At 64.0% G+C, this 41,884-nt stretch carries 24 protein-coding genes; 9 read left to right on the plus strand and 15 right to left on the minus strand.

Annotation, left to right across the window (positions count from 1 at the left end; translation table 11 throughout):
- Nucleotides 1-45: 45 nt before the first annotated feature.
- From VNN55_10875 to VNN55_10905, 7 genes are all read right to left on the minus strand, one after another.
- Nucleotides 46-1,182: a cytochrome c3 family protein gene (locus VNN55_10875; protein ID HWO58058.1), complete on the minus strand. Its 1,137-nt coding sequence runs from the start codon at nt 1,180-1,182 to the stop codon at nt 46-48.
- Nucleotides 1,179-2,450 carry a Ni/Fe-hydrogenase cytochrome b subunit gene (gene hybB, locus VNN55_10880; GenBank protein HWO58059.1) on the minus strand — a complete coding sequence of 424 codons (1,272 nt, stop codon included), beginning with the start codon at nt 2,448-2,450 and terminating at the stop codon, nt 1,179-1,181. The genes VNN55_10875 and hybB overlap by 4 nt, the downstream gene beginning before the upstream one ends.
- Entirely contained in the window at nt 2,437-3,345 is a 909-nt protein-coding gene (locus tag VNN55_10885) for a 4Fe-4S dicluster domain-containing protein (GenBank protein HWO58060.1), read from the minus strand. Before VNN55_10885 ends, hybB begins: the two co-directional genes overlap by 14 nt.
- 408 nt (nt 3,346-3,753) lie before the next feature.
- Nucleotides 3,754-5,169: a hypothetical protein gene (locus VNN55_10890; GenBank protein ID HWO58061.1), complete on the minus strand. Its 1,416-nt coding sequence runs from the start codon at nt 5,167-5,169 to the stop codon at nt 3,754-3,756.
- 193 nt (nt 5,170-5,362) lie between these two features.
- The gene (locus tag VNN55_10895) at nt 5,363-7,681 is read right to left on the minus strand and encodes a hypothetical protein (GenBank protein ID HWO58062.1); all 2,319 of its coding nucleotides are present in this window, start codon (nt 7,679-7,681) and stop codon (nt 5,363-5,365) included.
- 34 nt (nt 7,682-7,715) lie between these two features.
- Entirely contained in the window at nt 7,716-8,573 is an 858-nt protein-coding gene (locus tag VNN55_10900; protein ID HWO58063.1) for a hypothetical protein, read from the minus strand.
- Nucleotides 8,574-8,638: 65 nt separating this feature from the next.
- Nucleotides 8,639-9,679: a hypothetical protein gene (locus VNN55_10905; protein HWO58064.1), complete on the minus strand. Its 1,041-nt coding sequence runs from the start codon at nt 9,677-9,679 to the stop codon at nt 8,639-8,641.
- A 350-nt stretch (nt 9,680-10,029) separates the two neighbouring features.
- Between VNN55_10905 and VNN55_10910 the strand changes: the two genes are divergently transcribed.
- From VNN55_10910 to VNN55_10920, 3 genes are all read left to right on the plus strand, one after another.
- Nucleotides 10,030-12,705, plus strand: coding sequence for a PAS domain S-box protein (locus VNN55_10910; GenBank protein HWO58065.1), 2,676 nt, complete (start codon nt 10,030-10,032; stop codon nt 12,703-12,705).
- Nucleotides 12,639-14,840 carry an EAL domain-containing protein gene (locus VNN55_10915; protein ID HWO58066.1) on the plus strand — a complete coding sequence of 734 codons (2,202 nt, stop codon included), beginning with the start codon at nt 12,639-12,641 and terminating at the stop codon, nt 14,838-14,840. Before VNN55_10910 ends, VNN55_10915 begins: the two co-directional genes overlap by 67 nt.
- Before the next feature lie 179 nt (nt 14,841-15,019).
- Nucleotides 15,020-15,856 (plus strand): hypothetical protein, encoded by an 837-nt coding sequence (locus VNN55_10920; protein ID HWO58067.1) that lies wholly within the window; start codon nt 15,020-15,022, stop codon nt 15,854-15,856.
- A gap of 78 nt (nt 15,857-15,934) precedes the next feature.
- Here VNN55_10920 and VNN55_10925 read toward each other — a convergent pair whose 3' ends face one another.
- Entirely contained in the window at nt 15,935-16,669 is a 735-nt protein-coding gene (locus VNN55_10925) for an isoprenylcysteine carboxylmethyltransferase family protein (GenBank protein ID HWO58068.1), read from the minus strand.
- Nucleotides 16,670-17,068: 399 nt separating this feature from the next.
- Here VNN55_10925 and VNN55_10930 point away from each other — a divergent pair, with 399 nt between their 5' ends.
- From VNN55_10930 to VNN55_10955, 6 genes are all read left to right on the plus strand, one after another.
- On the plus strand, nt 17,069-23,803 hold the full coding sequence (locus tag VNN55_10930; GenBank protein HWO58069.1) for a T9SS type A sorting domain-containing protein: 6,735 nt from the start codon (nt 17,069-17,071) through the stop codon (nt 23,801-23,803).
- A 520-nt stretch (nt 23,804-24,323) separates the two neighbouring features.
- Nucleotides 24,324-25,277 carry a hypothetical protein gene (locus tag VNN55_10935; GenBank protein ID HWO58070.1) on the plus strand — a complete coding sequence of 318 codons (954 nt, stop codon included), beginning with the start codon at nt 24,324-24,326 and terminating at the stop codon, nt 25,275-25,277.
- A gap of 59 nt (nt 25,278-25,336) precedes the next feature.
- A complete protein-coding gene (locus VNN55_10940) occupies nt 25,337-26,971 on the plus strand; it encodes a cytochrome C (protein ID HWO58071.1) in 1,635 nt (544 codons plus the stop codon).
- Nucleotides 26,968-31,011: a hypothetical protein gene (locus VNN55_10945; GenBank protein HWO58072.1), complete on the plus strand. Its 4,044-nt coding sequence runs from the start codon at nt 26,968-26,970 to the stop codon at nt 31,009-31,011. The genes VNN55_10940 and VNN55_10945 overlap by 4 nt, the downstream gene beginning before the upstream one ends.
- Nucleotides 31,008-32,636, plus strand: coding sequence for a hypothetical protein (locus VNN55_10950; GenBank protein HWO58073.1), 1,629 nt, complete (start codon nt 31,008-31,010; stop codon nt 32,634-32,636). Before VNN55_10945 ends, VNN55_10950 begins: the two co-directional genes overlap by 4 nt.
- An 11-nt stretch (nt 32,637-32,647) precedes the next feature.
- Complete coding sequence (locus VNN55_10955) at nt 32,648-34,012, plus strand: NAD(P)-binding domain-containing protein (GenBank protein ID HWO58074.1); 1,365 nt, start codon at nt 32,648-32,650, stop codon at nt 34,010-34,012.
- Nucleotides 34,013-34,032: 20 nt separating this feature from the next.
- Here VNN55_10955 and VNN55_10960 read toward each other — a convergent pair whose 3' ends face one another.
- The 7 genes from VNN55_10960 to VNN55_10990 form a co-directional block, all read right to left on the minus strand.
- Nucleotides 34,033-35,286 carry a hypothetical protein gene (locus VNN55_10960; protein ID HWO58075.1) on the minus strand — a complete coding sequence of 418 codons (1,254 nt, stop codon included), beginning with the start codon at nt 35,284-35,286 and terminating at the stop codon, nt 34,033-34,035.
- A gap of 70 nt (nt 35,287-35,356) precedes the next feature.
- Nucleotides 35,357-36,340 (minus strand): biotin--[acetyl-CoA-carboxylase] ligase, encoded by a 984-nt coding sequence (locus VNN55_10965; protein HWO58076.1) that lies wholly within the window; start codon nt 36,338-36,340, stop codon nt 35,357-35,359.
- Between the two features lie 11 nt (nt 36,341-36,351).
- Complete coding sequence (gene nadC, locus VNN55_10970; GenBank protein HWO58077.1) at nt 36,352-37,275, minus strand: carboxylating nicotinate-nucleotide diphosphorylase; 924 nt, start codon at nt 37,273-37,275, stop codon at nt 36,352-36,354.
- Complete coding sequence (tsaD, locus tag VNN55_10975) at nt 37,272-38,309, minus strand: tRNA (adenosine(37)-N6)-threonylcarbamoyltransferase complex transferase subunit TsaD (GenBank protein HWO58078.1); 1,038 nt, start codon at nt 38,307-38,309, stop codon at nt 37,272-37,274. The genes nadC and tsaD overlap by 4 nt, the downstream gene beginning before the upstream one ends.
- Nucleotides 38,278-39,219 carry a hypothetical protein gene (locus VNN55_10980; protein ID HWO58079.1) on the minus strand — a complete coding sequence of 314 codons (942 nt, stop codon included), beginning with the start codon at nt 39,217-39,219 and terminating at the stop codon, nt 38,278-38,280. The genes tsaD and VNN55_10980 overlap by 32 nt, the downstream gene beginning before the upstream one ends.
- Nucleotides 39,220-39,236: 17 nt before the next feature.
- Nucleotides 39,237-39,953 carry an LPS export ABC transporter ATP-binding protein gene (lptB, locus tag VNN55_10985; GenBank protein HWO58080.1) on the minus strand — a complete coding sequence of 239 codons (717 nt, stop codon included), beginning with the start codon at nt 39,951-39,953 and terminating at the stop codon, nt 39,237-39,239.
- 77 nt (nt 39,954-40,030) lie between these two features.
- A partial coding sequence (locus VNN55_10990; GenBank protein HWO58081.1) for an HsdR family type I site-specific deoxyribonuclease occupies nt 40,031-41,884 on the minus strand: 1,854 nt, incomplete at its 5' end.

A 41,884-nucleotide genomic window follows, 5' to 3' on the forward strand; every position in this document is an offset into this window, starting at 1 on the left:
GCCCGGTTGGGCCCGCCCCGATCTATCAGTACAGGTACACCACGCTCAACGCGTGATGTACTCACCCGGCGGAACATCCTTGGCGGTGCGGCCATCGTCGTGGCAGCCGGCGCAATTGGGCGCGGCGGCGTATTGACGACCGACGTGGCAGTCTTCGCAGTCCATCTCGCGGTGGATTTCGTCGAGTTGCAGTCCGGTCACGGCGTGCTTGAAGTTCGACTGATTCCAGCCGCCGTGGCAGTTGCCGCAGGCATTGTTGAGACGCGCGATGCGTTTGCCGGTCGGATGGCAGGCGTAGCAGTCGAGACTCTGGTGATAGCGGTTGAGCGGCCAGCCGGTCACCGCGTGGGTGAAGCCGGGCTTTTGCTTGGTGTCATGGCACTTGGCGCAGGGATCGCTCTTGTGGCAGTCGTTGCAGAGGGCGTGCATCTCCTCCTGCGTCTTGGCCACTTTGACTGATTGCTGCAGATCGTGGCAACGGCCGCAGTTTTCCTGCTTGTGGCAATCGACACAGCGCAGCCCGAAGAGATCAATGTGCTCCTTGTGGAAGAAGGTGACCACCGGGCCGGGCTGGTAGGGGGTCTGGTAGACCTTGGTGTCTGGTTCGGTCAGCTTCGGGTGGGCCGCGCCCATGATGTCGGATATGTCGCCGACCGCCTCGGCCATGACTTTGCCGGGTTGGGGAGCATGGCAGATCACGCACTGGGTGTCGTGCGACCATTCACGGTGGCAGGCGAGGCATTGGCGATGGTAGGCGCCTTTGAGACTGGGTTGACGCAGATTGGCCTCGGCCTCGGTGCCGTGGCATTCGCCGCAGGGCGGGATCCGTCCCGGCGGGCTGTAGTGATGGCAGGTCTGGCAATCGCCGCCCATCTGCGCCATCCCGGCATGTTTCTTGTGGTCGAAGTGGACCGGCTGGTAGAGGTCGGCGATCTTGCCCAACACGACGCTGTCCGGACCCTCGGCCAGTTCATGCCGCGCGGTGGCGTGGATCGACTGCAGACGCGGGCAGGCGACCAGGCAGGGGTCGTCGGCGGTGGGATTGGCGCAGGTGTGGCATTTGGCGCAGTCGATCTGCAGTTCGGGGTGCGTCGCCGCAGTCGGCTGGGCAAAGACGGGGCCGGCCAGGAAGACGGACAGGACGATTGGAATCGATAAGTTCTTCATGATGTGACCTTTCATCTGCCCGCTCCCACGGCGACGGATCGTTCTTGTGGGGCGGGGGCGGCCGGCGGCTGGAGGGCCGGGTCGGGCTCGCCGGAGATCACCGGGAAGGTCATTACAAACCAGCGGTAGACCAGGATGAGCGCGCTGGCCAGGCCAACCGTGACGCCGATTTCCACCAACGACGGGAAATAGGGCTTGGTCGGGTAGAGCGGCTGGTAGGCGACCAGAAAGACGTTGATGCGGTTGAGCACCACGCCCAGGACCACCATCAGCGCGGCGATGAACAGGCCGTTGATGCTGTTGCGGATCTTCTTTTGCAGCAGCATTACCATCGGCGCGATCACGCCAAAGAGCAGCTCGATAATAAACATGAACGAGCGCCCCGAGCCCTCCAGCAGATATGGCCAGGCGTCGCGCATGGTCAAATCGACGATCTTGATGCTGAGGTAGATTGCCAGCAGGATGGGCGTATACGACGCCAGCGACGAGAGCACGTCCTTTTCCGGTCTCAACTTGAAGGAACGCGCGGCCGAGATCGACTCGACGATCACCATCGGGAAGCCGACCGCGATCGCCGAGAGCAGGAACATCAAAGGCGACATCGGCGACCACCACAACGGGTGCATCTTGTCCTTGGCGATGACCATCAGCGTGCCCAGCGACGACTGGTGCAGGCAGGAAAGGACCACGCCGAGAATGATGAACACGAACAAAACGCGACGGAGCGTGACGTCGGCGATGTGCAGGAGTTTCTCGGTCAGGCCGTTGGCCCAGCGCAACGGCGCGGGCCAGTTCACCCTGCCCTTGAAGCGTTCGACCACGATCGGCAGGAATTCTATGTAGAGCACGGTCAGGTAGATCATCACGCACATGCCGACTTCAAACAGCACCGAGTTGCCCTGCCACATTGACGGAAGGATCGGGTGCCAGACGTTGTAGTAGCGGCCGAGGTCGGCCAGCAGGCCGATGACCACGAAGGTGTAGCCGAGCATCGCGGTCAGGAGCGCCGGGCGCACGACCACATGGTAGCGCTGCTTGTGGAAGATCTCGGCCAACGCCGCGGTGGTGAAGCCGCCGGCGGCCAGCGCGACGCCGGAGGCGACGTCGATGGAAATCCAGATCCCCCACGGGTATTGATCATCGAGGTTGGTGGCGGCGCCGAGGCCGAAGATCAGCCGGTAGGCGTAGAAGGCCAGCCCGATGCCGGTCAGCGCCAGCAGGATCATCGTGCCCCTCGTCAGGAAGGGCGCCTGCATCGGATGTGGGCGCTCATGACGCGTCATGGCCGTCCTCCTTGGTGGGCTCATCCGACGCGCCGCGCTGGGTGCCCATAATCAACGCGAGCAGGGCATAGAGGGTCAGCGGCGGGACGAAGGACTTGAAGATCCCATGCTGAATCTTCTCCGACGTCTCGGGGACCGGTTCGGGTCCGAGCTTCGGCAGTTCGCTGTTGGTGAAGTCGGCGCCGGCGAGGTAGAGCCAGGCGGTGCCGCCGGCTTCCTTCTCGCCGTAAATGTGGTGTGTGTACCGCTCGGGATGCTGGTTGATCCGTCCCTTGGCGATCTCGATCAGATCGCGCCGCTTGCCGAAGGTCAGCGCTTCGTTGGGGCAGATCGCCACGCAGGCGGGGCGTTCGCCCTTCTCCAGCCGGTGCAGGCAGAAGGTGCACTTGCGCACCTCCGGGTGCAGGACATCGTGGTACTCGTAGGCCGGGATCTGGAAGGGGCAGGCGATCATGCAGTAGCGGCAGCCGATGCACTTCCAGGCGTCGTAAGTGACCGGACCGCGCGGGTCCTTCTGCAACGCGCCGACGATGCAGGCGGAGACACAGGCCGGGCGGTTGCAGTGCATGCACTGCACCTTCATGGTCCAGAGGCGGCGCGGGTCCCTGGCGTCGTGGAACTGGTTGAGCACGGTGTAGGCGCGGGCGTGGGGGCGGCGGTGCTCGTTGTAGACCGACTTGTCCTCGTACGATTTCAGGTCGGCGTCGTTGAGCTTGTGCTCCTGGTTGCAGGCCCACTCGCACTTGCGGCAGCCGATGCAGACGACGGTGTCAACCAGGACGCTCCATTGGTCGTCGAAATTGATGGCCGGTTTGTCGGACGAGGCCCGGGCGGTTGACCCGGCCAACGTGGCCGAAGCGGCGCCCGCAGTGATGAGGAAATCGCGCCTTCTCATGGTCTTGGTCGCCTCCGTCACTTCGGGAGAAAAAGTGAAGCATTTCACTTTGTCTCCACATTCAGTCTCCACTGTTATATACGACAAAAGGCGACCGGCATGTGTCAGAATTGCAAGGGCGGCTGTGAAGATTGACAGGGTTGGTCGCCTTCGACAAAGGGCGGCAAGGGCATGGGGGACAGGGGGGTGGAGGCGGGGCGGTCGCGGCGCAGCCCCGTCCAGCGGCTTAAGTTTAATTATGTGATTAACGTCACATAATCGGTGGACAAAAACCCGCTATCGCCAGGGGGCTTTACGGCGCAGGCTTGGGCCAACGAAAGCCACCCCGGAGGCGGTGGCCTCCGGGGTGGGTTAACAGGATATGCCTGCGGTGGTGCCTGCTCGCAACTTCTCCGACGCGACTGCCTCTCACAGGCACGGGTTGCAGAATAGTGCCCATGCATCATCGCCACGAAATGCCACATTAATGAAGAGTACTACATCAAGTATGTCGGTAGAAAGAGAGCAGTTGGCGTCGGTTGATTCGTACGGGCACGCTGCGACTGGGTCCCGGATCGCGAGACGGCCACGGAAAGCCACATCGATGCATTCCACTACATCAAGAATGTCGTTGGCTCCATCACACATGGGATGCGGAGCAGGATCAACGTGGCAGTCACAGGCACACAGCGGCTCATACGCGCGCATTCGTCCCGAGGGAACACCAGAACCGGTGCCGACGAAGAGTTCCTTAGCGCCATCCTTGTTCACGTCTCCGATTGCAAGCACGCTCACTTTCTGGACAGTTTCTGAAGACCAAACCTGAGCGCCAGTGTGGCCGTCAAGCATGATCACGCTGTCGTGACCATCCACGTATCTCACTCCTACGGCGACGTCGAGCGCTCGAGTGCCATTCATGTTTGCCATTGCTGGAGCGTAGAACCCGGACCCATCTGCCGCCTGCAACGAAAACTCCCATTGCAATTCCCACTGAGCGCTAAGAACTGCGATTCGATCGGAAAATGGCTGACCCCCGCGGTATGCAAGCACAATCTCGCCTGTCCCGACTTTGTCTACTGCGCCGAGTACGCTTCCGTAAAATGCCCCCGTTGAATCCATCCGCAACCTGATCTCATGGGTTTCACAATCAAGCTCATGAACCGCGAAGCGCAGCGGAGATACGTAGTCGTTTGTTCCAAACAACACCTCCAACGAAGAATCCGTGTCGAGATTGCCCCAAGAGGCCAGTTCAGCCATCTTGAATCCTGTCGCTGTCGTATCACTGTACTCAATGGCGTGGGTGGCGCCATCCAGAAGGGTAATGCGGCCACCGATCGGCCCATAACTTGGCGTAAGAGGCGGTCCATTGCTGCCTACAAAGATCTCGATGTCGCCGTCCAAATCGAAATCCGCCACGCCCAGCGTTGCGACTTCGCCGAGATTATCGCTTGTCCATTTCAGCGCGAAGGTGAGCGCATCAAAGACGTACACGTACCCGTCCGGGCTTGCACGCACGACTGAGCCAACGATAATCTCGTTTGCGGAATCGCCATCTATGTCTGCGACGGAGATTTGGTTCGGGTATCCGCTGAGAATCTCGATCGAGTCTATGATGTTCTTAGTGACACCGTCATACACCAACACCCGATGGGGCGGTCCTCCGGATTCGATTCCAACCAGGACCTCGTTAACTCCATCGCGCTGGAGGTCAGCGATCGTGATGTCCTGCACGATCCCGATATCCCCCGTGTCCCAGAAGAGGCCAAGATCGGTGGCGGCGGTGGGCGTGGCGAGTAGAGCGACAGTTCCGAGGAGCGATATAGATAATACGCAGCCATTTGTCATAATTCTCCTCCTTGTGATTCGTGACGCTGAGGCAGCGTCGCTTGATTCTAGTGGCAATTGATACAGGATCCCACTCAACCGCCGTGGAATGGCGTTCCGACCACGCTCTACAAGTTTTCAACTAGGAGCCGAGGCGTGATTTTGTAGACCAAAACACTGTGGAACTTGAAGTCAAGGCGCGAGCTGAGTTATGCTAGAATGACGTCGTCCATACAGAGTCAGACCAGTAGCGCACGTTCATGACAAGCGCATCCTGGTACTCCCGCCAGTCGATGGGTGGTAGTGTGCCTTCCGAGACAAGACGATTTCGGATTGACCTGAACAAGTCGCTGCACCGTGCGGAAACGACGGTCAGGCGTTCGTCAAGATAGTAATTAACCAATGCTGTAGAGTCCTTTGAGCCAGCGGAAAGAGATAATTCATCGACGTCAACGCGAACCAGGCCCGCTTCGTTGACAAGTCTTAGCCCGCCGTTATATGGTTCCCGCCTCGCAATGCATACGTCGGTTGGCGGGAAGACGATGTATCTGATCTGATTGCCCTGTTCCACGCTACGAAGATTCCAGACAGAATCTGCAAAAGGAGGCGAGACCCCGTGGCAGGAGTCGAGTGGTAGTATGAAGTAGCAGGCCGCCGGCACACGGTTATTCACTCCGAGCACGTGTAGAACTGAACGAACTGTGTCTACAATCATTGCGTGCGGGCCCCCGGCGTAGCCCGCGTTTATGTACCATCCGACCAAATCACCTTCCGCGCTCCATAGCATGAAATGAGCTCTTGAGGGGTATGACTTGAGAACGACTGTAAGGATCAGACTCCCGGTTTCTCGCTCGATCAACGCCAGTCCTCCGAAATCGTATTGCTGGAGAATCGACGTGTCGCCCGGATACTGACCCATGATGACAGGGACTCGCTTAAACAGCTCGGTACCGTCATGGTCAAAAGCGATCATTTCCCCGGCACGCATTGACGAGGCTTGTTTCCGAGGGGTTAACATGGAGATCACTTCGGGCCTGTCATCACCATCCAAATCGCCAAACACGGTGCTCGAATGTGATTGGTCCATTTCCAAGTTAGCTTGATATGACCATAATTCGTTCGACTTCGCATTCATAACAACAAGTCTATTGCCAACATAGTCCGCGCACGCAGGATTCCGATCAAACCCCACCCACGCCTTCGGATACACCAGGCACAAGAGCAGATACGCCAGCACCGCCAGTGCCGGGACCTGCACTTTGACGTTGCGGCCATACTTGGCGGCAGCGCGGAGGGCGAATTCGGCCGGGCAGACGCGCTCGGGGATCATGATGTTGCCGTCGGTGGCCAGGTCGGCGGCGCGGTCGATGGCGATAATGCGCAGACGGCGGCGGGGATGGCGTAGGTGCAACGCAGTGACCGCGGCCTCGGCGGCGTCGCGGTTGGATTTGGGAACCGCGAGACTGGCAAGCGGCGAATAGAAGACACGCTCGACTTTGCAAGCCAGCGATTCGGCCGAGATCGATGCGGAGCCGCCATCGGGCGCGAGCGCGCCGGTGAGCGCGACAGCGTGGCTGATCAGCATGCGGGCGCGATGCAAATCCTTCGACCAGAGGTCGCCGTAGCCGGTGGCGAAGCAGGCGAAGGCCAGCGACGCGCCGCCATGGAGCTCCCTGCCGGCATCGATGAACACGTAGCCGGCGCGCCATGACACGGGCTTCGGCTTGCCGACCGGACCTTTCCATTCGGTCCTGCGAGTGCCAGATTCGGCGCCGGCCAGCGCGGCGAGGGCGGCATAGGCGCCGGCAATCTGCGGATCATCGGGGCTGCGTAACTGGTGCGCGAAAACCACTTGATGACCGCCGTTGCCGTTGTTGAGTTTCTCCAGTTGTCCTTCGAGGATGCGCAAACGTCCGCGCAACGGCCGTCCGGAATGATCCTGCTCGACCACCACACAGGTGGCACGGTTGGGACTGCCGCCATCGAGACAGGCGCGCCATTCGCTGTCGACACCCTTGAGCCATTCGACCAGCGATGGACTCAGATGGTCGCCATGCCGTTCAAGCAAGCGCTGTGGCCACTCATGCGGTTCGCAAGGGTCATCCGACGCGGATGTGATCGGCTCGACATCCACTCCGGCGCCGATGGCGGTATGGCTCAGCGCTCGCAGCGCCCGCTCAACTTCGCCGACATAGAGCCATTTCTTCGCTGCCAGCTCCCAGAGGGAGGGCGGGGCTATTCCCGAAGTCAGTTCCAGAGGAGGGAGGCGTTCGATGAACTTAGCCAGCGCCTCGAGTTCGTCGGGCAAGAGGTCGTGGAAGTCGGGAGCGCCGGCGGCTTCAAGCAGTGGCGGCAGATCTTCCCGCCAGAAAGTCTCGTAGGCGGGATCGCCGAGGGCGGCACTGCGCTCGCTCCAGAAACGCGCGGCCTGGAGGAGAAGCGTATCCCGGTAGGGGATTGCGGCGGCGCGGGCGCGGTAGTGCTGGTAATCGCGCGTAAAGCCCAGCGGTGAGAGCGCAGAGCCGGATGTCATCGTCGGCCATCAGGTGCGAAGCGTTTGCGTCATGCTAAGTCAGGAACAATCGTATTTCGATCGGCTCATCGGCCGTCACCTGCGTGGTGATGGTATCCTGCGCGGTGGCCGCTTCGCCCAACCGCCAGCGTCCGCCGGCCTGCGAGACGACGACGCGCACCTTGGCGAAGGCGGTCTGGCCGAAGATCGACAGGGGACGGATGCGCAGACTGACCGAATCGCCCTCGTCGACAATGGCCGCGGCCAGACGGTGCCCGCCTTCGGCTTCGAGCACGGTCTCGGCGGCACGCAACCGTGCGGCCAGTTCCAGGGGCGAGAGCGCGAATGTGGCATCGGGCAGACGGATCTGCCAATGCAGTCCGGAGGGATCATCGGGCATGGGCGCGCCGATTTCGGCGATGCCGCGTTCGTCGGTGAAAAAGTCGGTCGGCGGGTCGGCCAGGTGGACGCGGACATTGCGTGTCAGCGACGGATCGGTGCCGGTCAGCTGCAGGAAGTCGCGATGACCCTGCGGGTCATGCATGATGCGCAGGATGACTTCGGGATCCTCCGAGTAGAGCGTGGCGCGATGCTGCCAGCCGGCGCCGGGGGTTTCGCCGCCATCGGCGGCCAGGGCGTAGGTTGAGGGCGTCGGCGCGGCGGCGAATGGGGTCAGATCAATCAGCCGTGTCGAATGAGTGGCAAGGCGATAGACCAATTCGGAGAGAAGCGAGGGGAATGGCGCCGCGGCGGCATCGGTGGATTCGGTTTGGAGCCATTCGCTGACAATCGTCAATTCCTCGGCGCACTCCGGGCATTCGGCCAGATGCTGTCCGATGGCGGGCAGATCGCGGCGTCCCGCCTCATCGAGGCGGGCATAACGGATCAGATCATAGTCGTCAAGATGCGGCAATCCCCGCCTCCCTCTTCAACCTGACGATAGGGGCCAAACGGCGTGATTGTCGGTTGCCGTGCAAGTCAATCCTCCGTGGACAGGCCGTCGGACAGCGACCGGCGGACATGATTCAAGGTGTTGGTGACCAGCGTGTTCCAGAGATAGTGGTATTTCTGACGGTACGTTGCATCGTCCAAGGGGCCCGTCAGTTCTTCCAAATATAACCGCCGCGAGTCGCACTCCTTATGTTCGGCCCAGTCGTTGGCCAGGAGCATGACGGCGCCGACCACCGTCTGGCGTTCGGCGGGGGTCAATCCCGCGGTTTTGGCCAGGCGGTCCAGGTCGCGGGCGATGGTGGCGCTGACCGCCGCCAAGACCGTGTCGCGCACACGCTGCTCGTCCAGGCATGCGTGTGGGGTCTGTGAGTGCGACGGTTCGATATCGGCCTCGTCCGTGCGGGGATCATGCAGTGCCCGCAGGATCGCAAAGAAGCCCAGCGAATTGCGGAAGCGGTCATCGCTGTCAAGTTTGTCGAACAAAACGCGGCAGATGCCGGGGATGTTGCCGGATTGGCTCTGGGCGGCCAGACACCAATGCCGCAGGAGGGCCGGCTCGGCCGAGGGCAGTTCGATGCGGTGCGGGTGCTCCGCCTTGGTCCAACGCCACTCCTCGCGACCACGCACCAGCACGCGAGAAAACTCGCCGCGACCGTGATGCAGCAGGCGTAGCAGCGAGCGGCGTGTGTTGTAGCCGAGCGGATCCTTCTCGTGCACAAGGTGCATGATCCCCTGCCGCAGGTGGCGCCGCAGGACGGTCTCGAAGCGGTCGAGCAGTTCGCTGTCGGTTGCGTCGCGATACGCTGTCAGGGCCTTGGTGAGTTCCAATGGTTCGCCGAGGCGCGCCGGCGAAAAAAGCGGCGTCAGGCAGAAGGCGGATAAGTCCGGGACGGCGTTCTCGATCGGGAAGAGGTCGAGCGGCAGAGCGCGTCCGCGTGCCCGCAACGTGTGAACGAACGAAACGCCGCGACGCACCGCGAACTCATAGACCGCACGCAGACAACGCTCGTCGTGGGGACGCGCGAGGAACTCGCGTAGACGTCGGGCCGGATGCGAAGGGTCGTTCATGCCAGGCGCAGGGGCTCGATTTTAACGATCGCGCATGGCCAATATGCCACAAGCAGGGCTTCGGCGACAGCGCCGCCGCTGATTTTCGGTCGAGTTCGGATTGATCCGCTGAATTGACAACGGCTTAGCCGCGCGGCCCATCGCCGGAAAATATGCGGGATCGGGTTAAGCGGGCCCGCAAAATTCCGACAAAGCAAGTGTGGATCTCCGGGAGAGCGCCGGCCGGAAGCGGGGTCCGGGCTGTCAGGGATGACGGGCATCGGAGCAACTGCCCGCTCTGCCGCAATTTCCGTGCAGGCAGCGTGTACTTGATCCGCACGCGTTCACTTTCCCGGACTTGACCGATGGGCATGCCCGCCACAGGTTCAACATCACCCACACCGACGACACGCGCGCGCGAACCGTGGTTTCTGCGTTCGAAGTCGCGTCTGTACTTGGTCTTGTTGCTGGCGCTGGCGATTCCCGGCGCGGCGTTCTCGGCGCTGGTCGCCTTCGACGTCAAAAGAGAGTTGCGCGAGCAGGCGGAACGGGAAAACGCGCTGGCCGCAACGATGGTCACGCAACTGGTCGAAGAGCAGTTCTACGGGTTGCGTGACTATGTGCGCAGTTACGCCGACCGGATCAGATTCTCCGAGTCGGTGTGCCGGCGCGACACGGTGTTTGCGCGCCGGGTGCTGGATCAGATGCGCGCGGGCAGCAGTCTGATTTCGCGAGTCTTTCTGACCGACACCGGCGGCGTGCTCTGGCTCGACACGCCCGTCGATCCCCAGGTTCACGGCCGTCGGTTTGCGCACCGCGACTGGTATCGCGGGGTGCATCGGTCGCCGCGCGCCTATGTCTCCGAGATGTACCGTCGCGACGCGCTCGGCCAGCCGTACACCATCGCGGTCGCCGCCATGGTCTACGATGACGGCGGAAACGCCTGCGGGATTCTGGTGGCGCAGGTGACGGTGGAGAATCTCGCGGAATGGCTGCTGGACCTGCGACTGTCGCAGCACGGCATCGCGACGCTGATCGACCCGCAGGGGCACTGGATCGACAACGCCGGGCACGGGGTGCATCCGGCGCGGATGATGGATACCACGACATTCCGGCATCTGATTGCCGAGTCGCGTGAGGCGACAGAGGGGCGCGATCCGCTGTCGGGCGCGCCGTCGCTGGTCCACGTGGCGCCGGTGAGCGGTTCGGACTGGACGGTGGTGGCGCGTCGCTCGTTGCGGGATGTCTACGCGCCGGCGCACGCGATGCAGCGGACGATCTTCCTGTACTTTGCGATCGGACTATTGGGCATGGTGGTGATCGGCGGCTCGATGTATCGGACGCTGCGCCGTCATGACGCGGAACGCGACCAGGCGCAGGAGGAGATGCGCCGGGCATATCGCGATGTCGAGGAACGCGTCCGGCAGCGCACCGAAGAGTTGGCGCGGGCCAACCGCGAGCTCTCGCGGCTGGCAGGCATTGTCGAATGCTCCTACGACGCCATCGGCAGCGCGACGCTCGACGGTGTCGTGACCAGTTGGAATCCGGCGGCCGAGCGCATCTATGGCTACCGCCGTGACGAGGTGATCGGGCAGCACTCGTCGATGCTATTGCCGCCCGAGCGCGCCGGAGAGACCGCGGGCATCCTGCGGCGGATTGTGGCCGGGGAGCTGCTGGAGCCGTTTGAATCGGTGCGCCGGCGCAAGGACGGCCAACTGATCGACATGTCGTTGACCTATTCGCCGGTGCGCGACGAGACCGGCGCGATCACCGGTGTGGCGGTGATCGCCCGCGACATCACCCGCCAGAAACGGATGGAGGCGCAGGCGCAGCGTCTCGAGCAGGAGCGCGCCGAGCTGCTGGAGCGGCTGCAGATGACGCTGGAGCGGATGCCGATCGGCTGCATCCTGCACGACACCGAGTTCTGTTTCACCTACTGGAATCCCGCCGCCGAGAGGATCTTCGGCTACCGCCTGGCGGAGGTGATGGGCCGTTCGCCCTTCGGGCTCATCACCACCGAGAGTTCGCAGGACGCCACGGCCGCGGCGCTGCGCCGTCTGGCCGCCGGGGAGGAGCACTGCGACGAGGTTGGCGAGAATCTGACTCGCGACGGCCGTCGCATTATCTGCATCTGGCACAACACCTCGCTGCGATCGCGCGACGGGGCGTTTCTGGGCGTGATCTCAATGTGCCAGGACATCACGGAGCAGAAACGCGATGAAGAACGGCTGCGGCACTACGCCGCGGCGCTGGCGCAGACCAACCGGGAATTGCGCGACTTCGCGTTCGTCGCCTCGCATGATTTGCAGGAACCGCTGCGCAAGATTCTGGCCTTCGGCGAGCGGCTGGAGGCGCACGCGGGGGCGGCGTTGGACGAGGACGCGCGCGACAGTCTGGACCGAATGCAGAACGCGGCGCGCCGGATGCAGACGTTAATCAGCGACTTGCTGGATTTTTCGCGGGTGACGACCCAGGCGCAGCCGTTTGCGCCGGTGGATCTCAACGCGGTGGTGGCCGAGGCGCTCTCGGATTTGGAGGCGCGTGTCCTGCAGACCGGCGGCCGGGTGCAGATCGGGCCGCTGCCAACCATCGAGGCCGACCGTGTCCAGATGCGTCAGTTGTTTCAGAATGTGATCGGCAATGCGCTGAAGTTCCACGACGCCGGCCGCCCGCCGGAAATCACCGTGAGCGCGCGCCGGACCGCACCGCCGGACCCGTCGGCGCAGCCGGCCGACTGGTGCGAAATCACCTTTGCCGACAACGGCATCGGCTTCGACGCGAGATTCGCGGAACGCATCTTCACGCCGTTTATCCGTTTACACGGACGTCAGGAATACGAGGGCACGGGCATGGGGCTGGCCATCTGCCGCAAGATCGTCGAACGCCACGGCGGGACGATCACGGCCTCCGGGCGCCCGGGGTCGGGGGCGACCTTCAGGGTGCTTCTGCCCGCGTGCCAATCCCCCGCGAGACCAGAACTATGGACCACCATCGATCATTCGACAGAGCAGCCGCAACCGGCGGCCCCGTCGAACGCCGCGTCGTAGGCGACGCGCCCAACGGCCGCCGCCCCGTCGCGCCGATCCGTGTGCTCCTGGTCGATGACGACGAGGACGATTTCGTCATCACCCGGCGTCTGCTGCAAGAGGGTGGCAACGGTGGGATCGAACTGGAGTGGGTTGCCGACGTTGACGGGGCGCGTCAGGTGATCGCCGAGCGCCGCCACGATGTCTATCTGCTCGATTACGCGCTGGGCCCGGTGACGGGGGTGCAGCTGATGCGCGAGGCGCTGGCGAACGGCGGGCTGGCGCCGATGATCATCCTCACCGGTCAGGGCGCCGCCGACCACGACATGGAGGCGCTCTCGGCCGGGGCGGCCGAGTATCTCGTCAAAGGGGAGTGCTCCGGGCCGCTTCTGGCCCGCACGATCCGCTACGCGCTGGAGAAGACGCGTTCGCTGGTGGCGTTGCAGCAAAGCGAGGAACGCTACGCGCTGGCGGTCGAGGGCGCCAGCGACGGACTCTGGGATTGGGATTTGGACGCCAAGGTCATCTACCTGTCGCCGCGGTGGAAGCGCATGCTTGGATACGATCCGGACGAGATCGGGCGCAGCGTGCACGAGTGGTTCGGACGGGTGCATCCCGAGGACCGCGCCCGTGTGCAGTCGGAGATGTCGGCGCACCTGTCGGGCGAGACGCCGCAGTTTGAAAGCGAGCACCGTCTGCAGACCCGTCAGGGGGTGTACCGTTGGGTGTACGCCCGCGGGCTGGCGGTCCGTCGCGCCAACGGCGCGCCCTACCGGATCGCCGGATCGCTCACCGACATCCACGCGCGCAAGATCGCCGAGGAGCAGATCATCCGCGGGTCGATGCACGACGCGCTCACGGGGTTGCCCAACCGGGTGCTCTTGAAGGACCGGTTATTGCAACAACTGCGGTATGCCGAGCGCCACGAGGGATACCTGTTTGCGATTCTCTTCGTCGATCTGGACTGTTTCAAGCTGGTCAACGACAGTCTCGGCCACATGCGGGCCGATCAGTTGCTGGTGGCGGCGGGGCAGCGGGTGCAGAACAATCTGCGTCCCGGCGACACGGTGGCGCGGTTCGGCGGCGACGAGTTTGTGATCTTGGTGACCGACATCGCCGATGAAGAGGCGGCGGTGATGGTGGCCGAGCGGATTCAGGCCGACTTCATGCGGCCGTTTTCGATCGACGGCGAGGAAGTGCTGACGACGATGAGCGTCGGGATCGTGGTGCACGGGTCGGGACGCGCCACGCCCGATGAGATTCTGCGCGATGCCGACACCGCGATGTACATGGCCAAACAGCGCGGCGGCGCCGGCTATGTGGTCTTCGGCGCGGAGATGGGCAGCAACGCGTCGGTGCAACTGCAACTGCGCGCCGATCTGCGCCGGGCAGTGGCGGCGCAGTCGCTGGCGTTGCGCTACCAGCCCATACTGCGGCTCTCGGATGGTTACATCGCCGGCTTTGAGGCGCTGTTGCGCTGGGAGCATCCGGAGCGGGGCGCGGTCGATCCGATGGAGTTCATCCCGGCGGCGGAGAGCACCGGGCTGATCGTGCCGTTGGGACGCTGGGCGCTGATGCAGGCCTGCCGCACCGCAGCCGCCTGGCAGACAGACGGCGCGGCGGCGGTCCCCATCAGCGTCAACCTCTCGGCCCGGCAATTGCAGCGCAGCGATTTCCTCTCGTCGCTGGAGGCGGTCCTGCGTGAAACCGGATTGCCGGCGTCGGCGCTGGTGTTGGAGTTGACCGAGACCGCGTTGTTTGCGCATTCCGAACCGGTGGTGCGGGCGCTGGAGGGCATCCGCGCGCTGGGAATTTCACTGCACATCGACGACTTCGGCACCGGGTACTCATCGCTCAATTACCTGGCGAGGCTGCCGGTCACCGCGCTGAAGGTCGACCGCAGTTTTGTGCAGGGGCTGGGTCGTGACGAAGGAAGTCGGAAGATCATTCGCGGCGTGGTGACGCTGGCGCACAGTCTTGGCATCGAGGTGATCGCCGAAGGCATCGAGTCCGCGGCGCAACTGCGGCTTTTGCGCGACGAAATGGGCTGCGATTTCGGGCAGGGGTATCTGTATGCGCGCGCGCTGGAAAGCGATGAGGCGTTCTCCTGTCTGGTCCGTCAACCGTGGCAGCGCATCGCGCAAACGGCGTCCTGACCGCCACTACGACGTAACGCGTTACCACTCCTCGCAATACGATTGCGGATTTCCCCTCGATTCCGTGGTTTCTACCGCCGGATGAGATGTATAATTTATTAGATGAAGCCGGCGAGGGTCGCCTTGCCGCAGAGTTGATCAGTGACGGAAGCGCCGGCATGACACAGAGGAGGACGGTTATGGAGTTCACACGAGGCATGACCACAGTCGCGATCGTGGCAATCGTTGCTCTGTTGATCGGTTGCGGCCAGAGCCAGAAACAGTCGCAGGGCGGGATGACCGACTCGACGCAGGTGGCCGCGACGGAACCGGCGCAGACGCCGCCGACAACCGAGCCGGCCGGACAGCCGGCGACGCAACCGGCCACATCGCAGCCGTCGACCGGCAAGCCGGCCGCGACCAAACCGTCCACTTCGGGCCGCGGCACGACGTCCCAGCCCGCCAAGCCGGCGGTCCAGGAGCCGGCGCAGCCCAAGATGGTGACCATCCCATCCGGGACCGTACTGACCGTGGCACTGGAGACGCGTCTTCGGACTGACTCGAACGCGGTCGGGGACCGTTTCCGGGCACGCACCACCGATGCGATTCGCATAGATGAAATGACGGTACTGCCGGCCGGTTCCGAAGTGCGCGGCCGCCTGACGCATGTCGAAGAGCCGCATCGCACCGCCGGGAAGGCGCAGATGACGCTGGCTTTTGAGGAAATCATTGACCCCAGCGGACAGGCGCACAGCATCAGCGCTCCGCCGATTGCGCTGGAAGGCGAAGGGGACAAAATCAGCGACGAGGAGAAGGTTGCCGGCGGCGCGGTGGTCGGCGGCATCATCGGCGCGCTGACCAGCAAGAACAAAGGCAAGGGCGCGTTGACCGGCGCCGCGGCCGGCGCGGCCGCCGGCGGCGCGATCGCCCTGGCAACCAAGGGCCGGCAGCTGGATCTCCCGCCGGGGCAGCAGTTCTCCGTCGAGCTGAGCGCGCCGGTGACGATTCCAGTCTCGCAACTGACCGCGGGCAAATAACCGGTTACAGCCAGACCAAATCGCAACGGGCGCCAGACGTGTTGGCGCCCGTTGTGTCTTTCTGTCTGTCCGTTGATCCTACCAGAGTCCGGGAACGAGACGGTATCGCACCGCCGCGGCGTAGGCCTCATACCCGTCAAGATTGCGCCGCAGAAATTGATCCTCGAGAATGGCCCGACGCAGGATGACGAGGGCATACCCCATCGCGGGAATCATCGCCAGCCATGATCCCAACACCAGCGCGCTGGCGGGGACCGAGAGCACCATGCCGAGGTATCCGGGATGGCGGACGAAACGGTAGGGGCCAAGCGTCACCAGGTGGTGACCCCGGTCCTCCTGCAAGCGGACCACCGGCGAGAAAAAGCGGTTAACGACCACTGCCCAGATGGTCAGGCCGCCGAAGATGGCAAAGACGAGTAGTCCGGCAAATTGGAGCGATTGAGGCACGGGGGCGGACCAGTGGAAGCGGCCAACCTCAAGCGGCGCAATAATCCAATGAGCGGCAAAGAGTAGCGTGGAGAAATGCCACGTGAAGTGATCGACACCGCCGGGGCCGGGCCGGTTGCGCTCGCCCGCCAGTCCCGGGTCCATCCGCAGAGCGATCCACAGGCCTTTGCCAACGCAGATAACGAAATAGCTCCAATACATCGGCAGGTCCAGCCGCCCGGCCAAACCAAACAGCAGCAGACCGAACAGGCAGGAGGCCGCAAACCATTGCGCCAATCGAACCGACTTATTGTGTGCGATGATCACCGAACCACCACCTGTCGAATTCAAGTCGAACTGCGGGAGGACCTTACGGGCGAAGTACACAACGCCGTCATCGATTCATACGATTCGCAGTTGGCGGCCTGTTTGGATTAAAACGGTCCCCTTGCCCGGACTTGGGAAGCATTCCAAAGGTAGCCGGAGATTTTTTGTGGGATTTTGGGTGATAGCGCTTGTCGGAATTGCCTCTGGGCGTTAATTTTATCGCGAGGCAGACGGCGGAGGTGAGTTCGCCTGTGTTCTGTTTGTCTTCGTCTCACAAGATGTCTGACCGACGTACCGGTTGATCTCACAAGGAAAGAAACCTGCAGCGTGGCATTGTCTGCGGAGTGACTGCGCAAGGATGCGCGCTCCGGACGGGTCGCAAAACCGTGTGAGTCCATTCTATTTACTTCGTATGCGAGGACGTTGTTGCACATGATGGATTGAGAGAGGTTTCCGCACATGCGCTCCCCACACCGCGGTCGCCGTCGCGGACAGACGCAGCGCGTCTGTCCCAGAGGTGGTTTCCTGCAACACTGCCTTCCGGTGATCTTCGCCTTGCTGGCGTTATCACCGCGCGCGCCGCTGGCCGCCACCGGCAGCGCCAGCATCACCACGGATCAGTCGGAGTATCTCCTCGGCGACACCGTGATCTTCACGGGGGCCGGCTACGGCTCCGGCGAGATTGTGCTGATGGAAGTCCAGCGATTGGACGGCACGGTGTATGAGTCCTGGACGGTGACGGCGTCGCCGACCGGAACGTTCACCACCGAGTGGCCTTCGACGGTCAATCTGTACGAGGGGGTGGTGCTCGAGGCGGCCGCGGAAGCGGATCCGTCGGGGCTGGTGGCGACGACGACGTTTGTCCTGGCGCCGCCGGCGGTCTCGCTGGAGCAGATGCGCAACGGCGCCGCCGGCTCGCCGGCCAGTCCGATCAATTGGGTGAACGGCAACGCGGGTGCGTCGAATTCGCATTTGACGGAGAAATGGTCGCAGGCCTACCGTGCGGTCTTCACCGACCTGACCGCGGGCGACACGATCGAATTCGTGGTCGGCTATGACATCACCCACAGCGGCAAGCACGCCATCGATTACCTGACCTATTACGATCGGATCAACGATCCGACGCACACGTCGCTGTACGGGCACGCGCAGGAGACGATCGACCCGCTGCTGGGTGTCGGGGCGCTGCCGGGTCCGGTGTATGCGCCGATCCCGCCGCCGCCGCTGTCGTCCTGCACGCTGGTGGTGCCCAATCCGCCAGGCCCGTTGCAGTCGCAGCCCTGCACGAGCTTCGACAATCTCGATAACGACCCGACGCAGGTGCGGATGACGCTCTACGGCGGCTCGTTCACGGTTTCGACGCCGGTCAGCTATGACGCGGGCGGCGACCCAACGCAGGCGCAGTCGGAGGCGCGGGTGCGGGTCAAATTCGTGGCCGGCGGCTCGACGGCGGTGCTGTTGTGGGGCGGACATCTGGCCTCCAACACCGACTGGGGCGCGGGGAATTCCGCCGGCGGCATCAGCGGCTCGCCCTATCACAACCGCGCCATCGAGCTGCGCATCAACGGCGACTTGAAGAATGTCGGCAATCAGGATCGGTCGCTGTCGGCCGAGGCGGTCGCGCCCTGCGACGTAACGATCACCTGCCCGCCGAACAAGACCATTGCATGCACTGAATCCACCGATCCATCCAACACCGGCACGCCCAGCTACACGGCAAGCAACTCCTGCGGCACGGTGACGTTGACCTACCATGACGCCGTCTCCGGCGTCTGTCCGGTAACGATCCAGCGCACCTGGGTGGCGATGGGGTCGGGCGGCGGCGATAGTTGCGTCCAGACCATCACCGTCGTGGACACGGTCAAGCCGACGCTGGCCGGGTGTCCGTCGAATGTCACGGTGTCCTGCGGCGCGATTCCGCCGCCGGCCACGGTGACGGCCACCGACAACTGCGACCTGTCGGTCGCGGTGGTCTATTCGCAGACCTCGTCGCTGTCCGGTTGCGGCGGGTACACGGGCACGATCACCCGCAAGTGGGTGGCCACCGACGATTGCGGCAACAAGGACTCGTGCGTGCAGACGATCACGGTTGCCGACACGCAGGCGCCGAGTTGCAACATCGGGGCCGGACCGTTCACCTTCACGCAGTGCGCGCCGGCGGCGGTGGCGATTCCGGTGTCGGCGACCGACAACTGCGACGCCGCGGTCACCTGCGCGGTGGTCGCGGGGCCGGGCACGGTCAGCGGCGGCAACTGGACCTACACCCCGTCGGGCGACGAGAGCTTCAGCGTCACCATCCGCTGCACCGATGATTGCGGCAATTACTGCGAGCAGTCGTTCAACGTCACCTTTGCGATCAACGATCCGCCGGTGTGCGCCACGGTGTCCGACACCGCCTACTTCCAGTGCGCGCCGGCGCAGGTGTGCCGTCCGGTTTCGGCCACCGATCCGAACGGCAATCTGAGCGGGTGCGCGGTGGTGGCCGGTCCGGGCACGGTCTCCGGCGGCAACTGGTGCTACACGCCATCCGGGGACGAGACGGTCAATGTGACCATCCGTTGCACCGACGCCTGCGGCGCCTACTGCGAGGAATCGTTCAGCGTCACGTTTGTGATCAACGACGCGCCGGTGTGCTCGCCGATCGCGGACACCAGCTACTTCCAATGCGTGCCGACGCAGGTCTGCCGTCCGTATGGCTCGACTGATCCGAACGGTAATCTGACCGGCTGTGCGATCGTGAGCGGGCCGGGGACGTTGTCGGGCGGGAACTGGTGTTACACGCCGTCGGGCGACGAGACGGTCAATGTCACCATCCGTTGCACCGATGCCTGCGGCGCGTTCTGTGAAGAATCGTTCAGCGTGACCTTCCAGATCAACGATCCGCCGGTGGTGAATCTCGGCAATGACATCTCTTTGCCGCAGACCTTCCCGCAGAATCCGGTCTGTTTCAACTACACGGTCAGCGATCCGAACGGTCTGACCGGGATCACCGAGACGCTGGTCGGCGCGCCGGGCGGCACGAGCTTCGACACCAGTTTGAATCAGATTTGCTTCACGCCACCGGGGACGGGGACCTACGAGTTTATCGTCTCCGCCACCGATCCGTGCGGCGCCTCCGACGTTGACACGCTGTATGTGCTGATTTCCGCCACACAGCCGCCGGTCTGCAACCTGCCCGGCGACACCAGCGTCCTGCAGTGCGCGCCGACCCAGATTTGTCTGCCGGTGTCGGCGACGGGCATCCATGGTCCGGTGACTTGCGCGGTCACCTCCGGCCCGGGGACGGTCGCGGGCGGGCAGTGGTGTTACACGCCGGTTGGCGACGGCGCGGTGACGGTGACAATCACCTGCACCGACACGCTGGGAGTGACCTGCAGCGGCTCCTTCACGGTGACGGTGGACATCAACGACGCGCCGGTGTGCTCGCCGATTGCGGATACGAGCTACTTCCAGTGCGCTCCGACGCAGGTCTGCCGTCCGTATGGTTCGACCGATCCGAACGGCAACCTCACCGGCTGTGCGATTGTCAGCGGTCCGGGGACGTTGTCGGGTGGCAACTGGTGCTACACGCCGTCGGGCGACGAGACGGTCAATGTCACGATCCGTTGCACCGATGCCTGCGGCGCGTTCTGTGAGGAATCGTTCAGCGTCACGTTTGTGATCAACGACGCGCCGGTGTGTTCGCCGATTGCGGACACCAGCTACTTCCAGTGCGCTCCGACCCAGGTCTGCCGTCCGTATGGTTCGACCGATCCGAACGGCAACCTGACCGGCTGTGCGATTGTGAGCGGTCCGGGGACGTTGTCGGGCGGCAACTGGTGTTACACGCCGACGGGCGACGAGACGGTCAATGTCACGATCCGATGCACCGATGCCTGCGGCGCGTTCTGCGAGGAATCGTTCAGCGTCACCTTCATGATCGGTATGCCGCCGCAGATTGTGTGCGCGCCGAATGCAAATTACACCTGCGCCACGCAGGTGCCGCCGTGCAGCCCGTCGGATGTGACGGTGACGGGCGGGGCGGGCACGGTGACGGTGGTCTGCCAGTCGAGCAACAACGGCGGCACCGGTTGCCCGGGCAATCCGCTGATTTACACGTACACTTACACCGCCACGGATTCCTGCGGCGCCCAGGCGCAGTGCGTGCGGACTTTGACGGTCATCGACAACGTGGCGCCGACGCTGTCTGGCTGTCCGACCAACGTGACGATTGCCTGCAACGCGCCGCTGCCGCCGCCGGCCACGGTCACCGCGGTCGACAATTGCGATCCGAGCGTCGCGGTCACGTTGTCGGAGACGTCAAACCTGACCGGATGCGGTGGGAACACCGGCACGGTCACGCGGGTGTGGACGGCGACCGACGATTGCGGCAACAGCGCGTCGTGCACGCAGGTGATCACGATCCAGGACACCCAGGCGCCGACCTGCAACATTCCGAGCGACTCGGTGATCCGTCTGCAATGCGCGCCGGCCAAGATCACGGTGCCGGTGTCCGCGACCGACAACTGCGATCCGGCGGTCATCTGCGACGTCGTGGCCGGGCCGGGGACGGTCATCTACGGCAATTGGGAATACACGCCGGTCAGCGAGGGCACGTTCGGGGTGACAATCCGCTGCACCGATGATTGCGGAAACTCCTGCGAGGGTTCGTTTGTGGTTTCGGTGCAGTTCAATGATCCGCCGACGATCGCGCTGGGTCCGGACCAATCGGTCTTTCAGTGCGCGCCGGCGCCGATCTGCGTAAACTACACCGTCTCCGATCCCAATACGACGGCGGGCCTCACCGAGACGCTGTTGTCCGGCCCTCCCGGCGCGGTCTTGAACGCGGGGGCCGATCAGGTTTGCTTCACGCCGTCCGGGGCGGGCGCCTACACGATCATCGTCCGCGCCTCGGACCACTGCGCGGCGACCGATGTGGACACGGTCGTCGTGAATGTCTCGCTCAACGCGCCGCCAACAATCTCCTTTGGTCCCGACCTGACACGCTTCCTCTGCGCGCCGGCGCCGTTGTGCATCGGTTACAGCGCCTCCGATCCGAATGGCAACGCCCTGACCGAGGTCCTGCTGTCCGGACCGGCGGGGGCCACCCTGAATGCCGCGTCCGATCAGGTCTGCTTCACGCCGGCGGCGTCGGGGAATTACACGTTCATCGTGCGGGTGCAGGACACCTGCGGGGCGAGCGATGTGGACACGGTCGGTGTGATCGTGACGCTCAACCTGCCGCCGATTGCGGTGGGCCCGAACGACACGTCGCTGTTCCAGTGCGCCCCCGCGCCGCTCTGCCTGCCGGTCGGCGGGGTCGATCCGGAGGGACGGCCGCTGGTGATCAGCAAGATCAACGGTCCGGGCACGATCGCCGCCGGGCAGTGGTGCTACACCCCCTCGGGTGACGAGACGGTGAATGTCACCTTCCGTGTCACCGATTCGTGCGGCCTTTTCGACGACGAGAGTTTCGCCGTCACCTTCAACCTGAATTCGCCGCCGGTCTGCCGGGCGCCCAACGACACGACCATTGTCATGGCCTGCTCGCTGCGCACGGTGGCGCTGCCGGTGAGCGCGAGCGATCCGGATGGCGGCCCGGTCACCTGCCAGGTGATCAGCGGTTCGGGGACGATCGTGGACGGGATCTGGTCCGTGACGCCCAGCGGGCCGGGGAACTACTGCGCGGTGGTGCGTTGCACCGACCCGTGCGGCGCGGTCTGCGAGGAAACCTTCTGTGTGAGCGTTTTGGTCAACAACGACGACTGCAACTGCCTCTTCAAGGTCAGCGTCAACGAGGGGGCCTCGATCAACGCGCTCAACGGCCAGCTGGTGACCGTGCCGGTCAAGTTCGACCTGACCGGGGTGCCGGTCGGCGGCTTCGATCTGCTGCTCTGCTATGACGCGAGCGTCATCTCGTTGGTTGATGTCGAGAAGGGGTTTGCGATCGCCGATTGGGAGTATTTCACCTACCGCATCGGCGTCGCCGGAAACTGCACGGGCAGCAATTGCCCGTCCGGGATGGTCCGTCTGGTCGGCATCGCCGACATGAACAACGGCGCGCCGGTTGACCCGAGCGCCTTCCTGCCTGTCGGCGCGGTGGCGGACCTGTCGTTTGTGGTCACCTCCGACCGTAACTTCATCCATCAGTGCATTCCGATCCGGTTCTGCTGGTATGACTGCGCCGACAACACCATTTCCAGCAAGTCGGGCGACACCACGTTCCTGGAGATCAGCTTCGTCTACGACACCTGCCAGTCGAATCCGAAGGGCGATCCGGTGCCGGCGATCTGTTTCGAGAACGGCCGTATCTGCATCCAGGAGCCGCCCGACGACCGCGGCGACATCAACCTCAACGGCATTGCCAACGAGGTGGGTGACGCGGTGTTGTTCACCAACTACTTCCTCTTCGGCGGCACGGTCTGGGATCCGGTCTGGAGTCAGGTGCAGATTCTGGCGACCGATGTGAACGACGATGGCATCGTGCTGACGGTGGCGGACCTCATCTATCTCATCCGCATCATCACCGGCGACGAGCAGCCCTTCCCGCCGGGCGGCCATCCGAAGATGGCGCCGTATGCGCACACGGGCACGGCCACGCTTCGCCGCGAGGACGGTTCTGTCACAGTGACGACGAACGCGCCGGTGGACATCGGCGGTCTGCTGTTGGTCTTCCGCGCCGACGGCATCGGCACCGGCGAACCGGAGCTGCTGACGGCGTCGGCCGGATTGAACGTGCGCGCGCATCGCGACGGCAGCGAACTGCGTCTCCTTGTCCACCCGTCCTGGTCGGGCGGGAGGACGGTGATTCCGTCGGGTCGGCATGATGTGCTGGCCATCCCCACCTCCGGATCGGGACAACTCGAACTGGTCGAGGTCCAGATGTCGGATGCGCAGGGCGCGCTGTTGTCCGCGAGCGCGACACAGGCGTTTGTGCCCGGTGACTACGCTCTGATGCAGAACTATCCGAACCCGTTCAACGCCGGCACGGTGATCTCCTTCAACCTGAAGGATGCGTCCGACTGGACCGTGACCGTCTATAACGTGATGGGTCAGACGATCCGCAGTTTCAGCGGGACGGCCGATGCCAGCACGGTCAATGTCGAATGGAACGGGCAGGATGCCAACGGGACGACGGTGGCCAGCGGCATTTACTTCTACCGCGTGTCCACGCCGGCCTGGAGCGCCACGAAGAAGATGACGTTGATCCGGTAGCATGAATTTTGAATGCAGTGCTTCTGAGGGCCCGCGGCGTGGTGCGCCGCGGGCCTCTTCTTTGCGGGAAACGGGCGCGTTCCCACGCGATCCATGTATTTGATCAAATCCTGAAATGGTCGGCGGGGCTCAGCGCAGATCGTCACGGAACTGATCGAATTTTGTACGGTATCATTTCCGAGGATTCCTCCGGGGGGAGTGGTATCCGAGTCAAGCCGCTGTCTTGCATGACCCGCTGCCCGTCGCCTGCTTCCCGGCACGTGTGTTCCCGGACCGAATCACTCATGTTAAAATTCTGATCGATCCCAAGGGCGCCGTCGACTTTGGACGCGGACAAAGGGAGGCAATGAAGCTTTTCCTCTCAATTCTTCGGCTGTCATGGCCGATCCTGAAAGATCAGAGGCGGCAGCATCAACGATAGAATTTGTGCAGATTGAACCGGGACCCCGGTCACGCTTCTGGTCTTCAGTCGCCGCTGACACGGGGATCACAACAAGGCAGAAGGCACGCTGGGCAGACGATGAACACGGCGAGCAGCGAAGCGGCCATCGAACTCACCGCGGCGACGGCAACGACTCCGATCGAGGCAGGGGCGTCGGCCGTTGCGAATCCCGGCGCGTGGCGGCGACGAATCAAAATCGCGGCCTACCTGGGGGCGTTTGCCGTCCTGCTGGCGCTGTTCATCGACGGCTATTCCTACTACTCGACGCCGCTGGCTGAGCGGCCGCATCACCCCGATTATCGGATCCTGAGACCGGCGGGGAGCCGTGGGCTGCTCTACGGCATGTCGGGCGCGGCGCTGATGGTCCTGATGCTGGGCTACACGCTGCGCAAGCGGTTCCGGGCGCTGTCGCGCTGGGGCGCTCTGCCAATCTGGCTGGACTTCCACATCTTCTGCGGGGTCGTTGGTCCGCTGCTGGTGGTCCTGCACACCTCCTTCAAAATTCAGGGGCTGGTGGCGGTCGCGTTCTGGGCGATGGTGTGCGTGGCCGTCAGCGGCGTGCTGGGGCGTTATCTCTATTTGCAGATTCCCCGCAACCTGCGCGGCGACCAATTGTCTCTGGAGGAGATCCGGAAACTGAAGGACGAACTGCGCGCCGAGTTGCGCGGGCAGTTTGGTTTGTCGGATGCGGCGATCGCGCATCTCGAAGGCGGTGTCGGACACCGCACTGCCGTCGGCGGCTGGCGTTCGCTGTTCTGGTTTGTGCTCGATGATCTGACCTCGCGCGTGCGCCGCGGGACGCCGTCACCGGCCTTGGCCGGGGCCGGACGCAGCCATGCGCAGATTCACCGTCTCAACGACCTCATCGGGCGGATGACCCGTCTGGACCGCCGCATCGCGGTGTGGGGGCAGATGCAGCGGCTCTTCCATTACTGGCATGTGTTCCACAAGCCGTTCGCCATCGTCATGTATGTGGTGATGGGCATTCACATTGTCGTGGCGGTCTGGACCGGCTACGGCTGGATGTTCTGAACGCACTCATGCGTCAAGTTCTCCTTTTCCTGTTGGGTGGGGTTGTGATAGCGGCCTTCATGGCGGACACAACGAGCGCGCAATTGTCGCCGGGCGATCTGCATCGGGCGCACGCGTTTCTCGACGGGGTCGCAAACTGCGCCAAGTGCCACGATCGCGACCGCGGCGAGCTGCGGGCCAAGTGCCTCGATTGCCACAGCGCGATCCGCGCGCGGATCGCGGCGGGACAGGGACTGCACGCCCAGCCCGACTACCGTGACTGCCAGCACTGCCATGTGGAGCATCAGGGGCGCGACTTCGCGCTGGTCTGGTGGCCCGAAGGCGACAGCGCTTTTGATCACGCGCTGACGGGTTATGTCCTGCGCGGCCGTCACATTCAGGCGCCCTGCCGCGCCTGCCACCGGCCCGAGAACATGCGCGATGCGGCGCCGCTTGTGGCACAGAAGAAAGACTTGGCCCGTACCTATCTCGGATTGGACACGACCTGCCTGTCCTGCCATCACGACGAACACCGCGGACAACTGGCTTCCACCTGCCAGCAGTGCCACACCCTGGATGGCTGGACACCGGCGCCGGGGTTCGATCATGGCCGGACGAAGTTCGCCCTGACCGGCAAACACACTGCCACCGCCTGCGCCAAGTGCCACGAGACCGTGCCCGACCCGGGGCAGGCGCGGGACACCTCGTATCTGCGCCTCGCCAATGTCAAACACGGCAACTGTACCGACTGTCATCAGGACACACATGGCGGACGTTTCGGCGGACGGTGCGAGAGCTGCCACAACACCGGCGGATGGACGGTCACGCAGACGGCGGCATTCGATCATGCCCGCGCGCGCTATCCCCTCGAGGGCGCGCATCGTCAGGTGGCCTGCGAGAAGTGCCATCCGGCCGGGCAGAAAAAGACGGGGCTGAAATTCGCGCGCTGCCTGGATTGTCATCAGGATCATCACAAAGGCGAATTTGCGCATCGTTCCCAGCAGGGCGCCTGCGAAGAGTGCCACACGGTGGCGGGGTTTGCGCCGGCGCTGTTCACCATTGAGCAGCATGCCGCCGGTGACTTCGCGCTGCGCGAGGCGCATCTGGCGGTGCCGTGCAATGCCTGCCACAGTTCCAAGGCGGCGCCGTTCGCCGGACGGCGGGCGCCGTTTACCTGGAGCGCCACGCACTGCCAGGATTGTCACCCCGATGTCCATAAAGGCACATTGGCGCGGATGGTGGAACGCGATGGTTGCGACGGTTGCCATTCCGAGTCGGCGTGGAGCGCGATCGCCTTCAATCACGACAGCACCGCGTTTCCATTGCGCGGGCGGCACGCGTCTGCCGTCTGTGCCGCCTGCCACAAGGGCGACACGACGGTCGTGACGATCGCGCGGCTCGCCTTTGCGCCGATGAAGCGCGATTGTGAATCGTGCCATCGCGACATTCACCGCGGGCAATTCGCCGTCACCGATTCGCTGCCGGCAACACGCTGCGACCGTTGCCACACGTCGGAGAACTGGCGTCCCGAGCGCTTCGACCACAGCCGGACCGAATACCCACTGGATGGCGCGCACGCCAAGGCGCCCTGCAGCGGCTGCCACAAGCCATCCACCGTCGATGGCGCGCCGTTTGTGAATTACCAGATCGCCGATCGCACCTGCCGCGCCTGTCATGGCGCCGACACGGTCGTGCCCGCCGGAGGCCCGCGATGAGACCGCTCCTCCCGGTGATCGCGTTGGTATTGGGCGCCGTGGTTGCGGCGGCGGCGCAGACGGCGCCGCGCAATCCGCACGGCGGGATCCGCTGGGACTGCCAGGATTGCCATACGTTGACATCGTGGAGTCGGATGCGGGAACCGTTGAGGTTTGCGCACGGCGAGACGGGATTCCCGCTGGTCGGCGCGCACGCCAAGACGAATTGTATATCCTGCCACCACGATCTGCGTTTTGTCGAGACCGAATCGTCCTGCGCCAATTGTCACGCCGACATCCATCGCGGCCAGCTCGGGGCCGAGTGCCAGACCTGCCACACCGCCGAGAACTGGCAGAGCCGGCGCGAGGGGTTCGAGCAACACGCGCAGCGGGGATTCCCGCTGGTCGGTGTGCACGCCATCGCCAACTGCGACGCCTGCCATGCCAATCAACTGCCGCGCGAGTTTGCCGGGACACCGACCGATTGCGCCGCCTGCCATGCCGCCGACTTTCAGGCGACCAGCGATCCGCCGCATGTGGCCGCCGGGTTTACGCAGGAGTGCCAATCCTGCCACGGTATCGGCGCGCTCTCGTGGGCGAACGCGACGTACCAGCATCCGGCCTCGTTCCCGCTTGCCAACGCCCATAACGGGCCATCGTGCAACGATTGCCACGCGACCGCCTACGCCGGGACCTCGCCGGACTGTTTTGCCTGCCATGAGTCGGATTACCGCACCGCGCCCGACCCCGACCATGACGCGGCGGGATTTTCCACGCAGTGCGCCGAGTGCCACACCACGATCGCGTGGAAACCGGCCGCGTTGGATCATGGGCTGACCTCTTTCCCGCTCACCGGCGCGCATGTCGCGGTCAGTTGCAATGCCTGCCATATCGCCTCGTTCAGCGGGACGCCATCGGCGTGTGTGGCGTGTCATGAGTCGAACTTCACCGCCGCGGCCGATCCCGATCATGTGGGCGGCGAATTCCCCGAGGATTGCGAGCACTGCCATGGGACGGCCGCCTGGACGCCGGCAACGTTTGATCACGACCTCTCCGATTTTCCACTCACCGGCGCGCATGTGTCGGTGACCTGCAACAGTTGCCACGTGTCGGGATACACCGGCACCGCCGACGATTGTGTCGCCTGCCATGAGTCCGATTACCTGGCCGCCGGGGATCCGAAGCATGTCGAGGCCGGATTCCCGCGGCAGTGCGCGCAGTGCCACAACACCGCGGCATGGGAGCCGGCGGACCTGGATCACGATCTGACGGATTTCCCGCTGACAGGCGCGCATGTGTCGGTGACCTGCGAGAACTGCCACACGGCGGGCTACACCGGCACGCCCTCGGCCTGTGTGGCGTGCCATGAATCCGATTACACGAATGCCGCCGATCCGAATCACGTGAGCGGCGGATTCCCGACTGATTGTGCACAATGCCACACGACGTCCGGATGGGAGCCGGCGGGAATCGATCACGATCTGACGGATTTCCCGCTGACCGGCGCGCACACCATGGTGACCTGCAACCGTTGCCATGCGTCCGGATATACCGGCACACCGCTGGAGTGTGACGCCTGCCACCATGCCGATTACGCCAACGTCGCCGATCCGAATCACACAAGCGCCGGATTCTCGACCGCCTGCGCCGAGTGCCACACCACCGCCGGCTGGGTTCCGGCGTTGCTGGATCATGATCTCACCGATTTCCCGCTCACCGGCGCGCATGTGGCTGTCAGCTGCAATTCCTGCCACAGCGCCGGATACACGGGGACCGCAGCGGCGTGCATCGCCTGCCACGAGACGGATTACACCACGACAACTGATCCCGATCATGCCGGCGCTGGAATTTCCATGGAGTGCACACAGTGCCACACGACGGCCGCCTGGGAGCCGACGGATTTCGATCACGATCTCACCCAATTCCCGTTAACCGGCCTGCATGTGTCGGTGACGTGTAACAGTTGCCACGCGGCCGGGTATTCCGGCACGCCGCTGGAGTGCGATGCCTGTCACCGTGCCGACTACACCGGCGTTGTCGATCCCGATCACGTGGGCGCCGGCTTTTCGACCGCCTGCGCCGACTGCCACACCACCGCGGGGTGGACGCCGGCGTCGCTGGATCATGACATCACCGGCTTCCCGTTGACCGGGGCGCACACATCGGTCACTTGCGCGAATTGCCACACGTCGGGGTACACGGGCACCGCGTCGGCGTGCGTCGCCTGTCATGAGAGCGACTATCGCGGTGTGAATGATCCTGACCACATTGCCGCGGGATTCCCGGACGATTGTGTGCTCTGCCACACGACCGCGGGCTGGGAACCGGCCAACGTCGATCACAGCCTGACCGACTTCCCGCTCACCGGCGCGCACTCATCTGTCACTTGCGAGAACTGCCATACATCGGGGTACACAGGGACACCATCAAACTGCTTTGCCTGCCATGGGTCGGATTATCAGGCGGCGGCGGACCCTGATCATGCCGCGGGAGGATTTCCGACCGACTGCGCCCGGTGCCACACGACGACCGCCTGGGAGCCGGCTTGGTTTGATCACGCATCGACGCAGTTCCCGCTCACCGGCGCTCATGCCTCAGTCACTTGCGAGAACTGTCATGCATCGGGGTACGGCGGGACGCCGCTAGCATGTTTTGCCTGTCACGATGATGACTACAACGCCGTGACCGATCCCAATCACGTCAGCGCGGGCTTCGGCACGATCTGCAGCGAATGCCACACCACATCGGGGTGGACGCCGGCATTGCTGAATCACGACATCACCGGCTTCCCGCTCACCGGCGCACACCTGGCGGTCTCGTGCAACACCTGCCACGCGTCCGGATACACAGGGACGGCGTCGGAGTGCCTGGCCTGTCACCAGAGCGATTACACCGCGGCTGTCAGTCCGGATCACAACGGCCTGGCGACGGATTGCGCGCAATGCCACACGACGACCGGGTGGAAGCCATCATCGTTCAATCACAACCAGACGCAGTTTGTGCTCACTGGAGCGCACACATCGGTCAGCTGTAACAACTGCCACGCCGCCGGGTATACCGCGACACCAATGGCATGTTTTGCCTGCCACGATGACGACTACAACGGTGTGGGCGATCCTGACCATGCGCTGGCGGGTTTCTCGACGGTTTGCACACCTTGCCATAACACGACCGCCTGGTCGCAGGTGTCGTGGAGCCACAATCAGACGGGATTCACACTGACCGGGGCGCACCAATCAGTGACGTGCAACAGCTGCCACTCGACGGGGTTTGCGAACACATCATCGGCGTGCTATGCCTGCCACAGCAGCGACTTTGCCGGCGCGACCAACCCCGATCATGTGGCCGGTGGAATCCCGACACTGTGCGAGCAATGCCACACAACGTCGGCGTGGACCCCCGCGTCCTTTGATCACAATCTCTCGGGATTCCCGCTGACCGGCGCGCACGCGACCGTGAACTGCAACAGTTGCCATGCCAATGGTTACACCGGCACGCCGACGGACTGTGACGCCTGCCACCATGCCGACTATCTGGGTGTGCTGGATCCCAATCATGTGAGCGCGGGATTTTCGACGCTCTGCCAGCAGTGTCATACCACAATGGCGTGGACGCCGGCGTCGTTTGATCACAATCAATCGGGATTCCCGCTCACGGGGGCGCACACGACCGTGACCTGCAACAGTTGCCACGCCAACGGCTCCAGCGGCACACCGATGGAGTGCGCGGCCTGCCACAACAACGACTACCTGTCGGCAACGCCCAACCATGTGGCGGCGGGATTCCCGACAACCTGCCAGACATGCCACACGACCAGCGCCTGGACACCGGCCAATTGGGATCATGACGCGCAGTACTTCCCAATCTACTCCGGCGCGCACAAGGACAAGTGGAACGATTGCGTCGATTGCCATGTGAGCGCGGGGAATTTTGCGGCGTTCGAGTGCATTTTCTGTCACCAGCACAATCAGACGGACACCGACAGAGACCACACCGGGGAGCCGGGATACCAATATCTCAGTTCGGCATGCTATGCCTGTCATCCGCGGGGGTCGCATTGAGGCGCGCGCTTGCGATCATGCTCTTTGCCTGCCTGACCCTCCGTGGCGCGGCGTCGACATGGGGAGATGTTGTCGAGCGCGCGTTCAAGGTCACCTTCGTCTCGGCTGAACTGGTCTATATCAATGGCGGCCGAGCGGAGGGGCTCACGGTTGGCGCGCGCCCCGCGGTCTGGAGCGGCGACGCCAAGCTCGCCGAACTGGAGGTGGCGCACCTGGCCGAGCATTCCGCCGCCTGCCGCATCATGGGTCCGGGCGCGAGCATCCGTATCGGAGACCCGGTCAGAATCAGCCTCGAGCGTTCGACAAGCGCCGATACCGTCATCGCGCCGTCTGTGTCCGGCGATTCGAGCTCCAGGACCATGCCGCCCGCTTCTTCGCCGGCCGCTGCGCCGCGGACGCCGTCGGCGCCGGCCCAGGTCTCCGGCGGCATCGCCGTGCTCTACAGCGATTGGAACGATCGCGGCGACGCGGACTTGGATTTTGCCCAGGGCCGTGTCGATTTCGATCTGCGCGTGGACCGTCTCTGGACGCCGGGGCTGTCGGTGGTTGTGCGCTCCACCGGACGTCAGGATCGCTGGAGCGGGGCATCGTCCAGCCGCGGCGACAATACCTGGGAGAGTCGGATCGCGACACTGGCGCTGGACTATCGTGCGCCGGGCTCGGCGATGGGATTTTCGGCGGGCCGGATCAATCCGGCGCGGCTGGGAGCGATTGGGCGGCTCGACGGCGCGTCGGTTGAATACAATGTCTCGCCCGTTTGGCGTCTGGGCCTCTTCGGCGGCGCGAACTCGCGCTGGCAGTACACCGACGAGCGACCGGAGTTGCAGACCTACGGCGTGTATGCCGGATTCCGTCGTGGCAGCGCGCGGCGTCTGCTGATCGATCAGACCATCGCGACGGTTGGGCAGTACCACGGCCGGACCGCCAGCCGCGAAGCGCTGCTGGCGCAGGGACGGATCATGCGCGCAGGCCGTTTCAGCATCAGCCATCTTCTGGAAATCGACGCTAACCGCGGCTGGCGACGCGATCAGGCCGGCGAGTCGATCAGTCTGTCCAGCGCCTTTGCCCAGGGGCAGGTGGATTTGTCGCGGGCGGTGATCGCCACTGTCTCGTATGACACGCGCAAGAGCTTCCGCAATTACGAAACCCGCGATATCGCCGACAGCATCTTCGATGATCGCGTTCGCCAGGGTGTCCGAGCGCAGCTCGATTTGATGCTGCCGCAGGGAATTTCGCTTTCCGGGGGTGTCGGCTTACGATCCGTGGCGGGCGAGGCGGCGAAGACCCATTCCTACAACGGCGCGGTGCGCAAGCAGGGCTTGTTCAACGCGCGGAGCAACGTGAGTGTCACGGGCTCGCGGTTCACGAGTGAGTCCAGCAGCGGCTACAACGTGAGCGCGTCGCTGGGCCAGGGGCTGGGCGCGCGCACCTGGCTGTCGCTGGGCGGCGGATGGTACCGTTACACGCTGGCCGGGCCGTCGCTACGCCGGCTGAATCGCAAGGTCGATCTCAGCGCGCGGATTGCGCTGTCGCGGGCGCTGGCCCTCAATGGGCTCGGGCAGTGGCAGGACGGTGATGACACCCGCGGGCATCGTTTCGAGGCGGGAATCAGCGCGCAGTTTTAGCGGATATGGCCATGACGGAAACCACAATCATGTGGGCGGGAGTGCTGGCGTTGGGCGCGGGGATCATCGTGCCTTACGCGCTCCGGTTCCATCGCCGGCAACGGGCGGCCTGGCGGCGCAAGCATGAAGCGCTGCAGGCAGGCATCGAAAAACCGCGCGGGCAGTATCCGTTCATCGATCCCGGCTTGTGCATTGGCTGCGGGGGCTGTGTGGCCGCCTGCCCCGAGGGCGATGTGCTCGATGTCGTGTATGGGACCGCGATGGTCATCAACGGCGCCCGCTGTGTGGGACACGGCCACTGCGAGCGCGCCTGCCCCGTCGGCGCGCTGGTGGTCGGGCTGGGTGACACCCGTGAGCGCGAGGATATTCCGATTCTCTCCCGTGAGTATGAGACCACGGTGCCCGGGTTGTTCATTGTCGGGGAGCTCGGCGGGTTGTCGCTCATTCGCAATGCGATCCGTCAGGGGCGCGCGGTGATCGAGACCATCGCGCAGCGGCTGCCATCGCTGCCGGCGGCGGAAGCCTATGATGTGATCATCGTCGGAGCCGGCCCGGCCGGGCTGACCGCCGCGCTGTCGGCGATCGAACGCGGATTGAACTACCTGGTCATCGACCAGAACCAGATCGGCGGCACGATCCTGCATTATCCCCACCGGAAACTGGTGATGACCCAGCCGGTCGAGATCCCTCTCTATGGCTGTCTGCGCCGCGAGGAATATTCCAAGGAAGAGCTGCTCGAGATCTGGACCGAGATTACGACCCGCTTTGATGTGCACGTGCGCACCGGCGAGCGGGTCGACGATGTGTCGATGGACGGCGGGACATTCCGGATCATCACCAGCGCCGGGATCTACCGGGCACGAAATGTGGTGCTGGCGCTGGGGCGTCGCGGCACCCCGCGCAAACTGGGCGTGCCGGGCGAAGATCTCCCCAAGGTGATGTATCAACTGGTCGACGCGCGTTCCTATGCCGGGCAAAACCTGCTGGTTGTCGGCGGCGGCGACAGCGCGGTCGAGGCGGCGATCGGTCTGGCGCGCCAACCGGGGAACCGTGTCTGGATTTCCTACCGCAAGGCGTCGTTTGCGCGGGTGAAGAAGAAAAACGAGGACAAGATCCGCGAGCAGATCGATCGCGGCCAGGTGACCGCGTTGTTTGAATCCGAGGTGCGTCTGATCGACCCGGCCGCGGTCACGCTTGCCACGCGCGACGGGACGGTGGAAATCCCGAACGACTATGTCTTCGTGATGATCGGCGGGCTGCCGCCGTTTGAGATGCTGCGGGCGGCCGGGGTCCGTTTTGGCGGCAAAACGACCGACGCGCGCGCAGCCACCCCTTCGGCCGCTACCGTCGTAACGTCCGACACGCGCCGCCGATAGTCGAACTCCCGATTGGTTCGTCAATGCAGATTGAAACGGCCGCTGAACCCGCAGGAGCCGTCGGGCCCGCCGTGCACCTTGATCTGGAACCGCTCGCCATAGGGCGAATCGCAGCGTGTGACCGTCCAGAGGTAGGCGCCGGTGTTGGGGGCCGCGGGATCGAGCACGCAGACGAAGTCGCCGTTGTGGTACAGTTCGAGGACCACCGCTTCGGGCAGATGGATCGGATCCCAGGTGATCGAATGCTGGGACTGTAACGGCCAGATGTCGTTGACGGCGGGGCTGGTCACCCGCACGGTGCAGGCCTGAACGCTGAAGAAGTCGCTGAACTGCGAGCAATTGAATTCGTTGAGGTCGCTGATCCGTACGCGATAGTCGGGCCCGCTGCCGCCCCCGTAGTCGTTGACCACCCAGTCGAAGGAGCCGTCGTCGGGGGTGTTGGCGGCGATGATGTACTGATAATCCGAACCACGATAGAGGTGCAGGCCGACTTTAATGTTGGTGCCCAACCCCAGCGGCTGCCACTGGATTGTGCGCGCCTCGCCGGTGACCCATAACTCGCGCTCGCGGGGCACGGTGACCTCAATCGGACAGGGGAGTTCCACGGTGAAAAAGTCGCTGAAGTCGTAAAGGTTTTCGTCCAGCAGCGATGTGACTTTGATACGGTAGTCGGGGTCGCTTTTATCCGCGCAACTGGTCAGCTCCCAGTCGTAGTACCCGTCATTGTGCGTCGCCTCGGTGATGCTGCAGAGGTTGAAACCCGCCTTGTACAGGTCAAGCCGCACCTGGCTGCCGGCGTAGCCGGAACGCCACTGGATGGTGCGCGATTCGCCGCGCGACCAGGAGGTGGCCCAGTTGGGATAAATGACCGCCATGTAGGCCGGCGGGTAGACGGTGGTGAAACTCCAGATCGGGCCGATGACATTGCGACCGTCTTCATCGATGAGAATGACCCGCCAGTAGTAGGTCCGCGCCAGCGACAGGGAATCGATGGTCAACGAACGGCCCGCGACGCTGGGTTTGTAGAGCAAGGGCGGATTGCTGGTGCCCAGGTAGACATCCTGGCGGATGGTGCGCCCTGCGGGTGAATTTCCCCCTTCCCAGGAGAGGGTGACCGAAGTGGGTTGATCGACGGCGCCATTGGCGGGGGTCGGGTTGGACGGGGGTGTGAGCTTCTCGTCGCAGTTGCCGGTCAACCAACACAGGCATCCCCCGCCCAGCATGATGGCCAGGGCGGCGATCAGAAGCAGACGAATGGGATGGTGCGCGCGCATGCGAGGTCGCCGGACTTTCTACCGATGTGCGGGGCGGATATTCCCGAACCTGATACGAATCCGGAGGGGGTTATTGTTCCCGGAGAGTGGCCTCGCCGGCCACCACCGTGATATCGCCGGTCGTGGTCCGCAGGATCAGGGCGCCATGGTCGTCGATGGCCACCGCCTGGCCTTGGATCGACTTTTGTCCATAGTGGATGGTGACTTCGCGCCCCAGAAGCAGCGAGCGGTCGCGGTAGTCGGCCAGGAATGGGGTGAGGCCATCGCGACGGAACCGTCGGTAAACCGCCTCGAAATGGGTCAGGAATGACCGGAAGAAGGCCAGACGGTCCAGCGGACGTCCGCAGGCGTGTGCCAGCGAGCCGGCGGTCTGACGAAGGGCGGGGGGGAAATCCTCCAGCCGGTGGGCGACATTGATGCCGGTGCCGCAGATGACATAGTAGACACGGTCGACCTCGGCGGAGACTTCGGTGAGGACGCCAAACACCTTGCGTCCGGCAATCAGGCCATCGTTGGGCCACTTGAGATCGACTTTCAGACCGAGATCATCTTCCACGGTTTGCGCGAAGGCCAGCGCGGCCAGAAGCGAGACGGCGGCGGCTTTCTGCAACGGCAACTGCGGGCGCAGGATAAAGGAGGCCCAAATGCCCAATCCCGGCGGCGAATGCCAGACGCGTCCCAGGCGTCCACGGCCGCTGGTCTGCTCTTCGGCGACCACGATCGTCCCTTCCGGGGCCCTGGCTTCGGCCAATTCGAGTGCGCGGGCATTGGTCGAACCGATGCGGTTGTAGCAGTGCAACTGGCGCGCCATGATGCGTGTCTTCAGTCCGGCAAGGATTTCGGTGTCGATCATCCGGTCGGGCGAACGCGTGATACGGAGGGACTCGTTGCGTCCCGCAGTCAGTTCATACCCCAACGCGCGCAGTTCATCGAGTCCGCGGTGAACGCGCGCGCGCGAGATCCCGAGCGCCGCGGCCAATTCGGTCGGTGTCCAGCCGCTTGCGGTCTTCCGCGTGCGCAGAAGCAGAACGATCTCGTTGACGAGCGGATCCATGAATTGGCCGTTCAGCGCGCGGCGCGTCGAACGCCGCGTTGCGGCGTGCCATCCCATTCCAGCGAGAAGTTGATCGAACGCGCCGAATGCGTGATGTGGCCGGAGGAGACAAAATCGACGCCGGTGCGGGCAATGGCGGCGATGTTGCGCGCGGTGACTCCGCCGGAGGCCTCAATCGTGATGGCCTGGCCATGCCGGCGCTGCCATTGCCGGATGGCGCGTGTCGCCTGTCTCAGTTGCGCGACGGTGAAGTTGTCCAAAAGTAGCCAATCGACGCCCAGGCGCAGGGCGAGTTCGATCTGCGCCGGCGACTGGATCTCGCAGATCAGCCGGCGCCGGCCCCGATGGCGTTGCGCGGCGGTGATGGCGGCCGCGAGTCCGCCGGCGGCGAGGATGTGATTGTCCTTCAACATCAACGCATCATGGAGTCCGAGGCGGTGATTGACCGCGCCGCCCAGGAGCGTGGCGCGTTTTTCCAGCAGCCGCAGCCCGGGAGTGGTCTTACGCGTGTCGAGCAGGCGCGCCCCTTGTTTCGGCAGGCGCGCGGCCATCGCCGCGCTCTCGGTGGCGATGCCGGAGAGATGCGCAACGAAATTGAGGGCGCAGCGTTCGGCGGACAGCAGCGCGGCGGCATTGCCGCGCACAATCGCGACGGCGGTCCGCGAACGGAAGCGATGCCCCTCGCGTATCTTCCAGGTAATCCGGCAGCGCCGATCCAATCGGCGAAAGCAGGCGGCGAAGGCATCGGCCCCGGCCAGGACGCCATCGTCCTTGGCCAAGAGGATGGCGCGCCCCGGTTTCCCCTTCAAGCCGAGCGCCTGCGTGGTGCGGTCGCCGGTCCCCAGATCTTCACGCAGAGCGATGTCGACCGCACGCCGCAGCGCGCGACGGTAGGCGGCGGTCGGAATGAGAAACGGGACGTTTGCGGCTCTCATGGGTTGACTCCGAGCGGCAGGGGGCGTCCCAGTCCCCAATTCGGGTAGGCGTCGAGCGCAAGCGGGTCGTCGCAGGGTTGCTGATACAGTCCGACGGCGGCGATCATGGCCGCGTTGTCGGCGCACCATTCGGGAGGCGGGGTTACCGCCCGCCGTCCGGTGCGTTCGGCCCAGGCGCTGACCTTGGCGCGCAGGCGGCGGTTGCGCGCTACGCCGCCGGCGACGCTGATGGCCTTGATGCGCAAATCCTCCGCGGCGCGGAAGAGATTGTCGCAGAGGGCATCGACCACCGCGCTCTCGAAGGAGGCGACCCAGTCGGAGAGATTGATTTCGGGTTTGCGCCCGGCGCGGCGGTCGTTCCAGTCCTGCGCCGCGGCGGTCTTCACGCCGGAAAAGGAGAAGTCATACCCCTGGCCGTCGAAACGGGCGCGCGGGAAGGGAATGGTGTCGGGGTTGCCGTGCGCGCCGATGCGGTCCAGGTGCGGGCCGGCCGGATAATCGAGGCCGATCAGCTTGCCGACCTTGTCGAGCGCTTCGCCGGCGGCGTCATCGCGTGTGCGGCCGATCTCGCGGAAATGCCCCGGTTCATCGACGACCACCAGCGATGAATGCCCGCCGGAAGCGATCAGGACGAGATACGGATATGCCATCTCCGGGGCGGCCATCGCCGGTGTGTGGGCGTGGCCTTCCAGATGGTTGATGGCATAAAGCGGGAGGTTGCGTGCGCGCGCCGCCGCGCGGGCATAGGCGACACCAACCAGCAGACATCCGACCAGGCCCGGTCCGGCCGTGACCGCGATGCCGGCCAGATCATTCCAGGTCAGATTCGCTTTGGCCAGCGCCTGCTCGACCACGGAGGGAAGGCGTCCGGCATGCTCGCGCGAGGCCAATTCCGGCACGACGCCGCCATAGGCGGTGTGCACCGTTTGCGAGAAGATAATGTTGGCGAGGATATGTCCGTCGGGGGCGGCGACCGCCGCGGCGGTCTCGTCGCAGGAGGTTTCAATCCCCAGAATCGGCCCGTTGGTTCCCACGGCGGTCCACGGTAACAGAATCGGGGCTCACCTTCAAGACCCTCAGGGGGTCGGGCACGGAGGCCACAGCGCGCAAGATCAGCCGGTCCTCCTCCTCGCGCAGGCGGTCGCAGACCACCGCGATGGCGCTGGGGGCCAATTGCACCACCGCCGACTGCGGCCCGGCGACCTCGACGCGGACATGCGTCGGTTCGGGGACAGCCGCCTCGGGGTGATCGAATCCATCCAGACGCACCGGCACGGCCTCGAAAGCGCGGGTCAGGTACGGTTCGATCTTCTGGTAGTAGCGCACTTCGCTGACGGCGCTGGTGATGCCATGGCCGGGGGGCGGCAGGACCGCCAGGAGACGCTCGATCGGATCGCGGGCGTTGTTGATCACCTGCGGCTGGGTCCACACTTCGGCGATCTCCGCCAGCGCGCTCCGCGGGCCGGTCAGCGCTGTCGAGTCGGGCGTCAACTGCGGCGGACGGGCGCAGACAAAGCCCTCGTCGGTTTTGACCTCGACCGCGCTGCGGATGGGAACCGTCTTGGTCGCGAGACTGTCGAGCGTCACGGTGATGGTGTCGTGGTCAAGCAGTTCCAGCACCTCGAGGTCCTTGATGCCATAGAGGGGGACATTCTCGCGCTGCAGAGGGATCGGCTGTGTGCCGACGTGACCGCGGCTGAGGTCCAATGGCCAGCGGCACTCGCCCCATTTGAGGCGCAGCAGCGCCTTGCCCGTGCCGCGCAACAGCACCGACACGCTGCCGACCGGGGCCTCGGACATGGTCAGGTGCGCGGGAATGTTGACGTAGGAGAGGTTATACCGGATCGCCAAATCGTAGCGCTGATTGGTCGCTACATGGAACCAGAGGACCATCGCGAAGGCGATGGCCAGGATCTTCAGCGGGATGTTGCGAAGCAGGCGCATCGGCACGGGCCCATCGATCAGTTCAGACGGAACTTCTCCCCCAAATATATCTTACGCGCCTCGGGGTCATTTGCGAGATACTCCGAGGTGCCTTCCTTCAAAATTTCGCCGTCGCACATGATGTAGGCCCGGTCGGTGATCGCCAGCGTCTCGCGGACGTTGTGGTCGGTGATCAGCACCCCCAGCCCCTTGGCCTTGAGGCCGGCGACAATCCCCTGGATGTCCTCGACGGCGATCGGGTCGATGCCGGCGAAGGGCTCATCGAGGAGCATGAATTTGGGACGGGTCGCCAGGGCGCGGGCGATTTCGACCCGGCGGCGCTCGCCTCCGGAAAGCTGATACCCCTTCGACTTGGCCACGTGGGCGATGCTTAGTTCGTTGAGCAGTTCCTCCAGACGGGCGCGGCGCTCGGGGCGGGACAGTTTCTGGGTCTCGAGGATGGCGAGGATGTTGCCCTCGACGGTCATCTTGCGGAAAACCGAGGGCTCCTGCGAGAGGTAACCGATGCCGAGACGGGCGCGGCGGTACATCGGCAGCCGGGTGATCTTGCGCTCGCCGAGGAAGACGTCCCCCGCATCGGGCTTGATGAAACCGATGGTGAGGTAGAAGGTGGTGGTCTTGCCGGCGCCGTTGGGTCCCAGCAGCCCGACAATTTCCCCCGGGCTGATAGCCACCGAGACGCCATCAACCACCCGCCGCCGGCGATAGGTCTTCACCAACCCGACCGTATGCAGGCGTTCCCCATTGGCCGCAGGCGCAGTCACCCTGGCAAGATGGTCAGGAATCTGTTTAAGGGCAAGAGGTTAGGGGGCTACGCCGCCACATCCGCGCAAATCAACTCTGCCTGTTCGATGACTGTCTGGGTCGCCTTCTCCTGCTTGTCCGGCGGGTAGCCGTGTTTACGCAGGATGCGTTTCACCAAGACGCGCAGCTGGGCGCGGATGTTCTCACGAACCGTCCAGTCGATGGTCACATTGGAGCGCACAGTTTGAGCCAGTTCCTGCGCGATCCGGCGGAGTGTTTCGTCACCGAGCACCTTGACGGCGCTGTCGTTGGTTTCGAGGGCGTCGTAGAATGCCAGTTCATCATCAGAAAGTCCCAGCGCTTCCCCGCGGGCGTCTGCCTGTCGCATGTCCCGTGCCAGCGCGATCAACTCCTCGATCACCTCGATTGTCTGGATCGAGCGGTTGTGGTAGGCCGTGATGCTCTTTTCAAGCATCTCCGCAAATGACCGGGCCTGAACGGCATTCTTGGCCGCGCGCCTCGTGATCTCCCCGCGAAGGAGTTTGCGGAGCACTTCGACTGCCAGGTTCTTGTGTGGCAAGGCCCGAACTTCGGCCAGGAATTCGTCGGAGAGTATCGAGATGTCCGGCTTCTTCAGTCCTGCGGTGGCGAAGATGTCGATCACTTTGTCGGTGGAGATCGCGCGCGAGACGATCTGTCGGATGGCCAGATTGAGTTCCTCGTCAGTCGGTCCCGTGACACGTCTCGACTTGGTCAATGCGACTTTGACCGCCTGGAAGAACCCCACGTCGTCCTGGATGCGGAGCGCCTCTTCATGGGGCACGGCCAGCGCGAAGGCCCGGGACAGGTCCGACACCGCCTGCGTCAGGCGTTGTGTCCCGTCCTTGAGCCCGAGGATGTGATCCTGCGCCGGCGGCAACAGACGCAGCCGCACTTCGGGGTCAGGGGCGCGCCAATCTGACCAGTCAAAGCCGTGGAAGAGATCGCGGCAGATCTCGTACTTTTCGAGCATGACGGCGACCGCCTCTTCCTGATCGATGGCCGTCTGTCCTTCACCGCCGCTGTCGGTGTAGTCCTTCAACGCGCGCTGCAACTGATCGGCCAACCCGAGATAATCGACAATCAATCCGCCAGGCTTGTCGCCATAGACACGATTGACGCGCGCGATGGCCTGCATGAGTCCATGGCCGCGCATCGGTTTGTCGATGTACATGGTGTGCAGGCAGGGAACGTCGAAACCGGTCAGCCACATGTCGCGCACGATGACGATCATGAATTTGTCGTTTGGGTCCTTGAAGCGCTCGGCCAGACGCTCGCGGCGTTGTTTGTTGCGGATATGCCCCTGCCAGGGCAGCGGGTCGGTCGCCGACCCGGTCATGACGATCTTGATGGCGCCATCCTCATCGTCATCCGCATGCCATTGCGGGCGCAGACGGACGATTTCGTTGTACAGATCGACGCAAATGCGGCGGCTCATGCAGACGATCATGGCCTTGCCGCGGATGGTGTCCTGCCGGGTCTCGAAGTGGTTGACCAGGTCCTGGGCCACGATCCGCAGCCGGCGTTCGGTGCCGACCAGCGCCTCCAACGCCGCCCATTTGCTCTTAAGCCGTTCCTTGCGTTCGCTTTCCTCCCCTTCGGTCACCTCCTCGAATTCGGGATCGAGGCGTGGTTTCTCCTCTTGCTTCAACTCGAGTTTGGCGAGACGGCTTTCGTAGAAGATGGGCACCGTGGCGCCGTCGACCACCGCGCGCTGAATGTCGTAGATGTCGATGTAATCGCCGAACACGGAGCGGGTGTTCTTATCCGATAATTCGATCGGGGTTCCGGTAAACCCGATGAACGTGGCATTGGGCAGCGCGTCGCGCATGTGGCGGGCGTAGCCGTCGATGAAGTCGTACTGGCTGCGGTGCGCCTCGTC

It is taken from the genome of bacterium, assembly GCA_035559435.1.
In the GTDB taxonomy this organism is placed as follows: domain Bacteria; phylum Zixibacteria; class MSB-5A5; order WJJR01; family WJJR01; genus JACQFV01.

Excerpts from the sequence above, each read along its gene's own strand:
- VNN55_10930 (HWO58069.1), top strand. The coding sequence starts at position 17,069 with ATGCGCTCCCCACACCGCGGTCGCCGTCGCGGACAGACGCAGCGCGTC.
- VNN55_10905 (HWO58064.1), bottom strand. The coding sequence starts at position 9,679 with ATGAACGACCCTTCGCATCCGGCCCGACGTCTACGCGAGTTCCTCGCG.
- VNN55_10980 (HWO58079.1), bottom strand. The coding sequence starts at position 39,219 with ATGCGCCTGCTTCGCAACATCCCGCTGAAGATCCTGGCCATCGCCTTC.
- VNN55_10935 (HWO58070.1), top strand. The coding sequence starts at position 24,324 with ATGAACACGGCGAGCAGCGAAGCGGCCATCGAACTCACCGCGGCGACG.
- hybB (HWO58059.1), bottom strand. The coding sequence starts at position 2,450 with ATGACGCGTCATGAGCGCCCACATCCGATGCAGGCGCCCTTCCTGACG.
- VNN55_10895 (HWO58062.1), bottom strand. The coding sequence starts at position 7,681 with ATGACATCCGGCTCTGCGCTCTCACCGCTGGGCTTTACGCGCGATTAC.
- VNN55_10965 (HWO58076.1), bottom strand. The coding sequence starts at position 36,340 with ATGGATCCGCTCGTCAACGAGATCGTTCTGCTTCTGCGCACGCGGAAG.
- VNN55_10910 (HWO58065.1), top strand. The coding sequence starts at position 10,030 with ATGCCCGCCACAGGTTCAACATCACCCACACCGACGACACGCGCGCGC.
- VNN55_10885 (HWO58060.1), bottom strand. The coding sequence starts at position 3,345 with ATGAGAAGGCGCGATTTCCTCATCACTGCGGGCGCCGCTTCGGCCACG.
- nadC (HWO58077.1), bottom strand. The coding sequence starts at position 37,275 with ATGAGAGCCGCAAACGTCCCGTTTCTCATTCCGACCGCCGCCTACCGT.
- VNN55_10960 (HWO58075.1), bottom strand. The coding sequence starts at position 35,286 with ATGCGCGCGCACCATCCCATTCGTCTGCTTCTGATCGCCGCCCTGGCC.
- VNN55_10940 (HWO58071.1), top strand. The coding sequence starts at position 25,337 with ATGGCGGACACAACGAGCGCGCAATTGTCGCCGGGCGATCTGCATCGG.
- VNN55_10955 (HWO58074.1), top strand. The coding sequence starts at position 32,648 with ATGACGGAAACCACAATCATGTGGGCGGGAGTGCTGGCGTTGGGCGCG.
- VNN55_10920 (HWO58067.1), top strand. The coding sequence starts at position 15,020 with ATGGAGTTCACACGAGGCATGACCACAGTCGCGATCGTGGCAATCGTT.
- VNN55_10915 (HWO58066.1), top strand. The coding sequence starts at position 12,639 with ATGGACCACCATCGATCATTCGACAGAGCAGCCGCAACCGGCGGCCCC.
- VNN55_10945 (HWO58072.1), top strand. The coding sequence starts at position 26,968 with ATGAGACCGCTCCTCCCGGTGATCGCGTTGGTATTGGGCGCCGTGGTT.
- VNN55_10875 (HWO58058.1), bottom strand. The coding sequence starts at position 1,182 with ATGAAAGGTCACATCATGAAGAACTTATCGATTCCAATCGTCCTGTCC.
- VNN55_10890 (HWO58061.1), bottom strand. The coding sequence starts at position 5,169 with ATGACAAATGGCTGCGTATTATCTATATCGCTCCTCGGAACTGTCGCT.